Origin of the sequence: Sphingomonas sp. (assembly GCF_041661885.1) — a bacterium.
In the GTDB taxonomy this organism is placed as follows: Bacteria; Pseudomonadota; Alphaproteobacteria; order Sphingomonadales; family Sphingomonadaceae; genus Sphingomonas.
The window spans coordinates 171,835-227,952 of the sequence record NZ_JBAZTL010000003.1; the positions used below are offsets into that span (position 1 = coordinate 171,835).

56 protein-coding genes (1 of these 56 only partly in view) are annotated in these 56,118 nt (G+C 64.2%); 34 read left to right on the plus strand and 22 right to left on the minus strand.

Annotation, left to right across the window (positions count from 1 at the left end; all coding sequences use genetic code 11):
* A protein-coding gene (locus WC704_RS07250) for a flagellar basal body protein (RefSeq protein WP_372889249.1) crosses the window boundary here: on the plus strand, positions 1–323 show its 3' portion. 106 nt of this gene lie to the left of the window's left edge; the window shows 323 of its 429 coding nt (coding positions 107–429); its start codon lies beyond the left edge, outside the window; the stop codon is at positions 321–323.
* A gap of 210 nt (positions 324–533) precedes the next feature.
* Entirely contained in the window at positions 534–2,660 is a 2,127-nt protein-coding gene (locus tag WC704_RS07255; RefSeq protein WP_372889250.1) for a phosphocholine-specific phospholipase C, read from the plus strand.
* A gap of 34 nt (positions 2,661–2,694) precedes the next feature.
* Here WC704_RS07255 and phhA read toward each other — a convergent pair whose 3' ends face one another.
* Complete coding sequence (phhA, locus tag WC704_RS07260; RefSeq protein WP_372889251.1) at positions 2,695–3,561, minus strand: phenylalanine 4-monooxygenase; 867 nt, start codon at positions 3,559–3,561, stop codon at positions 2,695–2,697.
* An 87-nt stretch (positions 3,562–3,648) separates the two neighbouring features.
* Between phhA and WC704_RS07265 the strand changes: the two genes are divergently transcribed.
* Positions 3,649–4,341: an esterase/lipase family protein gene (locus tag WC704_RS07265; protein ID WP_372889252.1), complete on the plus strand. Its 693-nt coding sequence runs from the start codon at positions 3,649–3,651 to the stop codon at positions 4,339–4,341.
* Between the two features lie 22 nt (positions 4,342–4,363).
* On the opposite strand, the gene WC704_RS07270 is transcribed toward WC704_RS07265, so the two are convergent.
* Together WC704_RS07270 and WC704_RS07275 are read right to left on the minus strand one after the other, a co-directional pair.
* Positions 4,364–4,642 carry a hypothetical protein gene (locus WC704_RS07270; RefSeq protein WP_372889253.1) on the minus strand — a complete coding sequence of 93 codons (279 nt, stop codon included), beginning with the start codon at positions 4,640–4,642 and terminating at the stop codon, positions 4,364–4,366.
* Positions 4,642–5,691: a glycerophosphodiester phosphodiesterase gene (locus WC704_RS07275; RefSeq protein WP_372889254.1), complete on the minus strand. Its 1,050-nt coding sequence runs from the start codon at positions 5,689–5,691 to the stop codon at positions 4,642–4,644. The genes WC704_RS07270 and WC704_RS07275 overlap by 1 nt, the downstream gene beginning before the upstream one ends.
* 111 nt (positions 5,692–5,802) lie before the next feature.
* On the opposite strand from WC704_RS07275, the gene WC704_RS07280 reads away from it, so the two are divergent.
* From WC704_RS07280 to WC704_RS07300, 5 genes are read left to right on the plus strand one after another with little or no spacing between them, the layout of a single operon-like run.
* Positions 5,803–6,303, plus strand: coding sequence for a 2Fe-2S iron-sulfur cluster-binding protein (locus WC704_RS07280; RefSeq protein ID WP_372889255.1), 501 nt, complete (start codon positions 5,803–5,805; stop codon positions 6,301–6,303).
* Positions 6,300–7,274 carry a xanthine dehydrogenase family protein subunit M gene (locus WC704_RS07285; protein WP_372889256.1) on the plus strand — a complete coding sequence of 325 codons (975 nt, stop codon included), beginning with the start codon at positions 6,300–6,302 and terminating at the stop codon, positions 7,272–7,274. The genes WC704_RS07280 and WC704_RS07285 overlap by 4 nt, the downstream gene beginning before the upstream one ends.
* Positions 7,271–9,478, plus strand: a complete 2,208-nt coding sequence (locus WC704_RS07290; RefSeq protein WP_372889257.1) for a xanthine dehydrogenase family protein molybdopterin-binding subunit — start codon at positions 7,271–7,273, stop codon at positions 9,476–9,478. Before WC704_RS07285 ends, WC704_RS07290 begins: the two co-directional genes overlap by 4 nt.
* Positions 9,479–9,513: 35 nt before the next feature.
* Positions 9,514–10,434 (plus strand): XdhC family protein, encoded by a 921-nt coding sequence (locus WC704_RS07295; protein WP_372889258.1) that lies wholly within the window; start codon positions 9,514–9,516, stop codon positions 10,432–10,434.
* Positions 10,435–10,438: 4 nt separating this feature from the next.
* Positions 10,439–11,014 carry an NTP transferase domain-containing protein gene (locus WC704_RS07300; RefSeq protein WP_372889259.1) on the plus strand — a complete coding sequence of 192 codons (576 nt, stop codon included), beginning with the start codon at positions 10,439–10,441 and terminating at the stop codon, positions 11,012–11,014.
* Between the two features lies 1 nt (position 11,015).
* On the opposite strand, the gene WC704_RS07305 is transcribed toward WC704_RS07300, so the two are convergent.
* The 3 genes from WC704_RS07305 to WC704_RS07315 form a co-directional block, all read right to left on the minus strand.
* Positions 11,016–11,714 carry an SDR family NAD(P)-dependent oxidoreductase gene (locus tag WC704_RS07305; protein ID WP_372889545.1) on the minus strand — a complete coding sequence of 233 codons (699 nt, stop codon included), beginning with the start codon at positions 11,712–11,714 and terminating at the stop codon, positions 11,016–11,018.
* 63 nt (positions 11,715–11,777) lie between these two features.
* On the minus strand, positions 11,778–13,157 hold the full coding sequence (locus WC704_RS07310; RefSeq protein WP_372889260.1) for a methyl-accepting chemotaxis protein: 1,380 nt from the start codon (positions 13,155–13,157) through the stop codon (positions 11,778–11,780).
* 19 nt (positions 13,158–13,176) lie between these two features.
* A complete protein-coding gene (locus WC704_RS07315) occupies positions 13,177–14,520 on the minus strand; it encodes a methyl-accepting chemotaxis protein (RefSeq protein ID WP_372889546.1) in 1,344 nt (447 codons plus the stop codon).
* Positions 14,521–14,836: 316 nt separating this feature from the next.
* On the opposite strand from WC704_RS07315, the gene sdhC reads away from it, so the two are divergent.
* The 3 genes from sdhC to sdhA are packed head-to-tail and all read left to right on the plus strand — an operon-like array spanning position 14,837 to position 17,442.
* On the plus strand, positions 14,837–15,247 hold the full coding sequence (gene sdhC, locus WC704_RS07320; protein ID WP_372889261.1) for a succinate dehydrogenase, cytochrome b556 subunit: 411 nt from the start codon (positions 14,837–14,839) through the stop codon (positions 15,245–15,247).
* A 1-nt stretch (position 15,248) separates the two neighbouring features.
* Positions 15,249–15,647 (plus strand): succinate dehydrogenase, hydrophobic membrane anchor protein, encoded by a 399-nt coding sequence (gene sdhD / locus WC704_RS07325; RefSeq protein WP_372889262.1) that lies wholly within the window; start codon positions 15,249–15,251, stop codon positions 15,645–15,647.
* Positions 15,640–17,442 (plus strand): succinate dehydrogenase flavoprotein subunit, encoded by a 1,803-nt coding sequence (gene sdhA, locus WC704_RS07330; RefSeq protein WP_033966221.1) that lies wholly within the window; start codon positions 15,640–15,642, stop codon positions 17,440–17,442. Before sdhD ends, sdhA begins: the two co-directional genes overlap by 8 nt.
* 146 nt (positions 17,443–17,588) lie before the next feature.
* Here the strand turns inward: sdhA and WC704_RS07335 are convergent, their stop codons facing one another.
* Positions 17,589–18,332 carry an SDR family NAD(P)-dependent oxidoreductase gene (locus WC704_RS07335; protein WP_372889263.1) on the minus strand — a complete coding sequence of 248 codons (744 nt, stop codon included), beginning with the start codon at positions 18,330–18,332 and terminating at the stop codon, positions 17,589–17,591.
* A 264-nt stretch (positions 18,333–18,596) separates the two neighbouring features.
* Between WC704_RS07335 and WC704_RS07340 the strand changes: the two genes are divergently transcribed.
* The 12 genes from WC704_RS07340 to WC704_RS07395 all read left to right on the plus strand — a co-directional run bounded on the left by WC704_RS07340 (position 18,597) and on the right by WC704_RS07395 (position 30,936).
* Positions 18,597–19,382 carry a succinate dehydrogenase iron-sulfur subunit gene (locus tag WC704_RS07340; RefSeq protein WP_372889264.1) on the plus strand — a complete coding sequence of 262 codons (786 nt, stop codon included), beginning with the start codon at positions 18,597–18,599 and terminating at the stop codon, positions 19,380–19,382.
* Positions 19,383–19,409: 27 nt separating this feature from the next.
* Positions 19,410–19,958 (plus strand): PaaI family thioesterase, encoded by a 549-nt coding sequence (locus tag WC704_RS07345; protein WP_372889265.1) that lies wholly within the window; start codon positions 19,410–19,412, stop codon positions 19,956–19,958.
* 46 nt (positions 19,959–20,004) lie between these two features.
* Positions 20,005–21,114 carry a cell division protein ZapE gene (gene zapE, locus WC704_RS07350; protein ID WP_372889266.1) on the plus strand — a complete coding sequence of 370 codons (1,110 nt, stop codon included), beginning with the start codon at positions 20,005–20,007 and terminating at the stop codon, positions 21,112–21,114.
* A 63-nt stretch (positions 21,115–21,177) separates the two neighbouring features.
* Positions 21,178–21,504: a YbjQ family protein gene (locus WC704_RS07355; protein ID WP_372889267.1), complete on the plus strand. Its 327-nt coding sequence runs from the start codon at positions 21,178–21,180 to the stop codon at positions 21,502–21,504.
* 10 nt (positions 21,505–21,514) lie between these two features.
* On the plus strand, positions 21,515–21,814 hold the full coding sequence (locus WC704_RS07360; RefSeq protein WP_372889268.1) for a hypothetical protein: 300 nt from the start codon (positions 21,515–21,517) through the stop codon (positions 21,812–21,814).
* A gap of 152 nt (positions 21,815–21,966) precedes the next feature.
* Entirely contained in the window at positions 21,967–22,929 is a 963-nt protein-coding gene (mdh, locus tag WC704_RS07365; protein WP_372889269.1) for a malate dehydrogenase, read from the plus strand.
* Between the two features lie 60 nt (positions 22,930–22,989).
* The gene (gene sucD / locus WC704_RS07370) at positions 22,990–23,874 is read left to right on the plus strand and encodes a succinate--CoA ligase subunit alpha (RefSeq protein ID WP_010407050.1); all 885 of its coding nucleotides are present in this window, start codon (positions 22,990–22,992) and stop codon (positions 23,872–23,874) included.
* Between the two features lie 153 nt (positions 23,875–24,027).
* The gene (locus WC704_RS07375; protein WP_372889270.1) at positions 24,028–26,958 is read left to right on the plus strand and encodes a 2-oxoglutarate dehydrogenase E1 component; all 2,931 of its coding nucleotides are present in this window, start codon (positions 24,028–24,030) and stop codon (positions 26,956–26,958) included.
* 98 nt (positions 26,959–27,056) lie between these two features.
* Entirely contained in the window at positions 27,057–28,259 is a 1,203-nt protein-coding gene (gene odhB, locus WC704_RS07380; RefSeq protein WP_372889271.1) for a 2-oxoglutarate dehydrogenase complex dihydrolipoyllysine-residue succinyltransferase, read from the plus strand.
* Positions 28,260–28,341: 82 nt separating this feature from the next.
* Positions 28,342–28,629, plus strand: coding sequence for a GIY-YIG nuclease family protein (locus WC704_RS07385; protein WP_372889272.1), 288 nt, complete (start codon positions 28,342–28,344; stop codon positions 28,627–28,629).
* A gap of 92 nt (positions 28,630–28,721) precedes the next feature.
* Positions 28,722–30,119 carry a dihydrolipoyl dehydrogenase gene (gene lpdA, locus WC704_RS07390; protein WP_372889273.1) on the plus strand — a complete coding sequence of 466 codons (1,398 nt, stop codon included), beginning with the start codon at positions 28,722–28,724 and terminating at the stop codon, positions 30,117–30,119.
* A 172-nt stretch (positions 30,120–30,291) separates the two neighbouring features.
* Positions 30,292–30,936, plus strand: coding sequence for a trimeric intracellular cation channel family protein (locus WC704_RS07395; protein ID WP_372889274.1), 645 nt, complete (start codon positions 30,292–30,294; stop codon positions 30,934–30,936).
* A 6-nt stretch (positions 30,937–30,942) separates the two neighbouring features.
* Here WC704_RS07395 and WC704_RS07400 read toward each other — a convergent pair whose 3' ends face one another.
* Positions 30,943–31,752, minus strand: coding sequence for an energy transducer TonB (locus WC704_RS07400; RefSeq protein ID WP_372889275.1), 810 nt, complete (start codon positions 31,750–31,752; stop codon positions 30,943–30,945).
* A gap of 100 nt (positions 31,753–31,852) precedes the next feature.
* Between WC704_RS07400 and uvrA the strand changes: the two genes are divergently transcribed.
* The 5 genes from uvrA (at position 31,853) to WC704_RS07425 (ending at position 37,765) form a co-directional block, all read left to right on the plus strand.
* Positions 31,853–34,873, plus strand: a complete 3,021-nt coding sequence (uvrA, locus tag WC704_RS07405) for an excinuclease ABC subunit UvrA (RefSeq protein ID WP_372889276.1) — start codon at positions 31,853–31,855, stop codon at positions 34,871–34,873.
* 151 nt (positions 34,874–35,024) lie between these two features.
* A complete protein-coding gene (locus WC704_RS07410; RefSeq protein WP_372889277.1) occupies positions 35,025–36,368 on the plus strand; it encodes an AAA family ATPase in 1,344 nt (447 codons plus the stop codon).
* 70 nt (positions 36,369–36,438) lie between these two features.
* A complete protein-coding gene (locus tag WC704_RS07415; RefSeq protein ID WP_372889278.1) occupies positions 36,439–37,104 on the plus strand; it encodes a hypothetical protein in 666 nt (221 codons plus the stop codon).
* Between the two features lie 230 nt (positions 37,105–37,334).
* A complete protein-coding gene (locus WC704_RS07420) occupies positions 37,335–37,490 on the plus strand; it encodes a stability determinant (protein ID WP_372889279.1) in 156 nt (51 codons plus the stop codon).
* A complete protein-coding gene (locus WC704_RS07425) occupies positions 37,490–37,765 on the plus strand; it encodes a type II toxin-antitoxin system RelE/ParE family toxin (RefSeq protein ID WP_372889280.1) in 276 nt (91 codons plus the stop codon). Before WC704_RS07420 ends, WC704_RS07425 begins: the two co-directional genes overlap by 1 nt.
* A 106-nt stretch (positions 37,766–37,871) precedes the next feature.
* Here the strand turns inward: WC704_RS07425 and WC704_RS07430 are convergent, their stop codons facing one another.
* Positions 37,872–39,440: an oleate hydratase gene (locus tag WC704_RS07430; RefSeq protein ID WP_372889281.1), complete on the minus strand. Its 1,569-nt coding sequence runs from the start codon at positions 39,438–39,440 to the stop codon at positions 37,872–37,874.
* 161 nt (positions 39,441–39,601) lie between these two features.
* On the opposite strand from WC704_RS07430, the gene WC704_RS07435 reads away from it, so the two are divergent.
* The 3 genes from WC704_RS07435 to hslU all read left to right on the plus strand — a co-directional run bounded on the left by WC704_RS07435 (position 39,602) and on the right by hslU (position 42,177).
* On the plus strand, positions 39,602–40,027 hold the full coding sequence (locus WC704_RS07435) for a hypothetical protein (RefSeq protein WP_372889282.1): 426 nt from the start codon (positions 39,602–39,604) through the stop codon (positions 40,025–40,027).
* A gap of 96 nt (positions 40,028–40,123) precedes the next feature.
* Positions 40,124–40,690, plus strand: a complete 567-nt coding sequence (hslV, locus tag WC704_RS07440) for an ATP-dependent protease subunit HslV (protein WP_372889283.1) — start codon at positions 40,124–40,126, stop codon at positions 40,688–40,690.
* Between the two features lie 191 nt (positions 40,691–40,881).
* Positions 40,882–42,177, plus strand: a complete 1,296-nt coding sequence (gene hslU / locus WC704_RS07445; protein ID WP_372889284.1) for an ATP-dependent protease ATPase subunit HslU — start codon at positions 40,882–40,884, stop codon at positions 42,175–42,177.
* Between the two features lie 30 nt (positions 42,178–42,207).
* Here the strand turns inward: hslU and WC704_RS07450 are convergent, their stop codons facing one another.
* From WC704_RS07450 to murC, 12 genes are all read right to left on the minus strand, one after another.
* Positions 42,208–42,588 (minus strand): hypothetical protein, encoded by a 381-nt coding sequence (locus WC704_RS07450; protein ID WP_372889285.1) that lies wholly within the window; start codon positions 42,586–42,588, stop codon positions 42,208–42,210.
* Complete coding sequence (locus WC704_RS07455; protein ID WP_372889286.1) at positions 42,585–42,992, minus strand: hypothetical protein; 408 nt, start codon at positions 42,990–42,992, stop codon at positions 42,585–42,587. The genes WC704_RS07450 and WC704_RS07455 overlap by 4 nt, the downstream gene beginning before the upstream one ends.
* A 56-nt stretch (positions 42,993–43,048) precedes the next feature.
* Entirely contained in the window at positions 43,049–43,777 is a 729-nt protein-coding gene (gene gloB / locus WC704_RS07460) for a hydroxyacylglutathione hydrolase (RefSeq protein ID WP_372889287.1), read from the minus strand.
* A complete protein-coding gene (locus WC704_RS07465; protein ID WP_372889288.1) occupies positions 43,777–44,190 on the minus strand; it encodes a VOC family protein in 414 nt (137 codons plus the stop codon). The genes gloB and WC704_RS07465 overlap by 1 nt, the downstream gene beginning before the upstream one ends.
* 57 nt (positions 44,191–44,247) lie before the next feature.
* Complete coding sequence (locus WC704_RS07470) at positions 44,248–45,012, minus strand: hypothetical protein (RefSeq protein ID WP_372889289.1); 765 nt, start codon at positions 45,010–45,012, stop codon at positions 44,248–44,250.
* Positions 45,009–45,740 (minus strand): alpha/beta hydrolase family protein, encoded by a 732-nt coding sequence (locus WC704_RS07475; RefSeq protein ID WP_372889290.1) that lies wholly within the window; start codon positions 45,738–45,740, stop codon positions 45,009–45,011. Before WC704_RS07475 ends, WC704_RS07470 begins: the two co-directional genes overlap by 4 nt.
* Positions 45,741–45,833: 93 nt before the next feature.
* Complete coding sequence (locus WC704_RS07480; protein WP_372889291.1) at positions 45,834–46,760, minus strand: alpha/beta fold hydrolase; 927 nt, start codon at positions 46,758–46,760, stop codon at positions 45,834–45,836.
* On the minus strand, positions 46,757–46,966 hold the full coding sequence (locus tag WC704_RS07485) for a helix-turn-helix transcriptional regulator (protein WP_010407093.1): 210 nt from the start codon (positions 46,964–46,966) through the stop codon (positions 46,757–46,759). Before WC704_RS07485 ends, WC704_RS07480 begins: the two co-directional genes overlap by 4 nt.
* The gene (locus tag WC704_RS07490; RefSeq protein ID WP_372889292.1) at positions 46,963–47,382 is read right to left on the minus strand and encodes a hypothetical protein; all 420 of its coding nucleotides are present in this window, start codon (positions 47,380–47,382) and stop codon (positions 46,963–46,965) included. The genes WC704_RS07485 and WC704_RS07490 overlap by 4 nt, the downstream gene beginning before the upstream one ends.
* 91 nt (positions 47,383–47,473) lie before the next feature.
* Positions 47,474–49,093 carry an NAD(P)/FAD-dependent oxidoreductase gene (locus WC704_RS07495; protein WP_372889293.1) on the minus strand — a complete coding sequence of 540 codons (1,620 nt, stop codon included), beginning with the start codon at positions 49,091–49,093 and terminating at the stop codon, positions 47,474–47,476.
* 75 nt (positions 49,094–49,168) lie between these two features.
* Positions 49,169–49,423, minus strand: a complete 255-nt coding sequence (locus WC704_RS07500) for a DUF6356 family protein (RefSeq protein WP_372889294.1) — start codon at positions 49,421–49,423, stop codon at positions 49,169–49,171.
* Positions 49,424–49,442: 19 nt separating this feature from the next.
* Positions 49,443–50,852 carry a UDP-N-acetylmuramate--L-alanine ligase gene (gene murC, locus WC704_RS07505; RefSeq protein WP_372889295.1) on the minus strand — a complete coding sequence of 470 codons (1,410 nt, stop codon included), beginning with the start codon at positions 50,850–50,852 and terminating at the stop codon, positions 49,443–49,445.
* A gap of 142 nt (positions 50,853–50,994) precedes the next feature.
* Here murC and WC704_RS07510 point away from each other — a divergent pair, with 142 nt between their 5' ends.
* The gene (locus WC704_RS07510; protein WP_372889547.1) at positions 50,995–51,810 is read left to right on the plus strand and encodes an LD-carboxypeptidase; all 816 of its coding nucleotides are present in this window, start codon (positions 50,995–50,997) and stop codon (positions 51,808–51,810) included.
* Here WC704_RS07510 and WC704_RS07515 read toward each other — a convergent pair.
* Positions 51,807–52,214, minus strand: a complete 408-nt coding sequence (locus WC704_RS07515; protein ID WP_372889296.1) for a hypothetical protein — start codon at positions 52,212–52,214, stop codon at positions 51,807–51,809. The genes WC704_RS07510 and WC704_RS07515 overlap by 4 nt on opposite strands.
* A 337-nt stretch (positions 52,215–52,551) precedes the next feature.
* Here WC704_RS07515 and WC704_RS07520 point away from each other — a divergent pair, with 337 nt between their 5' ends.
* Together WC704_RS07520 and thrS are read left to right on the plus strand one after the other, a co-directional pair.
* Positions 52,552–53,793 carry a methyl-accepting chemotaxis protein gene (locus WC704_RS07520; RefSeq protein WP_372889297.1) on the plus strand — a complete coding sequence of 414 codons (1,242 nt, stop codon included), beginning with the start codon at positions 52,552–52,554 and terminating at the stop codon, positions 53,791–53,793.
* 142 nt (positions 53,794–53,935) lie between these two features.
* Entirely contained in the window at positions 53,936–55,939 is a 2,004-nt protein-coding gene (thrS, locus tag WC704_RS07525) for a threonine--tRNA ligase (RefSeq protein WP_372889298.1), read from the plus strand.
* Positions 55,940–56,118: the final 179 nt, after the last annotated feature.

A 56,118-nucleotide genomic window follows, 5' to 3' on the forward strand; every position in this document is an offset into this window, starting at 1 on the left:
TCAAGGCGCGCGATGTGGCAGCCCCCAATTTCTCTGCGCTGCTCGCGGCGCAGCAAGGGGGCGCGGGGGGCGGCGTGCCAGCCGTCGCAACGCCGACGGTGCAGTTGACCGCCAGCATGGCCGCGCTTGGCGCGCGTGCGCCGCTGGGGGCGTCGTCGATTCTCGATACCGATGTCAGCGAAACCAAGCCCGACGGGAATAACGTCACGCTGGAAGATCAATTGCTCAAAATGGGGCAGATCCAGGCTGATTTCGCGGCGGTGACCAACATCTATCGCAAGCAATTGTCGATGCTGAAAAGCGCGCTTGGTCACGGCGGGTAAAGCGACATCTTACGTCGGGGATTGGTTGGGCAGTAGCCATCGCCAAGGCCGCCACGGTCCGGTATAACGGGTGCCACCACCGCCTGTTTAACGAGATTCGAGCGTGACCATACCGTTTTTGCCCGTGTTACGTTGAAATTCTAAAGACCCCTTCGGGCGGCGCGTCGGGTTTGTCCGGCGCGCCGTCTTTTGTGAATGGACGAACCGCCCATGTCGCTGCCGCCTGCCGATCGTCGCGCTTTTCTGAAGACCTTGATGGCCGGTGGTGGCGCGGCGGCGGGGGGCATGTTTCCGTCGATCGCGCGCGCGCTTTCCATCCCGGCCAATCGCCGCACGGGAACGGTGATGGATGTCGAGCATGTCGTGATCCTCACCCAGGAAAACCGCGCCTTCGACCATTATTTCGGCGCGATGCCGGGGGTGCGCGGCTTTGGCGATCGCTTCGCCATTCCCGTGCCCGATGTCGGTGAGCGGCGCGGGGCGACGGTGTTCGTGCAGCCGAGCGAACATGCCGGGCCGCCCGACTGGATCGCGCCCTTCCACCTCGACACCAAGCGCGATTTCCGGCTGATGCGTCCGCTCGGCACGCCGCACGGATTCCCCGACAGTCAGGCGGCGTGGGACAATGGCCGCATGGGCGGCTGGCCCAAGGCCAAGCACGACCATGCGATGGCCTATTTCACGCGCGAGGACATTCCGTTCCAATATGCGCTGGCCGAGTCCTTCACGCTGTGCGACGCCTATCACGCAGCGCTGCATCTCAGCACCAATCCCAACCGGCTCTATATCTGGACCGGCACGCATGATGCGCAGGCGCGGGCCAATGGCCCCGCGATCGACAATGGTTATGACGGGCTGGAAGATCCGCGTGGCCACGGCGGCTATGCCTGGACGACCTATCCCGAGCGGCTGCAGGCGGCGGGCGTCAGCTTCCAGATCTATCAGCAGATGGAAGACAATTTCAGCGACAATCCGCTGATCGGCTTCCGCCGCTATCGCGATGCGCGCACGGCGACGTCGGGGCCTGGCGCCGATTTGATCCGGCGGACGCTGACGACGCGCGGGCTCGATCTGCTCAAGGCCGATGTGCTGGCCGACAAACTTCCCCAGGTCTCGTGGATCATCGCGCCGACGGCGGCGTCGGAACATCCGAGCGTCTCCACGCCGCTGCAGGGGGCGGATTATACCGCGCAAGTGCTCGATGCGCTGACCGCCAATCCCGAGGTGTGGGCCAAGACGGTGCTGCTGCTCAATTTCGATGAGAATGACGGGCTGTTCGACCATGTCCCGCCGCCCGCGCCGCCGGCGCACGATCCGCGCGATCCGGCGCGCTTGCTCGGTGGCACCACGGTGGCCGCTGAAGACGAATATCACCGCCATTCGCAAGATGAGGCGGATGCGGCGTATCTCGATCGCCCTTATGGGCTGGGGCCGCGCGTGCCGATGTATGTCGTCTCGCCCTGGAGCCGCGGCGGCTATGTTGCGTCCGAAGTGTTCGATCACACCAGCGTGATCCGCTTCCTCGAAACGCGCTTCGGCGTGGCCGAACCCAATATCAGCGCGTGGCGGCGCGCGGTGTGCGGCGATTTAACCTCCTGCTTCGATTTCTCGCGTGCCGATCGCCGGGCGTTCGCCAAGGCCTTGCCGCCGACGCGCGCGCTGTCCGAGCGTGCGGCCACGCTCAAGGAAACGCGCCCGCTGCCACCCGCCGCGCTCACCGCCCCGGTGCAAGAAGCCGGTATCCGCCGCCGCCGCGCGACGCCTTATCGGCTCGATGTGACGCTGGCGGTTGCGGCAGGGCAAGCACCGAGTTTGCTGCTGTCCAACACCGGGCGCGAGCGGGCAGCGGTGTTCCACCTCTATCCGCTGACCGATCTTGCGGGCGGGCCGCGCCGCTATACCGTTGGCGCGGGGCAATCGCTCGCGGCCGAGCTGCCGGTGGGCGCCGATGGGGCGTATGATGCGTTCCTGCTGGGGCCCGCCGGGTTCCATCGGCGCTTTACCGGGCGCAATGCGGGCTTCGCGCCGGTGCTGGAGGGTGAAGGCAAGCGGGTGCGCTTACGGGTGCGCAACCATAGCGATGCGCGGTTGACGCTGACGGTGCGCGATCTCGCTTATGGCCAGCCGCCGCGCACGCTGGAGGTCGCCGCGCACGCCGAACGCGTCGTGCCGGTCGATCTGTCGGGCAGCCACGGTTGGTACGATATGCTCGTTACCAGCGCGACCGAGCACGTTCGGCTTGCCGGGCATAAGGAGAGCGGCACCGAATCGTTCACCGATCCGGTCGCGCACGGCGCGGCTCCGCTGGTAATGGCGTCTCCCAACCCGGTCGCGTGAGTCCCCGCCCCGCAGAACTCGCGCGGCGTCGCGTTTAGCGCTTGCCGAGCGCGTAGGCCTGCGTTCCGTGCGTGAGGACGCGATCCTCGGGCAACAGCGTCGCGACCGCTATGTCGGACATGCCGACCAATTCCTCGTAAAGCGGCGCGAAATCGGTTTCGACCGTTACGCGCAGCAATTCATCGAAGCTGGGGATGACGAAATAATTCTGCTGGAAATCGTCGATGCGGTAGTCGGTGCGCATCACGCGATTGAGGTCGAAGGCGATACGGTTGGGGCTGGCATCGTCGAGCGCGAAGCGGCTTTCGGCGAAACTGGAGACGATCCCCGCGCCGTAAATGCGCAAGCCCTCGGGCTCGGCGATCAAGCCAAATTCGACCGTGTACCAGTATAGCCGCCCGAGATATTTGAGCGCATCGAGCCCCTGCGCGCGCTGCCCGCCGCGACCATAAGCCGCGAGATAATCGGCAAAGACCGGGTCGGCGAGCATCGGCACATGGCCGAACACGTCGTGGAACACATCGGGTTCCTGCAGATAATCGAGCTGGTCGGGCCGGCGGATGAAATTGCCCGCGACGAAACGGCGATTGGCCATGTGATCGAAGAACACGTCGTCGGGCACCAGCCCCGGCACCGCCACCACTTGCCAGCCGGTGAGCTTCATCAACCGTTCCGACAGTTCGTCGAAATCGGGGATGCCGGGCTTGGACAGCTTCAGTACATCCAGCCCGCGTAAATACGCGTCGGAGGCACGACCGGGCAGCAATTTGGCCTGGCGCGCGAACAGCGTATCCCACACGCGGTGCTCCTCCTGGGTGAAGTGCGCCCAGTCCTGCGGGATCGTCCAGTCTTCCGCCGCATTGGCGGGTGGGTGGTCAAGAACATGCGTTTCTTCGATCATTGGAACAGGGTAGCACAGGCGTGGCGGGGCAGGAAACGGGTTGCAGATGAAACGACTTGTGAGCGGGCTGCACCACCGGAATCGCCGATGAAGCCGCCGTCGAAACTGCTCTGGGCGTTGGAAGTGCCGCGTGGCGCATGGGGCCTCGCCTCGCTCGCAGGCGGGCGCGCGACATTGGCGCAGGCCCCGCGCGGTGATGGGCGAGCGATCTTGCTGCTGCCAGGGTTGTTCAACGGCGATGCTTCGGGGGTGTTCCTGCGGCGATATCTGCGCGGGCTGGGGTATCGCGCCGAGGGCTGGGGGCTCGGGCGCAATCTCGGCGCGCGGACGATTGGGCCGGATGGTGCGCGCCTGTTCGCGCGGATCCGCGCGCTGCATGACGAAACCGGTGCGCCGGTGACGCTGGTCGGGGTCAGCCTGGGCGGAATCATGGCGCGCTTCGCCGCGCACCGTCTGCCCGGCATGGTGCGCGAGGTCGTGACGATCAGTTCCCCCTTCGCTGGCGACCCGCGGGCCACCAACGTGTGGCGCGCGTTCGAACTGCTGACCGGGGAGCGTGTCGACGCGCCGCATGTGCGCGCGCAAAGCGCGCTCGTCGCGAAGCCGCTGCCCGTGCCGAGCACCGCGATCTGGAGCCGCAGCGACGGGCTGGTCAACGGCATGATTTGTCATGATGCCGCCAGCCGTGCGATCGAAGTGCGCAGCAGCCATATCGGGGTGCAGGTGCGCCCTGCCGTCTTGCTGGCGGTGGCGCGGGTGCTGGGCGGCGAGGCGACCTAGCGCACCCGCCGCCGATCAGGACTTATCGCTCGGCGTGGGGCCGATATTGGTCGCAATCGTCGCGATGTTGCGCACGACATTCCTCAAACTGGCGTTTCAGCTCGCGCCCCTCACGCGCTTCCTGCTTGCGTACCTTGCGGCCGTAATTGCGGTCCGATTCGGACTGGCTGGTGGTGGTCCAGTCAGCCGCCTTGCTGGTCGCCTTGACCGGAAGCGTGGCCAGACTGACCGCCGTTTTGGCAAGGCAGCCGCCGCCGAGTAGCGGGAGCAAGGCGATGACGGCGATGACGGACTTGCGCATTACTGGCCTTTCGTCTTGGCACGCTGGGCGTTGCGCGCATCGACGCCAATATAGGCGAAATCGGTAAAGAAGCCATCGATGCCGAGATTGAGGAAGCGCGTGATCTCCTCGGCCAGCTTGCCATGCACAACCGGATCGGCGCCGACGCGCAGCGATGGCGGCAGGAACATGTTTTCCGCGCGGAACGTCCACGGGTGGAGCCGCAGCCCCGCCGCATGGGCATTGGCGACCAGCGTCGAGGGAGCGGCGTCGCCGTGCTGGATCATGTCCTTATTGGGGCCGATCCCATAGGCATACGCCGCGACGGCCTTGAGCCCCTCGGGCGTCGTCATCGCGGCGTAGCTTGGCGCGGCGTTGTCGGCGGGGGCGCCGGCAGCGTCCATCAACTGGATCAGGCGCAGGCCGGTCATGGTGTGGAGCTGTTTGAGGTTGTTGACCTCGAACGACTGGATGAACACCGGGTCGCTTGGCTTGGACCAGCCCGCCGCCTGCAACTGCGCGACGAGGCGCGCTTCCATCGGATGGCCGATGTTGGCGAAATAGGTCGGATGCTTGGTCTCGGGATAGATGCCGACGACGCGACCGCCGACCGAATGTTTCTTGGCCAGCGCAATCACCTCGGCGAGCGTCGGCACTTCGAACTGGCCATCATATTTGGCATTGTCGGGCCGCACCTTGGGCAGCCGCTCGATCGCGCGCAGCGTCTTCAGCTCGGCAAGCGTGAAATCCTCGGTGAACCAGCCGGTGTGCGTTTCGCCGTCGATCACCTTGGTGGTGCGGCGCGCGGCAAATTCGGGATGCCTGGCGACATCGGTGGTCCCGGTAATGTCGTTTTCGTGGCGCGCGACGAATACATCGTCCTTGGTCAGCACCAGATCAGGCTCGATGAAATCGGCGCCCTGTTCGATCGCCAGCGTATAAGAGGCGATGGTGTGTTCGGGCCGCAGCCCGCTCGCGCCGCGATGCGCGATGACGATGGGGGAGGAGAGCGGCTTCACCGGCACAGTCTGCGCCATCGCGCCGGGCGATACCAGTATAAGCGCCGCCATACTGGCTATTCGCGTGCGCGCGATCCCTTTAAGAAGCGCAGTCGTACGCCGATATACGGAAACCAAAACATTCATAATCGTTACCCCAAGCTCAACGGGAGGCGAGCCCCAATGCATTTCACCATCAACGGCGCGGCCCATACGGCCGAGCCCGATATTCGTGCTTCGCTGCTCGATGTGCTGCGCGAGCATCTCGGGCTGACCGGAACCAAGAAAGGTTGCGACCACGGGCAATGCGGTGCGTGCACGGTGCTGGTCAACGGCCGACGGATCAATGCGTGTCTCACGCTGGCGGTGATGCATCAGGATGATGACATTCTGACGATAGAAGGACTTGGCGGCGCAGAGAACCTGCATCCGCTGCAGGCCGCCTTCATCAAGCATGACGGATATCAGTGCGGCTATTGCACGCCGGGGCAGATTTGTTCGGCGGTCGGGATGCTCGACGAGGTGGCGAAGGGCTGGCCTAGCCATGTCAGTGCTGACCTGGAAACGGTCACGCTCGATGGCCGTGAAATTTCGGAGCGGATGAGCGGCAATCTGTGTCGCTGTTCGGCTTACCCCAACATCGTCGATGCCATTGCCGAAGTCGCCGGGGCCGAGCGCGCATGAAGGCCTTCACCTATAGCCGTGCCGAAAGCCCCGAAGCTGCCGTCGCCGCCGATGGCCGCTTCATTGCCGGCGGCACCAATTTGCTCGATTTGATGAAGCTGCAGATCGAGACGCCCGAAAAGCTGGTCGATATCAGCCGGCTCGATCTCGCGCGGGTCGAGCGGCGCGGCGATGGCGGTCTGACGATCGGGGCGTTGGTGCCCAATAGCGACCTTGCCGCCGATCCTCAGGTGATTGCGGATTATCCGGTGCTGAGCCGTGCTTTGCTGGCCGGGGCCTCCGGGCAATTGCGCAACAAGGCGACGACCGGCGGCAATCTGCTCCAGCGCACGCGGTGCCCGTATTTTTACGATACGGCGATGGCGTGCAACAAGCGTAATCCCGGTGCGGGGTGTTCGGCGATCGACGGGTTCAACCGCAATCTCGCAATCTTGGGAACGAGCGAGCAGTGCATCGCCACCAACCCCAGCGACATGGCGGTGGCGCTGCGTGCGCTGGATGCGACGATCGTCACGCTCGGTTCTGATGGCGACAAGCGCCGCATCGCGATCGGAGATTTCTATCGCTTGCCGGGCGATACGCCCGAAATCGAGACGGTGCTCCGACCGGGCGAGCTCATCACCCATGTCGAGCTGCCCGCGCCGCCTGCCGGTGTGCACGCCTATCGCAAGGTTCGCGACCGCGCCTCTTATGCCTTTGCGTTGGTATCGGTGGCAGGGGTGGTCGCGGTTGTGGAGGGCAAGATCGCCTCCGCAGCGCTGGCGTTTGGCGGGCTTGCGCCGATGCCGTGGCGCGACCCGGCGGTGGAGGCGGCGCTGGTCGGGCAAGTGCCGAGTGACGCCGTGTTTGCGGCGGCGGCGGATGCGTTGCTCGGGGAGGCCAAGGGCCACGGCGCGAACGATTTCAAGATCCCGCTCGCGCGCCGGACGCTGATCGCGACGCTGCGCACGCTGACAGGAGCCGGTGCATGAGCGACTTCACGATGAATGCCGATCATCCCGGCCTCGCAATGGATCGCGGGGTGCAGGGCGTGCTCGGTATGGGCCTCGACCGTAGCGAGGGCGCGCTCAAGGTCAGTGGCGCGGCGCATTATGGTTATGAGCATCTGGTCGAAGGCGAGGTGGCCTATGGCTATCTCATCACCGCGCCCGCCGCGAAGGGTAAGGTAACGCGCATCGACACCGAGGCTGCGCGCGCGCTGCCCGATGTGCTCGACATCATCGTCGATGATCCGCGTATCCCGCGCCAGGCGGCGGCGTTCGGTCCGGCCCATGCAGGCAATGACGCGATCGACCATTGGGACCAGGTCGTCGGCGTCGCGGTCGCGACCAGTTTTGAGGCGGCGCGGGCAGCGGCGAAAGCGGTGCGCGTCGAAGTCGCCATCGAACCCGGCCATTTCGACACGATGGCCGATATCGCCAAGGCGAGTGGCCCGCCCAAGGATTCGCGGCTGCAGGACATTGCCAAGGGCGACATCGATGACGCAATGCGACAGGCGGCGGTGACGATCGACCAGGTCTATACCACGCCTAACCAGGTCCATGCCGCGATGGAGCCACACGCTTCAGTCGCGATTTGGAATGGCGATGCGCTGACGCTGCATTCCAGCCTGCAGATCCTGAAGGTCGCGCGGCCGGTACTGGCCAAATCGCTCGGCGTTGCCGACGACAAGGTGCGTATCCTGTCGCCCTATATTGGCGGCGGCTTCGGCGGAAAGATGCTGGGGCCGGATGCGGTGCTCGCCGCGATCGCCGCGCAGAAGCTGGGGCGACCGGTCAAGATCGCGATGGCGCGTCGGCAATTGTTCCACAATGTCTATCGCCGCACCGATACCCATCAGCGCATTCGCCTCGCCGCCACCGAAGACGGCAAGCTGCTGGCGGTCGGGCATGACAGCGTCATCAGCCAGGGCCCCGATGGCGGCTTCATGGAGCCGGTCGCATTGGGGTCGATCTCGCTTTACGAGGCACCCGTCCGGCATTTCAGCCACAAGGTCGTCACGCTCGACATGGTGATGGCGGGCGCGGTGCGGGCACCAGGCGAAGCGGTCGGCACGCTCGCGCTCGAAAGCGCGATGGACGAAATGGCCGAGGCGCTGGGCCGCGATCCGATCGATTTCCGCAAGCTGAACGAGCCCAAGGTCGATCCGATGACCGGCGCGCCGTTTTCGACGCGCGGGCTGGTCGCCTGTCTCGACCGTGGGGCGGAGGCCTTTGGCTGGGCCAAGCGTTCGGCCCGGCCAGGGCAGGTGCGCGAGGGTGAATGGCTGATCGGCATGGGGGTGTCGGCGGCGGTGCGGATCAATCTGCTGGTCGATTCGGAGGCGCGGGTGACACTGTCGCCGGGTGGTCGCGCGCGGATCGAGACCGACATGACCGATATCGGCACCGGCAGCTATACCATCCTCGCGCAGATTGCGGGCGAAGCGCTGGGGCTGCCGATGGAGCGGATCGATGTGATCCTGGGCGATACCGATTTGCCGCCGGGTGCCGGCTCGGGCGGGTCGTTCGGTGCGGCGAGTGCGGGGTCCTCGGTCGCGCTGGCGTGCGAGGATATCGTCGCAACCTTGGCCGAGCGGATGGGGGCCACGGCGCAGGACATGACGTTGAAGGACGGCCATGCCGTCGCGGGTAACCGGCGCGTGCCGCTCGCCGAACTGGTCGGAGTCGAGCCGCTGGTGGCGATGGGCAAGATTGCGCAAGGCTCCAACGCGCGGACCTTCAGCCAGGCGGCGCATGGCGCGCAATTCGCCGAAGTCGCGGTGAACGGGGTGACGGGCGAAGTGCGCGTGCGGCGGATGCTCGGTGTGTTCGAGGCGGGGCGCATCCTCAACGCCAAATTGGCGCGCAGTCAGGCGATTGGCGGGATGATCTGGGGCATCGGCTATGCGCTGATGGAGGAAGCGGTGCTCGACCAGCGCCACGGCCAGTTCGTCAACCATGACCTGGGCGAATATCACGTGCCGAGCCACGCCGATGTCCCACCGCTCGACGTGCTGTTCCTCGAAGAGATCGATACCCATGCCAACCCGATTGGGGTGAAGGGGCTGGGGGAATTGTCGATTTCGGGCGCGGGGGCTGCGGTGGCCAATGCGATCTACAATGCCTGCGGCGTGCGCGTGCGCGACTTTCCGCTGACGCTCGACAAGATTCTGGCAGGGTTGCCGGAGATGTAAATCCTCCCCGGCACGGGGAGGATTAGGAGAAGATGATGGCCGATAACGATTCCGTGCTGAGTGCCGCCCTGCAGTGGAAGGGTGCGCCGCTGGCGCTCGCGACCGTGGTATCGACCTGGGGATCGGCACCGCGCCCGCGCGGCAGCCATATGATTGTCCACGGCGATGGCCGGTTCGAGGGATCGGTTTCGGGCGGTTGTGTCGAAAGCGACATCTTGGCGACCGCCGCCGAGGTGATTGCAGGCGCGCCGTTTCAGCTCAAAAACTATGGCGTGGCCGATGCCGCCGCCTGGGAAGTCGGCCTGCCGTGCGGTGGCGAGATTTCGGTGCTGGTGCAGCCGGTGTCGGCGGAAGGCTTCGATCCCGAACTGTTCGACCGTATCGCCGAGGCACAAGCGGCGGGCAAGGCGTTGGCGGTGTCGACCGATCTTGGCAGCGGGCAAAGCTCGCTGCGCCCGCTGGAGGGCGCGGCGTTCGTCAATCGCTACGATCCGCCACGACGGCTGTTCATCGTCGGCGCAGTGCAGATCGCGCAAGCGCTTGCCGGCTTGGCGCGCGAACTCGGCATTGCCGTAACGGTGATCGATCCGCGCGCGCGCTTCCTGACCGAGGAGCGTTTCCCCGGCGTCACGCTCGACGATCGCTGGCCCGACGAGGCGATCGCAGCGCTCGGCCCCGGCCCGGCGAGCGCGGTGGTGACGCTCAGCCACGATACCAAGATCGACGATCCCGCGCTGATCGCGGCGCTGGCGCGACCGACCGCTTATGTCGGCGCGCTGGGCTCGCGCCGCAGCCATGCCGCGCGGCGGGAGCGTTTGGCGGCGGCGGGCGTTGCAGATACGGACATCGATCGCATCGATGCCCCGGTCGGGCTCGACATCGGCGCAATCGGCCCCGCCGAAATCGCGCTGTCGATCGCGGCGGCTATGGTAGGAGCGTTCAACCGGAAGGACTGAAGCGATGATCGCGGTCGAAGAGTGCGTGCTGATTCTGCTCGCGGCCGGGCGATCGCGTCGTTTCGGCGATGCGGACAAGTTGCAGGAGCTCTTTCTCGGCAAGCCGCTCGCTTATCATGTCGTCACCGCGCTGGAGGACGTGCCGTTCAGGACGCGCTTCGTGGTATGTTCGGGCACCGAGCTTGATTTCGCCAGCCGGGGCTATGCCGTGCTCCACAATCACAACCCTGACGACGGCATGTCGGGATCGGTGAAGCTCGGCGTCGCGGCGGCCCGCGACATCGGTTGCGCGGGGGTGGTGATCGCGCTGGCCGACATGCCGCGCGTAACCGCGACGCACATCCACCGCTTGTTGGAGGCGGCAAGCGGCCCTGACGCAGTGGTCGCGTCGAGCAACGGCGTGCATAGCTGCCCGCCCGCCGTGTTCGGGGTCGATCAGTTCGACGCGTTGATGACGCTGACCGGCGACGAGGGCGGTCGCGCGATGGTGCGCGCCGGGCGACATGTGATCGCGCCCGAAGCCGAATTGCTCGACATCGACCGGCCCGAGGATCTCGAACGCTTGCGCGCGTTGCGCTGAGTTATCGCACGTAACTCGCGCCGTTTACGTCGAGCACCGCGCCCGTCATCGAGGGCGGCGCATCGAGCGCGAGGAAGCGCACAACCTCGGCCACTTCCTCGGGCATCGCCACGCGACCGAGCGGAATGTCGGCGAGCAGTGTGTCGCCGCCGCGACTCTCCAGATACTCCTCGGCCATGCCGGTCATGGTGAAGCCCGGGCAAATTGCGAAGGCGAGAATGCCGTCCTTGGCGTACCCCCGCGCGATGCTCTTGGTCATCGCGACCATGCCCGCTTTTGACGCGGCATAATGCCAATGCTGCGGCGAATCGCCGCGATAGGCGGCGCGGCTGGCGATGTTGACGATCCGCCCGCCGCTCGCGCGGTCCTGCCAGTGCAGCACGGCGAGGCGGCACAATTCGGCGGCGGCGGTCAGGTTGATGCGCATCGTGCGCTCCCATTCCGCCACCCAGGTGGCATCGTCGCGCGCGATCGGATTGGCTTCGAACACCCCGGCATTGTTGATGAGCACGTCGATCCGCCCGCCATGCGCCGCGAACGCTGCATCCCATAGCGCGCGCGGTGCCGCCGGATCGGCAAAGTCGGCGGGGATGCCGCTTGCGGTCCCCTGTCCGATAACGGTCGCCCCGGCCTTCTCAAGAACGGTCAGGGTCGCGGCGCCGATTCCGCGCGAGGAGCCGGTAAGGAGAATGTTGGTCATGGGCGCGGTGTAGCGGGCGATCATGATCGCCGCCACACCCCCAAACGCCACGATGGCACGTGGTCAGGCGGCGACGCTGGCCGAAAAGGTATCTGCCGCGCGTTTCAGGCCACCGAGACGGTCGTCTACTTCGCCGAAATCCTGTTCGAGCGTTTCGATTTCGCCCGCCACATTCTCGGTGTCCTCGCGGATCGCGGTGATGGTGTTGGACATCGAATCGGCGGCGAGCGCGGTTTCATCGACGGCGGCGGTGATGGCGGTGACGGTTTGCGCCTGTGCTTCCATCGCATAGCGGATGCGGTTGGCGCTTTCCTGTACTTCGGCCACGGTGGTTTTGATCGAGGCGTTGGTCTCGACGGTCGAGCGCGTGGCGGACTGGATCGCGGCGATCTTGGCGGCGATGTCGTCGGTGGCGCGCGCGGTCTGGTTGGCGAGGCTCTTCACTTCCTGCGCGACGACGGCAAAGCCGCGCCCGGCATCGCCCGCGCGCGCCGCCTCGATCGTGGCGTTGAGCGCGAGCAAATTGGTTTGCCCGGCAATATCGCGAATGAGGCCGAGGATCGATTCGATCGACTTCGCATGGTCGCTGAGCGTCTCCGACATGCCGACGGCGGCGCCCGCCTGAGTCGAGGCGCGCGTCGCGATTTCGGCGGCGGCTTCCACTTCGGTGCGCGCATCCTCGATCGCGCGGATCAGCCCGGCGGCGGTCTGTGCCGCCTCGCGCATCGCCATCGCCGATTGTTCGGCGGCGGCGGCGACTTCGCTCGTCTTGCCCAACATGCCGCGCGCCGATTGTGCCGCGCCCTGCGCCTGGATGCGGATGCGGTTGCCGAGCGCGGCGGTGCCCTCGATCGAGCTGGCGATCGTCGCGCTGAAATCGCGTGACCGCATACGGCGCTCGTTGCGGGCACGTTCGGCATCGCGCGCGCCCAGATGCGATGCCATGACATCGGCTTCGACCAGCCCGAGCCGCTGCACGCAATCCGCCAGCGCGCGCAACCGCGGGGAACCAACCCCGAGCCGTGCCTCGATCCGTTCGAGCGTGCGGCTGTGCGCGAAGCTCAGCGACGTCAGCAATGCCGGAAGCGGAATGTTCGCCTTTTGCGAATCGGTGGCGTGGCGGATCGCCATGCGCATCCAATCATCGTCCAGCGGTGCGGCATATTTTGTGCGGGTATATTTGGCGCTGTGCGCCACGCGCGTGGACAGATAATCAGGGGTAAAGAACCCCCGAATATGCGCCGTCTGCGGCAGCGAGAGATAATACTCCCAGAAGGCGCGCGCGATTTCGCCTTCATGCCCGGCGATGGCCTCGGCAATTTCGGCGGACGCGGCGGTGACGCTGCCATCCCAATCATACTCCGCGACGCGCGCGGCGGCGGTGCGGCTTACGCCGCTCCACCCGCCGGCGGTCCCGCCCTCGGACGTCCCGCTTTCAGCCATGTCAGATCCTCTCCAGGGCTCATGCAGCGACTTTCGCGACGAATTCGCTCGCGCTGTTCTTGAGCATGCCAAGTTTTGTATCGAGCGAGTCGAAACCGCGCCCGACGCGGTCGATCTCGGAGGCAACGCATTCGGTGTCCTCGCGGATCGCGGTGATGGTGTTGGACATCGAATCGGCGGCGAGCGCGGTTTCATCGACGGCGGCGGTGATGGCGGTGACGGTCTGCGCCTGTGCTTCCATCGCATAGCGGATGCGGTTGGCGCTTTCCTGGACTTCGGCCACGGTGGTCTTGATCGAGGCGTTGGTCTCGACGGTCGAGCGTGTGGCGGACTGGATCGCGGCGATCTTGGCGGCGATGTCGTCGGTGGCGCGCGCGGTCTGGTTGGCGAGGCTCTTCACTTCCTGCGCGACGACCGCGAAACCGCGCCCGGCATCGCCCGCGCGCGCCGCCTCGATTGTGGCGTTGAGCGCGAGCAAATTGGTCTGTCCGGCAATATCGCGAATGAGGCCGAGGATCGATTCGATCGACTTCGCATGGTCGCTGAGCGTCTCCGACATGCCGACGGCGGCGCCCGCCTGAGTCGAGGCGCGCGTCGCGATTTCGGCGGCGGCTTCCACTTCGGTGCGCGCATCCTCGATCGCGCGGATCAGCCCGGCGGCGGTCTGTGCCGCCTCGCGCATCGCCATCGCCGATTGCTCGGCGGCGGCGGCGACTTCGCTGGTCTTGCCCAACATGCCGCGCGCCGAGGTCGAGGTTTTGACCGACTGGCCGCGCAGCACTTCCGATTCCTGTGTCGCCTGTTCGACCGTAGCGGCGATGCCTTCGCGGAAATCACGCGCCAGCCGGTCGCGCTCGCCGCGCGCGGAGTGGGCGCGGAAGGCATTGTAGATTTCAACGGTGATCTCGGCTTCGAGCCCGGTCAGCCGCATCACGGTATCGATGAAGGTTGGCAAGCGCGGATCATTCGATTCTACGCGCTTGAACAAAATCTCGAGCGCGGCGCGGTCACTGGCGCAGGTCATCGACAGCAGGGCCATCGTCGAAACCCCGGCCTTATAGCCCGAGGCGACCGAACGCTCCATCGATTCGACCCACAGCCGACCCGATACGTCACAGAAGCGATGGCGCAGATAGGTTACGCCCAGCTCGATCATTTTGGCTTCCTCATGCGGTTGCCAGCTTTGCGCGCCCGGGCTGGCACGACGCCACTGCTCCCAGAACGCCAGCGCGATGTCTGCGGCATCCGGCTCCAGGATCGTCCATACCTCGCGCGCCGCACTCTCCAGCGAGTTGTCGGAATCGAATGCGCGCAGCCGCGCCCGGATGTCGATCGTCGCAGCAACCGTGCCGGGGGCGGGCAATTCATTGACGGTCAAGGCGAGAACTCCGTGTTTGACAGGACCGATGAAGCCGACGGTCTGACACACGGCCTAGCGCGATTTGGTTAATGCGCGGTAACTACGGTGATCCTCCTGTGACGATCGTGTTTTCGCGGGGGGCAGGCGCTGCCCGCGGCAGGCGGTGCCAGCCCGCTTGCCACCTGTGCGGGTGGCTGGCTGCACTGATTGCATGTGCAGAAGCGTCCCACAAACCTTGCATCGCGCGCTTCGGTGTCTAAGAGGGCACACCTGTATCAGACCGTACATTCGAACCACCCATCGACGAGGACGTCCCGCCTTGGCCAGCTCTGCTCCCCGCGCCCGCCCGCTCAGCCCGCATCTGTCGATCTGGAAACCCGGGCCGCACATGATCGTCTCGATCCTTCACCGCATCACCGGCGATGGCATGGCGACGGTCGGCACGGTGGTGCTGGTGTGGTGGCTGGCGGCGCTCGCCGGGGGTGCCAAGAGCTATGCGACCTTCACCTTCGTGTTTGGGGAATGGCTGGGCGGGGCGCTCGGCTATCTGTTCGGCATCGGCTTGACGCTGTGCTTCTTTCAGCATCTCGCCACGGGCATTCGCCATTTCGTGTTGGATACCGGAGCCGGGTATGAACTGAAGGGCAATCGCGTCGGGTCGATCGCGACGATGGTTTTCTCGGTCCTCGCGACCGCGGCCTTCTGGGCCTATTTGCTGATGGTGAAATAAGATGGGCAATGGAACCGAACTCGGCCGCGTGCGCGGCCTGGGCAGCGCCAAGGAAGGCGCGCATCACTGGTGGGCGCAGCGCGTCACCGCAGCGGCCAACCTGTTTTTGATGGTGTGGTTCTTCGTCGCGATCGCGCGGATGCCGGCGTATGATTACGACACGGCGCGTAACTGGCTGCAATCGCCCTGGGCGGCGATTCCGATGGGCTTGCTGATCGTTTCGGTCTTCTACCATTTCCGACTCGGCCTGCAGGTGCTGATCGAGGATTATGTTCACGGCGCGGCGCGCGTCGCGTGGTTGCTGGCCCTCAATTTCTTCACCTTCGGCACCGCCGCCATCGCCCTTTTCGCGATCCTCAAGGTCGCCTTCACCGTCACCACCGGAGCGCCCCATGCCTGAGGCCTATAAGATCATCGACCATACCTATGACACGGTTGTCGTGGGTGCCGGGGGTTCGGGCTTGCGCGCGACGATGGGCAGCGCCGAAGCCGGGCTGAAGACCGCGTGCATCACCAAGGTGTTCCCGACGCGCAGCCATACCGTCGCGGCGCAGGGCGGCATCGCCGCCAGCCTCGGCAATATGGGGCCGGATCACTGGACCTGGCATATGTACGACACCGTCAAAGGGTCGGACTGGCTCGGCGACCAGGACGCGATCGAATATATGGTCCGCGAAGCGCCGCAGGCGGTGTATGAGCTGGAACATGCCGGTGTGCCGTTCAGCCGCACCAACGAAGGCAAAATCTATCAGCGCCCGTTCGGCGGCATGATGCAGAATATGGGCGAGGGCCCGCCCGCGCAGCGCACCTGCGCCGCCGCCGACCGCACCGGCCATGCGATGCTCCACGCTCTGTATCAGCAGAGCCTGAAGTATGACGCGGACTTCTACATCGAGTATTTCGCGCTCGACCTGATTATGGAAAACGGCGTGTGCCGTGGCGTGATCGCTTTGTGCATGGATGACGGGTCGATCCACCGCTTCCGCAGCCATGCCGTTGTGCTGGCGACGGGTGGCTATGGCCGTACCTATTTCTCGGCGACCTCCGCGCATACCTGCACCGGCGACGGCGGCGGGATGGTGCTGCGCGCCGGGCTGCCGCTGCAGGACATGGAATTCGTGCAGTTCCACCCGACCGGCATTTACGGCGCCGGTGTGCTCATCACCGAGGGTGCGCGCGGCGAGGGTGGGTATCTCACCAACTCCGAGGGCGAGCGCTTCATGGAGCGCTACGCGCCGAGCGCCAAGGATCTCGCCAGCCGCGACGTCGTGTCGCGCTCGATGGCGATGGAAATGCGCGAGGGGCGCGGCGTCGGCAAGGAGAAGGACCATATCTTCCTTCACCTCGACCATATCGACCCGAAAGTGCTGCACGAGCGCTTGCCCGGCATCACCGAGACCGGCAAGATCTTCGCCGGTGTCGACCTGACGCGCCAGCCTTTGCCCGTCACGCCGACGGTGCATTACAATATGGGCGGCATCCCCTGTAACTTCCACGGCGAAGTCGTGCAGTTGAAGGATGGCAATCCCGACAGCGTCGTGCCGGGCCTGTTCGCAGTGGGTGAGGCGGCGTGCGTCTCGGTGCATGGTGCGAACCGGCTGGGCTCGAACAGCCTGATCGATCTGGTGGTGTTCGGCCGCGCGACCGGCCTGCGCCTGAAGGAAACGCTCAAGCCCAACACGCCGCACGGGCCGCTGCCCAAGGGCTCGGAAGAGTTGGCGCTTGGCCGTCTCGACCATTTCCGCAACGCCAAGGGCGGGTCGCCGACGGCGGCGATCCGGCTGGAGATGCAGCGCACGATGCAGAAGAATTGCGCTGTGTTCCGCGACAATGCGCTGCTCAGCGAGGGCGTCGAGAAGATCGGTGCGACCTATAGCCGCCTCGCCGATGTCGATGTGCAGGATCGCTCACTGATCTGGAACACCGATCTGGTCGAGACGCTCGAACTCGATAACCTGCTGGCACAGGCGGTGGTGACGATGAACTCGGCGGCCAACCGCAAGGAAAGCCGCGGCGCACACGTCAACGAGGATCATCCCGATCGCGATGACGTCAATTGGATGAAGCACACCACCGCAACCTTCACCGGTTGGGGCGGCAAGGACGGCACGGTCGACCTCGGTTTCCGCCCGGTGCACGACTACACGCTCACCGACGACGTCGAATATATCAAGCCAAAGAAGCGCGTTTACTGATCGCGCGTCCCGGCCCTCTGCCGAGGGCCGGGATTTTCGGCATCGCGCGGGAACTCGCGCATATGTCGAAGCACCGAATGTGGTCTCGCCGCGCATTGTGCTGGCGATGGGAAGTGGTGCCGGAGCCTCCGGCACCACCTGTTTGTTTACAGCGAGAAGCCGCCGTCGATGTCGATCGCCGCGCCGGTGATGAACGACGCGTCGTCGCTGGCGAGGAAGGCGGCGAGCGCTGCCACTTCATCGGCCTTGCCATAACGCCCGAGCGCGATGCCGGGGGTAAGCAGCTTGGCGAAATCGCCGTCGGCGGGGTTCAGGTCGGTGTCGATCGGGCCCGGCTGGATGACGTTGACGAGGATGCCGCGCGCGCCGAGGTCACGCGCCCAGCCGCGCACCAGCCCGGCCACCGCCGCCTTGGTCGCACCATAGATGGCGCCGCCCGGAAGCGGCATCGTGTGCGCGTTGATGCTGCCGATCACGATGATCCGCCCGCCATCGGCGATCAGCGGTACTGCCGCCGCCGTCCCGGCGAACACGCCTTCGACGTTGACGCCGAACTGGCGGGTAAACGCGTCGGCGGGATCGGTTTCGATCGAGGCGAAGTCGGCGATTCCGGCATTGTGGACAAGGATGTCGAGCCCGCCGAGCTTTTCGGTCGCCTCCTTGATCGCGGCGCGCTGTGCGGCTGAATCGGCACTGTTGGCCTGGATCGCAAAGCCCTTGCGACCGGCGGCGGAAATCGCGGCGACGGTCTGGTTGGCGGCGTCCTGGTTGCCGGCGAAGGTGATGACGACGTCGGCACCGTCAGCGGCAAGCCGCCGCGCGATCGCCGCGCCGATACCGCGCGATCCGCCCGTGACGATCGCCTTTTTGCCCTCGAGTTTGGTGGTCATGCTGCAAATTCCCTCGGCGCGACCCGTACCGGCGGGTCTTCTGCGCTAACCCGCAAATGGCGTTGCACCGCGCGCATTCAACGCGGCGTGCGGCTAGTTCTTCTTTGCATCGTCCAAGATTGGTGCGCGGCATGACCGATACGGACAATCGCGGATGCAGCAATTCGTCGCCATAGGGGTTTGCGAGTGGGCCCCTGCTTGTGTACGGCCTGTTCAGTCTCGGGCGGTGCGCCGCCCCCCACGGATGGAAAGCGCGAGCAAGCGATGGCCGAATTCTCTCTTCCCGCCAATTCTAAGATCAAGAAGACCGGCAAGGTCCACAAGGCCGCGGCGGACGCCAAGCGGATCAAGAATTTCAAGATCTACCGTTACGATCCCGACGCGGGCACGAACCCGCATTACGACACGTTCGAGGTCGATCTTGATTCGTGCGGGCCGATGGTGCTCGATGCGCTCATCAAGATGAAGTCCGAGCAGGACAGCTCGCTCACCTTCCGCCGCTCCTGCCGCGAGGGGATTTGCGGGTCGTGCGCGATGAATATCGATGGCACCAACACGCTTGCCTGCACCAAGGCGATCGAGGACGTGAAGGGCGAAGTGCGCATCACGCCGCTGCCGCATATGGAAGTCATCAAGGACCTTGTCCCTGATTTCACGCATTTCTACGCGCAATACAGTTCGATCAAGCCGTGGCTGCAAACCGTTACCCCACCGCCCTCGGGCAAGGAGCGGTTGCAGTCGCCCGAAGACCGCGAAAAGCTCGATGGCTTGTACGAGTGCATTCTGTGCGCGTGCTGCTCGACGTCGTGCCCGAGCTATTGGTGGAATTCGGACAAGTTTTTGGGCCCGGCGATCCTGTTGCAGGCCTATCGCTGGCTCGCCGACAGCCGCGACGAAATGACCGGCGAGCGGCTTGACGAACTGGAGGATCCGTTCCGCCTGTACCGCTGCCACACGATCATGAATTGCGCGAACGTCTGCCCCAAGGGCCTGAACCCGGCCAAGGCGATTGCCGAGATCAAGAAGCTGGAAGTCGAACGGATCGTATAACGCCCGCTCCTAAGGAGGAGGATGACGGTGACGCGCGCGGTTGTGCGCGTCACGCCCATCGGGCGCTTCGCGCCACCGTCTCCTGGGGAAAAGGCCATCGGGGATCGGCACGTTTTGACGGAAGCTCCTTTTTCATACGAAGACGACCCTGATCTGCCGGGATGGAAACGCTGGCAGTTCCGCGATCCGACGCGCTTCAACAGCTTTATCGAGCCGTTGCTGGTCAAGGTGGAAGGCCCGATCGCGCGGGTGCGGATGCTGCCGCGCCACGAACATTCCAACATGCGCGGTGATGTACATGGCGGGGCCTTACTCGGCTTCATGGATGTCGCCTTGTTCGCAGCGGCGCGCGGCTTTGGCGTGTTGCAGGCGGGCGGGGCGGTGACGCTCGATCTGTCGGCGCAATTCATCGGGGGCGGCGCGATCGGCGTTCCGCTGGAGGCGCATGTCGAATTGCTGCGCGAAACACGCAACATGCTGTTCCTGCGTGGGCTGATCGTTCAGGACGACACGCCGACGATCGCCAGCTTTACCGGCACGCTGCGTAAATCGACCCCGCCCGGGGGCACTCGGTGAACAGTGTAGCGCGCTTCCGCTTTGTGCAAACGCTGCGCGGGAAAAGATGACCGACATTCTCAAGCGCTATGACGCGCTGCTCGCGTCGGGCGAACTCAAGCCCGATCCCGAACAAGCGGCGGCGGCGCGGCGGCTGGCCGATCTTGCAATCGCGTTGCAGGCGACACCCAAACGCGGCTCCACGCTGTGGCGGGCGCTGGGCCGCAAGCCCGTGCCGCCGCGCGGCCTGTATCTATGGGGCGGGGTGGGGCGCGGCAAATCGATGCTGATGGACCTGTTCTACGCCAGCCTCGACATCCGCCGGAAACGGCGCGTCCATTTCGCCGAATTCATGCTGGAGGTGCACCAGCGTCTCGCCATCGAGCGCGCCAAGGAACAGGGCGATCCGATTCCAGGCCTCGCCCGCGCGCTGGCCGAGGAAGCGCGGCTGCTCGCCTTTGACGAGATGATGGTGACCAACAGCCCCGATGCGATGATTTTGTCGCGGCTGTTCACGCACTTGCTCGAGGAAGGCGTGACGGTGGTGACCACTTCCAATCGTCCGCCGGTCGATCTCTACAAGAACGGTCTCAACCGCGAGCATTTCCTGCCCTTCATCGCGCTGATCGAATCGGGGCTCGACGTGATCGCGCTCAACGGCCCGACCGATTATCGACGCGACCGGTTGGGGCAAGTCGATACCTGGCTCGTCCCCAATGGCCCCGAGGCAACGCGAATCCTGTCGGGCGATTTCTTCCGCCTGACCGACTTTCCGGTCGAAGATCGCGCGCATGTGCCCTCCGAGGATTTGACCGTGCAGGGCCGCACGCTGCATGTGCCCAAGGCGCTGAAAGGCGTTGCGGTGTTCAGCTTCAAACGATTGTGCGCGGAAGCGCGTGGTGCTGCCGATTACATTGCGATCGCGCGGCGTTTTCACACCGTTATTCTGGTCGGCATCCCCAAATTGGGCCCGGAAAACCGTAATGAGGCGGCGCGATTCGTTGCCCTGATCGATGCTTTGTATGAGCAGAAGGTCAAATTGCTCGCGGCGGCGGATGCCGAACCGGCGCAGCTTTATGAAAGCGGCGACGGTCGCTTTGAATTCGACCGCACCATCAGCCGCCTCGAGGAGATGCGATCCGAAACCTATCTCGCGCAGGGGCATGGCGGGGACTGAGCCCGCTTAACAGCGCCGCGCGGGCGCGTTACAGTGCGGCTACCGCTCTTGGGGACCGATGCCATGCTTGTCACCACCACAGAGAATGTCCCCGGCCACACTGTCCGCGCGACGCTTGGCCAGGTGTTCGGCGTCGTCGTGCGCAGCCGCGGGATTGGCGGCAACATTACCGCCAGCCTGCGCTCGATCATCGGCGGCGAGATTCCCGAATATACCAGGCTGGTCGAAGAGACGCGGCGTCACGCGATCGACCGGATGGTGGCGAACGCCACGCTGATGGGGGCGAATGCGGTGGTGATGATGCGCTTCGACTCGGGTGAAATCGCGCAGGCGATGAACGAAGTCGTTGCCTACGGCACTGCCGTGCTGCTCGATCCCGCGCCTGAGTGAGCGCCCGGCGATGCTGCTGCGCACCTTCGTGTTGGTCGCCGCTGCGCTGTTTCTGACGGCGGCGCTGATTGGCGCGGTACTTGATCCGGGGACATGGCCAACGGTGATTGCGGCGGCGTTGCTGGTCGTCGGAATCGCGTTTGAGCGCGTGCGGTACGGCGCGGTGCAGCGCGCGCCCGAAGGGCCCAACTGGCGCGAAACCTCGGAGCGTTTCATCGATGATGCCTCGGGCAAGCCGGTGACGGTATGGTTCGACGCCAGGACCGGGGAGCGTCGCTATGTGGCAATGGAAGACCGCAATGGCGAATAATTGCACTTGCGAACCATGTGCAATAACCCTTGACAAAGGCCCTCTCTTTCGGGTTGCCCCGCAGGGAAAACGGGCCTAAGCCGCGCGCGTTCAGGCCGAACGCGGCCCGAGACAGGTCGGCCGCACGCGGCCACAGCGAAGAAGGACATTCGATGGCTCGCAAGAAGATCGCGCTGATCGGCGCCGGCAACATCGGCGGCACGCTCGCCCATCTCGCAGCACTGAAGGGCTTGGGCGATGTCGTCCTGTTCGACGTGGTCGAAGGCGTGCCGCAGGGCAAGGCGCTCGATCTCAGCCAGTGCTCGCCGGTCGAGGGCTTCGACGCAAAGATCACCGGCACCAACGATTACAAGGACATCGCGGGCGCGGACGTCATCATCGTTACCGCCGGTGTCGCGCGCAAGCCCGGCATGAGCCGCGACGATCTGCTCGGTATCAACCTCAAGGTGATGAAGGCCGTCGGCGAGGGCATCGCGGCCAACGCGCCCGACGCCTTCGTCATCTGCATCACCAACCCGCTCGACGCGATGGTGTGGGCGCTGCGCGAATTTTCAGGGCTCCCGCACAATAAGGTGGTCGGCATGGCCGGCGTGCTCGATTCGGCGCGCTTCAGCCACTTCCTCGCCGAGGAGTTTGACGTTTCGGTCAAGGACGTCACCAGCTTCGTGCTCGGCGGGCATGGCGACACGATGGTCCCGGTGATCCAGTATTCGGCGGTGTCGGGCATTCCGGTGCCGGATCTGATCGCGATGGGCCGTTCGACCCAGGAAAAGATCGACGCGATCGTCAAGCGCACGCGCGGCGGCGGCGGCGAGATCGTTGCATTGCTCAAGACCGGATCGGCTTATTATGCGCCCGCGACCAGCGGCATCGCGATGGCCGAGGCCTATCTGTACGACCAGAAGCGCGTGCTGCCGGCGGCGGCGCACCTCACCGGCCAATACGGCATCGACAATCTCTATGTCGGCGTGCCGGTGGTGATCGGTGCTGGCGGCGTTGAGCAGGTTGTCGAGATCGCGCTGGATGATGAAGCCAAGGCGAACCTTGCCGTGTCGGTTGACGCGGTCAAGGAGCTGCTGGTCGCGTGCAAGGCGATCGACGAGAGCTTGAACTAATATCGGAGGCATCCGCCTTTGCGTTCGCCGGGGTGGATTTGAACGAAGAGCAGGACCCTTATGAGCATTCTCGTCGATAAGAATACCAAGGTCATCACCCAGGGCATGACCGGGGAGACCGGCAGCTTCCACACCAAGGCGGCGCTCGACTATGGCACGCAGATGGTGGGCGGCGTTACCCCCGGTAAGGGCGGCACGACGCACCTCGATCTGCCGGTGTACGACACCGTGGCCGAGGCGGTCGCCAAGACCGGCGCGACCGCATCGGTGATCTACGTTCCGCCGCCCTTCGCGGCCGACTCGATTCTCGAAGCGATCGATGCGCAGGTTCCGCTGATTGTTACGATCACCGAGGGCATTCCGGTGCTCGACATGGTGCGCGTCAAGCGCGCGCTGTCGGGCTCCAAGTCGCGGCTGATCGGCCCGAACTGCCCCGGCGTGCTGACGCCCGGCGAATGCAAGATCGGCATCATGCCCGGCAGCATTTTCCGTCAGGGTTCGGTCGGGGTTGTCAGCCGTTCGGGCACGCTGACCTATGAAGCGGTGTTCCAGACGTCCAATGCAGGTCTCGGTCAGACGACCGCGGTCGGCATCGGTGGCGATCCGGTCAACGGCACCAACTTCATCGACGTGCTTGAGCTGTTCCTCGCCGATGAGGCGACCAAGTCGATCATCATGATCGGTGAAATCGGCGGCTCGGCCGAAGAAGAAGCGGCGCAGTTCCTGATCGATGAAGCCAAGCGCGGCCGCAAAAAGCCGATGGCGGGCTTTATTGCAGGCCGTACGGCGCCTCCGGGCCGCCGCATGGGCCACGCCGGTGCTATAGTAAGTGGCGGGCAGGGCGGTGCCGAAGACAAGATCGCGGCGATGGAAGCCGCCGGAATCCGCGTCGCGGACTCGCCCAGCGAACTCGGCACCACTTTGTTGGCGGTGTTGAACGGTTGAATCTAACCCTTCTCCCCTTGTGGGAGAAGGGGGCCCGCAGGGCCGGATGAGGGGGAGTAAGGGACTGCTTTGGTCCCCCTCACCCTCCCACCCGCAAAAGCGGGTGGGCCCCTCCCTCTCCCACAAGGGGAGAGGGGAAGAAGGAAGACGATTATGGGCTTCGAAGGCCAGGATTTCGCGGATGTGGCGGGCAGTGTAAGCCCGGCTTTTATCGAATCGCTGTATGCACGCTTCAAGGCGTCGCCCGACAGTGTCGAGCCGTCCTGGCGATCGTGGTTCGAAGGGCTGGAAGGCAGCGCGGGCAGCGCATCCTGGCAGCAGGCCAATTGGCCGCTTTCGTCCACCGATGACTTGACCTCCGCGCTCGATCCAACCCAGATGGAGCCCGCGCCCAAGCCGTCCAAGGGCGGAGCGAAGCCAGCGGCTGCCGCTCCTGCCCCGTCGCAGGACGCCATTCTACGCGCCGCGAGCGATTCGATCCGCGCGATGCTGCTGATCCGCACCTACCGCGTGCGCGGTCACCTCGCCGCCAATCTCGATCCGCTTGGCCTGTCCAAGCGCGAGATGCCCGATGATCTGAAGACCGAATATCACGGCTTTTCCGATGCCGATATCGATCGCCCGGTCTATCTCGGCGGCACGATGGGGCTGCAATGGGCCACGGTGCGCGAACTCGTCGATATCCTGCGTGCCAATTACTGCGGCAATGTCGGCCTTGAATATATGCACATCGCCGATGTCGAGGAGCGCCGCTTCCTGCAGGAGCGCATGGAGGGCAAGGACAAGGCGATCGAGTTTTCCGATCTCGGCAAGAAGGCGATCCTCAACAAGGTGATCGAGGCCGAGCAGTGGGAACGCTTCTGCGGCAAGAAATATGTCGGGACCAAGCGCTTCGGCCTCGACGGCGGCGAAAGCATGATCCCCGCGCTCGAATCGGTCATCAAATATGGCGGCCAGTTCGGCGTGCGCGAAATCGTGTTCGGCATGGCGCATCGCGGTCGCCTGAACGTGCTGACCAACGTGATGGCCAAGCCATTCCGCATCATCTTCCACGAATTTGGCGGCGGGTCGGACAATCCCGATGACGTGGCCGGGTCTGGCGACGTGAAGTACCACCTCGGCACCTCGACCGATCGTGAATTTGACGGGATCAGCGTGCATATGTCGCTGGTCGCCAACCCCTCGCACCTCGAGGCCGAAGACCCGGTCGTGCTCGGCAAGACCCGCGCGATTCAGACGATCGCCAACGACTTGACCGAACACAAGGCATCGCTCCCCGTGCTGATTCACGGCGACGCGGCGTTTGCGGGCCAGGGGATCGTGTGGGAGTGCCTCGGTTTCTCCGGCATTCGCGGTTACAATACCGGCGGCTGCATCCACTTCGTCATCAACAATCAGATCGGCTTTACCACCAGCCCGCAATATGCGCGCAGCTCGCCCTATCCGAGCGATGTCGCCAAGGGCGTGCAGGCCCCGATCTTCCACGTCAACGGTGATGATCCTGAGGCAGTGACCTTCGCCACCAAGATGGCAATCGAGTTCCGTCAGCGCTTCCACCGCGACATTGTGATCGACATGTGGTGCTATCGCCGGTTCGGGCATAACGAAGGCGATGAGCCGGGCTTCACCCAGCCGCTAATGTACAAGGCGATCAAGGATCATCCCCCGGTCAGCGAAATCTACGGCCAGAAGCTGATCGCGCAAAAGGTGATCGACCGCGCCTGGATCGACGACAATATCCAGCAATTCACCACGCTGCTCGAGGGCGAGTTCGAGGCAGGCGCGAGCTACAAGCCCAATAAGGCGGACTGGTTCGCCGGGCGCTGGTCCGGGCTGCACGCACCCGCAGACGCCGAGACCGCGCGGCGCAACGTCAACACCGGCATCGAGCAGAAATTGTTCGATTCGCTTGGTCGCACGCTGACCACGATTCCCGAGGGGCTGACCGTCCACAAGACGCTCAACCGCGTGCTCGACGCCAAGCGCGAAATGTTCAAGTCGGGCAAGAATTTCGACTGGGCGACGGGCGAGGCACTGGCCTTCGGCTCGCTGCTGTCGGAGGGCTATGGCGTCCGTCTGTCGGGCCAGGATTCGGGCCGTGGCACCTTCTCGCAGCGCCACGCCGTTTGGGTCGACCAGACCGACGAACACAAGTACCGCCCGCTCGAGACGATCCCGCATGGTCGCTTCGAAGTGCTCGACTCACCGCTTAGCGAATATGGCGTGCTCGGCTTCGAATATGGCTATGCGCTCGCCGACCCCAAGACGCTGGTAGCTTGGGAGGCGCAGTTCGGCGACTTCATGAACGGCGCGCAGATCATGATCGACCAGTTCATCGCCAGCGGAGAGGCCAAGTGGCTGCGCGCCAACGGCTTGGTGATGCTGCTGCCGCACGGCTATGAAGGGCAGGGGCCTGAGCATAGCTCGGCACGCGTCGAGCGCTTCCTGCAATTGTGCGCGCAGGATAACATGCAGGTCGCCAACTGCACCACGCCCGCCAATTATTTCCACTTGCTGCGGCGGCAAATGCACCGTTCGTTCCGCAAGCCGCTGGTGATCTTCACGCCCAAGTCGCTGCTGCGGCATAAGCTGGCGGTGTCGCAGACCGAGGATTTCCTCGGCAACAGCCACTTCATGCGCATTCTGAGCGATCCTTCCGCTCCGGCTGATGCCGACGTGAAGCGTCTCGTCCTGTGCACCGGCAAGGTCGCTTATGATCTGATCGAAGCGCGTGATGCTGCGGGGGACACCAACACCGCGATCGTCCGGCTTGAGCAGCTCTATCCTTTCCCCGGCGAACCGCTGGTCGAACGGCTGAAGAAAATGCCCAATCTCGAAACGGTGGTCTGGGCGCAGGAAGAGCCGAAGAACAACGGCGCGTGGAGCTTCGTCGATCCGTTCATTGAGGAATGCCTGGTCGAAGCGGGCGTGCGCTCGACGCGCGCGCGCTATGCCGGGCGGGCAGCCTCGGCATCGCCCGCGACCGGGCTGATGAAGCGGCACCAGATGGAGCAGGCGGCGCTGGTCGCCGATGCGCTGGGGCATAGCGTTCGCGAGGAAATTCGGCGGACGCGCAAGGTTTAACGACGGCGCTTGTGTTCCTGCGCAGGCAGGAACCCAGGCTCCCGCAGAGCAACCCTAGGCTCCTGCTTCCGCAGGAGCACAGTTGGAAGAAGCAAGATATGGCAACCGAAGTCACAGTACCGGTACTCGGCGAATCGATCACCGAAGCGACGCTCGGCGAATGGCTCAAGCAGCCGGGCGACAAGGTCGCGGCTGACGAGCCGATCGCGAGCCTGGAAACCGACAAGGTCTCGGTCGAGGTTCCCTCGCCGGTGGCGGGGGTGATGGGCCAACATGCGGTGCAGGTTGGTGACACCGTCCTCGTCGGCGCAATGATCGCGACGATCGAGGCGGGTGACGGTGCGCCTGCGGTTGCCGCTGCACCGCAGCCGGCCGTGCTCGAATCGCCCGTGGCCCCGGCGGCGGACACGCCCGCCGCGCTCAGCCCGTCGGTGCGCCGCGCGGTGCTCGAACACGGCGTCGATCCGGCGACGGTCAAGGGCACTGGCAAGGACGGTCGCCTGACCAAGGACGATGTCCTCGCCGCCGCCGCGACGCCAGCACCCGTTGCCGCGCCGAGCGAACCGCTCCCGGTAGCCCCCTCGGTCGCCGCCGCTACTGGCCGCAAGGAAGAGCGCGTGCGCATGACGCGCCTGCGCCAGACGATCGCCAAGCGCCTGAAGGAAGCGCAGAACACCGCCGCCCTGCTGACGACGTTCAACGATGTCGACATGAGCGCGGTGATCGCGGCGCGCGCCAAGTACAAAGATCTCTTCGAGAAGAAGCATGGCGTCCGCCTGGGCTTCATGGGCTTCTTCGTGAAGGCGGCGTGCCTCGCGCTGAAGGACATTCCCAGCGTCAATGCCTCGATCGAGGGCGACGAGATCGTCTATCACGATTATGCCGATATTTCGGTCGCGGTGTCGTCGCCGGGCGGGCTCGTCGTGCCGGTGGTGCGCGATGCCGACCAGATGTCGGTCGCCGAGGTCGAAAAGACGATCGGCGATTTCGGCAAGCGCGCCAAGGACGGCACGCTGAAGATGGACGAGATGAAAGGCGGCACCTTTACCATTTCGAACGGCGGCGTGTTCGGCTCGCTGATGTCGACCCCGATCATCAACCCGCCCCAGGCCGCCGTGCTCGGCCTGCACCGCATCGAGGACCGCCCGGTTGTCGTCAACGGCGAGATCGTGATCCGCCCGATGATGTATCTGGCTTTGAGCTACGACCACCGCCTGATCGACGGCCGCGAAGCGGTGACGTTCCTGGTGGCGCTGAAAAATGCGATCGAGGATCCGACGCGGATCTTGATCGATTTGTGAGGGGCGGCAGTGCGTTTCGGCCTTCGCTGGAGCGCATCCCTAATCGTGCTCCGGCGAAGGCCGGAGCCTTGGGAGGAGGGCGATGAAGTCGGGTTGCGTCTACCTGATGGCCAACCACCGCAGAGGCCAGACCTACCTCGGCGTGACCAGCAACTTGCCCCAGCGTGCTTACCAGCATCGCAACAAGCTTATCGATGGCCACTCGAAGGCCAAGGATTGCGTCCTTCTCGTCTGGTTCACATATTTTGAAGACTTGCAGGATGCGCGGGCCTGCGAATGGCGCATGAAGAAATGGAAACGCGCTTGGAAGATTCGGCTTATCGAGGAGCAAAACCCCGATTGGGCTGACTTGTACGATACTGTGTTCTAGGCCGTGCTCCGGCGAAGGCCGGAGCGTTGGCGACATGCGATGCTCCCAGTGACCCAACGCTCCGGCCTTCGCCGGAGCACGGAAGGTGTGAAATGGCTGACCAAACTTACGATTACGACGTCCTCATCATCGGTTCGGGCCCCGGCGGCTATGTCGCCGCGATTCGTGCGGCGCAGTTGGGTCTGCGCACCGCGTGCGTCGAGAGCCGCGAGACGCTGGGCGGGACGTGCCTCAATGTCGGCTGCATCCCGTCCAAGGCGATGCTGCACGCTTCCGAATATTTCGATGCGGCGGCTAATGGCACGATGGCGAAGATGGGCATCAAGGTCACGCCCGAGCTCGATCTCCCCGCGATGCACGCACAGCGGATCGACGCCGTCACGCAACTAACTGGTGGCATCGCTTTCCTGTTCAAGAAGAACAAGGTGACCTGGCTGAAGGGTCGCGGCGCGTTCGTCGATGCGCACACCGTCCAGGTCGGCGAGCAGACCGTCACCGCCAAGGACATCGTGATCGCGACCGGTTCCTCGGTCACCCCGCTGCCGGGCGTAACGGTCGACCAGAAGGTCGTGGTCGATTCCACCGGCGCGCTCGAACTGGCCAAGGTGCCCGAGCATCTGGTCGTGATCGGCGGCGGCGTGATCGGGCTTGAGCTGGGCAGCGTGTGGCGTCGGCTGGGGGCCAAGGTTACCTGCATCGAATATCTCGACCAGATCCTGCCGGGCTTCGATGGCGACATCCGCAAGGAAGCCAATAAGATCTTCCGCAAGCAGGGCATCGAATTCAAGCTCTCGACCAAGGTCACCGGTGTTTCGGTGAGCGGCGACACTGCCAGCATCACGGTCGAGCCCGCAGCAGGTGGTGCTGCCGAGACGATCACGGCGGATTGCGTACTGGTTGCGATCGGTCGTCGTCCCAACACCGATGGCCTGGCGCTCGACAAGGCGGGGCTTGCCACCAATGCGCGCGGGCAGATCAACACCGATCACCGTTTCCAGACCAGCGTGCCCGGTATCTGGGCGATTGGCGACGTCATCCCCGGCCCGATGCTCGCGCATAAGGCCGAGGATGAGGGCATTGCCGTTGCCGAAAATATCGGCGGGCTGACCGGCATCGTGAACCACGATGTTATCCCGAGCGTGGTGTACACCTGGCCGGAAATCGCAGGGGTCGGCCTGACTGAGGAAGCGGCCAAGGCCAAGGGCGAGATCAAGGTCGGCAAGTTCCCGATGGCAGGCAACAGCCGCGCCAAGACCAATCACGAGCCCGACGGTTTCGTGAAGATCATCGCCGATGCCAAGTCCGATCGCGTGCTCGGCGTATGGGCGATCGCGGTGCCGGCCGGCACGATGATCGCCGAGGCGGCTTTGGGCATGGAAATGGGCGCGACCAGCGAGGACATCGCTTACACCTGCCACGCCCACCCGACGCATAGCGAAGCGATCAAGGAAGCGGCGATGGCGGTACGCGGGAAAGCGATTCACGTTTGATCGCCCGAGGCCGTAGCGAAAGCTACGGCCGAGGCTTGCCGCGATCAGACCGGCCGGCGGCGCTACGGCGCCGACCGACGGCATGGGCTTTGCCCATGCCAGTTTGGGCCGCGTCCATGATAAGCCCGCCCCAGCATTCATTTCCTCGGGCAGGCGCGCTACACGAGTGCGGATGCTCCCCCTCGCCCCCTGGCAATTCGGCTCGATTCTGCCGTGGCTCGATCTGTTCGGGATCGCGGTGTTCGCCATTACCGGAGCGCTGGCGGCGGCGGGGCGCAGGCAGACCTTCGTCACCGCTGCTTTCTTCGCGCTGATTACCGGGGTCGGCGGCGGGTCGGTGCGCGATCTGTTGATCGGCGCGCCGGTATTCTGGGTGCATGATCCGTTGGTCGCCGCCATTTGTCTCGCGGTGGCGGTGCTGGTGTGGACGACGCCGCGTGGTTGGTGGCAGGGCGCGGACGCGCCGACTTCGGCGCTCGATTGGCTCGATGCGGTTGGCCTCGCGGCCTATGCGGTGTTCGGCGCGGCGAAGGCGCTGGCGTTCGGCATCCCGCCGGTGCCCGCTGCCTTGATGGGGGTGGTGACGGCGTGCGTCGGCGGCATCATCCGCGACGTGCTGGCGGGCGAACCCTCGATTCTGATGCGGCCTGAATTGTACGTCACGGCAGCAGCGCTGGCAGCGGGGCTATATGTGGTGCTGGTCGCACTGGGCGTATCGCCAACGGTCGCGGCGGGCGTCGCCGCAAGCTGCGGCTTCGCGTTGCGCGCGGCGGCAATCCGCTGGAAGCTGGGGTTGCCAGCTTATGGGAGGTCGTGAGGGGGCTCAGGGCAAAAGCCACACGACGCGACGTGTGCTGTGGACCGCGATTGGCTTACCGTCTTTGTCGATCGCTGGCTTGTATCGACCGCGTTTGGTGATCGTTGCGCAGGCCGCACTATCAAGTGCCGGGTCGCCGCTCGTTGCTGCGACACCGCAATTTGTGATCCTGCCTTCTGTGTCGATTGTCCAAGTGATGGTAACTGCGCCTTGCGACTCGCGCAACAGCGCATCTGGCGGATAATCGTCGGTACCGATCCAATCGTTCACACTCTGAATTGGTTGGGCGGGTGTGGCGATGCGTAGTTGCTCCGACGGATCGAGATGCCAACTCCGTAGCAAGTCGTCGGTGCACATCGACAGTGCGCCGAGCGCGCCCTTCATTTTGCCAAGCGTGAGCGAGACGGGCGGCTTTCCGGCGATCGCAATCTCGATCCCGGTCGAACTACCGAGCTGGCCCAATGCGGTCGAAGGGATGTCCACGGTTGCAATGCGCATCCTCGATTTTGTTGTGACATAGCTGCTGTAGGTAGCGGGAATGGCTACGATGCTCGGCATCAGCGTAATTGTGGCCTTGCCGTTCTGAATGCCAACGCCATAGCTTGCAGGCTGAAGCAGGACGATTTCGACCGAGTCTCCCATCGGCCACGGTCTTACGCCGAACGTAATTTTACCCTTATCGGTTACATAGTCACGCGACAACACGCAAAGATTATCGGCATATTCGACAGTCCAGGGCGTAGTCGGCGCGAGCGGTGCCGCTGGTGTTTCTGGCGCGGACGTTACCAGTAATGCCCCCAATACGATCGTTTTCATTACCTACCCCCGAAGCTTGCGGCGGGAAGCATAACGTACCATCTGGCACCTGCAAGGCCTCGCTTGCACCTTCCGAACAAATGTGGAACAGATCGCCCTTATGCTGACTCATATTTCGGTGCGCGGCGCGCGCGAGCACAATCTCAAGGACGTGAGCGTCGATATTCCGCGCGATACGCTGACGGTCATCACCGGCCTGTCGGGATCGGGCAAATCGAGCCTCGCCTTCGACACCATCTATGCCGAGGGGCAGCGGCGCTATGTCGAGAGCTTGAGCGCCTATGCGCGCCAGTTCCTCGAACTGATGCAGAAGCCCGATGTCGACCATATCGAGGGCCTGTCCCCTGCGATCAGCATCGAGCAAAAGACCACCAGCCGCAATCCACGCTCGACCGTGGCGACCGTCACCGAGATTTACGATTATATGCGCCTGCTCTGGGCGCGCGTCGGCATTCCCTATTCGCCCACGACCGGCCTGCCGATTGCGGCGCAGACCGTCAGCCAGATGGTCGATCGCGTGATGGCGCTGCCTGAGGGCACGCGCCTCTATCTGCTCGCGCCGGTGGTGCGCGGGCGCAAGGGCGAGTATAAGAAGGAGCTGCTCGAATGGCAGAAAGCGGGCTTCACCCGAGTCCGTATCGACGGCGAGATCCATGAGATTGACGAGGCACCCGCGCTCGACAAGAAATTGAAGCACGACATTGAGGTGGTGGTCGATCGCCTCGTCGTCGGCCCCGACATGGCGACGCGCCTCGCGGAGAGCTTCGAGGCGGCGCTGAAGCTGGCTGAGGGGCTGGCCTATGTCGATTTGGTGGACACAACCGTGGCCGCGCTTTCTGCTCCCCTCCCGCTTGCGGGAGGGGCTGGGGGAGGGGCTGACAAAGAGGCGCGCCAATCATTTTCAGGCGATATGCCCTCCCCCAGCCCCTCCCGGAAGCGGGAGGGGGGTATGGTCGGCACCGGCATCCCCGCCAACCGCATCGTGTTCAGCGAAAAATTTGCCTGCCCCGTATCAGGCTTTACCATCGCCGAAATCGAACCGCGCCTCTTCTCCTTCAACGCCCCGCAAGGCGCATGCCCGGCGTGCGACGGCCTGGGCGAGAAACTGCTGTTCGACGAGGACCTCGTCGTCCCCAACCATGCCCTCAGCATCAAGAAGGGCGCGGTCGTGCCGTGGGCGAAGAGCAACCCCCCGTCGCCTTATTACATGCAGGTGCTGGGCAGCCTGGCGCGCGAATTTGGTTTCAGCCTGGATACGCCGTGGGAGGATCTGCCGGGCGAGGTGAAGCTCATCATCCTGCACGGCACCGGCGGCAAACCGGTGACGCTGACCTTCATCGACGGCAAGAAGTCGTATGACGTGAAGAAGCCGTTCGAGGGCGTGATCGGCAATCTCAACCGGCGGATGCTGTCGACCGAGAGCGCGTGGATGCGCGAGGAACTGAGCAAATATCAAAGCAGCGCGCCGTGCGAAGTGTGCGGCGGCGCGCGGCTCAAACCCGAGGCGCTCGCGGTCAAGATCGGGATGCGCGATATTTCCAGCGTCACCCGCCTGTCGGTGGTCGACGCGCTGACCTGGTTCGAATCCGTCCCCGCCGATCTCACCGACCAGCAACGCGCGATCGCCGAGCGTATCCTCAAGGAAATCCTCGAGCGGCTCGGCTTCCTCAACAATGTCGGGCTCGATTATCTCAACTTGGATCGCACCAGCGGCACGCTGTCGGGCGGGGAATCGCAGCGCATTCGCCTCGCCAGCCAGATCGGCAGCGGGCTGTCGGGCGTGCTCTATGTGCTCGACGAACCCAGCATCGGCCTGCACCAGCGCGACAATGACATGCTGCTGAAAACGCTGCGCCGCCTGCGCGATCTCGGCAACACCGTGCTGGTGGTCGAGCATGACGAGGACGCGATCCGCACCGCCGATTATGTGATCGACATGGGGCCGGGGGCGGGCGTCCACGGCGGCGCGATCGTCGCGCAAGGGACCTTCGAGGAAGTGCTCGCCAACCCCGACAGCATCACCGCCGATTATCTGTCGGGCAGGCGCGAGGTCGCGGTGCCCACTACCCGGCGCAAGGGCAATGGCAAGAAACTGACCGTCCACAACGCCACCGCCAACAATCTGAAGGGCGTGACGGCCAGCCTGCCGCTCGGCACCTTCACCTGCATCACCGGGGTCAGCGGCAGCGGCAAATCGAGCTTCACGATCGACACGCTCTATGCCTCCGCCGCGCGCGCGCTCAACGGCGCGCGGGTGCTGGCGGGCAAGCATGACAAGATCACCGGCCTGCAATATCTCGACAAGGTCATCGATATCGACCAGTCGCCGATCGGCCGCACCCCGCGCAGCAACCCCGCCACCTATACCGGCGCCTTCACCCAGATCCGCGACTGGTTCGCAGGCCTGCCCGAGGCGCAGGCGCGCGGCTACAAGCCCGGCCGCTTCAGCTTCAACGTCAAGGGCGGCCGCTGCGAGGCGTGCCAGGGCGACGGGCTGCTCAAGATCGAAATGCACTTCCTGCCCGATGTCTATGTGACGTGCGACGTGTGCCACGGCGCGCGCTACAATCGCGAGACGCTGGAGGTGAAGTTCAAGGGCAAGTCGATCGCCGACGTGCTCGACATGACGGTCGAGGATGCGGTCGAATTCTTCAAGGCGGTGCCGCCGATCCGCGACAAGATGGCAATGCTCGCCGAAGTGGGCTTGGGTTACGTCAAGGTCGGCCAGCAGGCGACGACGCTGTCGGGCGGCGAGGCGCAGCGCGTCAAACTCGCCAAGGAACTGTCGCGCCGCGCGACGGGGCAGACGCTGTACATTTTGGACGAGCCGACCACCGGCCTGCATTTCGAGGACGTGCGCAAGCTGCTGGAGGTGCTGCACCAACTGGTCGAGCAGGGAAATACAGTGGTGGTCATCGAGCATAACCTCGATGTGATCAAGACCGCGGATTGGGTGCTCGATCTGGGGCCGGAGGGCGGCGTGAAGGGCGGGGAGATCGTGGCGCAGGGTGTCCCGGAAAAGGTCGCCGAGACGGAAGGGAGCTTCACTGGCCGCTATCTGAAGCCGTTGTTGGGAAAGAAGACCCGGGACAAGCCTGTCCTGAGCGAAGCCGAAGCGTAAGCGCAGGCGTAGTCGAAGGGCCTGAGGTGGTGGCGAAGGCTGAGGGGAGCTTTACGGGGCGGTACCTGGAGCCGTTGCTGAAGTTGGGAAAAGCGGCGAAGGTGGCGTAACACGGTCTTCAACCGGGCGGGCGAATTTCGCCATTCTCGTTATGCGCGCTCTGGACAGAACGCGTTTTGGGGTTGCGTTAGGGAATTGGTTCGGGAAAGCACGCCAGATGCTCAAGAGGTTATCCATTACGCGCTTCAAGTCCGTCAGGGACCAGCAGCTCGAATTTGGACGTGTCAATCTTTTTATTGGTGGCAATGGCACGGGTAAGTCAAGCTTGTTGGAGGCCATCGGCCTGACCTCGGCATGCCTAGGCCGAGGCCTTGGAGATAGCGATATCAGTCAGAAGGGGCTTCGCCTCACACCACCAGAACTCATGAAGTCCTCGTTCAAGAACGAAAGCCTTCCAAAGACCCTTGAGCTGGATGCCTGCTTCAGCAACGGCCTCGATTACAAAGTCGTACTCCAAAGCAACGCGCGTGACCCTCTATTAAGCATCTTCTCAGAATCGTGCTACTCGCAAACCCACAAGATATTTGGGAGGAGCAATCGCGGCGCTAGCGCGACTGGTGTATCACACGCAACTAGGCTGGAAAAAAATCGCGGTATTTGGGATCAGATCAAAGCGACGTACGAAATCGCGCCCGAGATTGATCAAGAATTTTCTGAATTTGCTCGCTATGTGATCTATACACCGCAAACTGACTTTTTGAGGGGAAAGCAGGCAGGACGGGTGGACGTTCCACCCGTCGGGCTCCATGGAGAAGGCTTGCCTCAGGCCGTCTCAACTTTCTTAGAGACGTACGCCGCGCATCGGCGGTCGACCCGAGGCAGGACGCCTACTGCCGCATGGAACATTCTTGATGCTTGCGTTAGACTGGTTTGGCTCCCAGGCTGGGCCTCAACGTTTGGCACCCATGTTGCGAAGCCACTATTAACGTCAAGAGATGTAGTTGATCGCGCTAGCGAAACCGTATATTTTCTAGACAGATTTATGCATGGGAGCAGGAATAGACTATCAGTCTATGACAGTAGCGAGGGTTCTCTTTTCCTATTGTTCGCGGCAATAATCCTATCCCACCCGCTTTCTCCTAAAGTATTCGCTTTAGACAATGTAGACAATGCCCTTAATCCAAAACTTACACGCAAGTTAGTTGAGACGATAATTGAGGTATGTAGCCGAAGTCAAAATCAATCGAGTGATGTGGGTGCCAAGCAAGTATTTCTCACAAGCCACAACCCGACCGCGCTCGATGCATTTGACATATTCGACGACGACCAAAGGGTTTTCGTCGTAAGAAGAAATGACAAGGGGCATACGGTCGCCGACCGACTAACGCAACCCAAAGGTGCGTCGCGAGAAGATTGGGAGCTAATGAAGGCGGGAAGAAATCTCTCCCAACTTTGGCTTGATGGAGACATACCGGGCGCCTTGGGGAATATCTGAAATGCACATTGGCGTTGTTTGCGAAGGACCGACTGATTACCCGGCAATAATTTGCTTCTTTGGGGAGGCCTTGAAGGCTCGCGACATAAACGCAACTTTTAACGCCTTATTCCCCGAAATGGACCGAACAAGGCCTGAGGCAGGATGGGCCAACGTGCTCCTTTGGCTAAAAAATAACCCGCCAGCGAAACGGATCCAGCAATACTTCGGAGGCGGGCTGTTTGGAGGAAATTTGTCAGGTGAACAGTATGATGCGATCATAATTCACTTAGACACGGACATCATAGAACACGAATCGTTCATAAATTTTGCACGTGAAAGCTATAACTACAATATCTCAACCGGTGGTGACTGCGAGGCGCGGGCGGCAGAGATATCCGCAGTGATTCAAATAGCTGCGGATTTCAATTCCATGACGCAACGTGATCAGTCGCGACATGTGCCGACTCCAGCGGTAGAGTCGACTGAGAATTGGTGTGTGGCAGCCTTCCATGGGCAACCTGAAAATTTCGAGCTTATCAGGGGCAATGAACTGACAAACAGGTTTATGGCCGCCTTGGAAATGTCAGAGAGTAGATCACCTCAAGATCAATATACAAATGTAGACAAAGATAATAATCGAAGAAAAAGGTTCTGCGAAAGACATGCCGGCGGAGCCTCTAGGGTAATATCCGGGTGTAAGCAGTTTGCGTCAGCTTTAGATAAGCTGGCAGCCATACAGCCTACACCTTCATAGGCATAGTTCCACCATGCGCCACCTCCCCACCAACTCCGCGCATCTCGGATGTTTCGCCAGCGCTCGCGCCAAGCCCGCGTTCAGCGGCCCCGACTGCAGTTCCGGGGACACCGCAATTCTGAGGACATAATACCCAACTCCCCCACACATCCCATCGTTTGCGGCGCGGAACCCTTCTCCCCTCCTCCGTTTCGCGCTATATTCCCCACATGCCCAAGCTCTCGCCCATTGTGTCCGAGTTCGAGTCGACCGAAGCGGCCGAAGCGCATGATCGCTGGGTACGCGAGAAGGTGGAGCAGGCGCTCGCCGACCCAGCACCCAGTATCCCGCACGATCAGGTGATGGCCGACCTCCAAGCCGTTCTCGACGGACACGCGCCCGGCTGATGCTGCGGCTGGTCTGGCGTCCAAAGGCGCGCCGTGACCTGCTCGACATCGCCGCCTTCATCCGCCAGCGCAATCCGCTGGCAGCGCAGCGCCTGCCCGCCCTGATCCGCGACGCCGCCGAGCGCCTACCGGAACATCCGTACGTCCACCGCCCCGGCCGGGTGCCCGGCACGCGCGAGGCGGTGGTCCACCCCAATTACATTCTGATCTATCGGGTTCTGGCGGACACCGTCGAGGTGATCACCGTCCTCCACGCCCGCCAGAAATATCCATGAACTCAAGCCGCAGCTCCCCGCGACCCGCCGACGTCCTTTGACACCACCGCACCACGGCCCCACCCCAACCCGGCGCCGGGTGAAGGGGAGGGGCCATCCGCGCGTCCTACCGGTGCAGCGTCCTGATCGCATCCACGATCACTTGCGGGCTGTGCAGCCCCTTATAGACCGGCGGCGGGGTGCGATCGAGCTTGAGCAGCGTGTACACCGCCGTCATCGCGCAGCGCACCGAATATTCCACGGTGAACACCACGTCGTCGGGCTGCTCGGCATATTGGCCGAGAAAGGCGAGGTTGGTCGATCCCGCGGGCACCACCTTGGGCCGGTCCTTGGCCGTGCGCACCATGAACTGGCTGGTGATATAGGGCATCGCGCAGGGGATGCAGGTCGATGCCGCCATCACCGCCGCCTGGTCGGCCGCGCTGAAGTGCAGATGGCCGAGCACTTCCTCCAGTATCTCCGCGCCGGTGCAATCGACCATGCGCTTCTTGACGTAATCGCCGACGCGATCGTGGAACAAGCCATAGCCCCACCATACCGAAACGCCCTCGGGCTGATCGGCGAAGAAGGGCTGGTGGTAGATGGAGAGCGTGATCAGCCAGCTCGAATCCTTGAAGGTGATCAGCCCGCCCGTGCCGGGGGCGCTGCCGCTGAAGCGTTCCATCAATTGCAGGAACAGCGGGTCCTTGACCGTGACGGTGTAGGAAATCCACGAGCTTTCGGCGATGTTGCCGTTGAACGCGGCGGGGTTGCCGAAGGCGGGGCGGCCTTGCGCGAGCTTCTCCCACAGTTTCCACGCGCCCGAATGGTTGCTGGCGTCGAGGCCGGGGGCCTTGGTCATCGATCCGAACGCCTTGTCGGCGGTCATCGATCCGTTGGTGACGAACACGCAGTCGCCGGGCGCGACCGGGATCGCCTCGGGGCCGTGGTCGGTAAGCGTGGCGATGCTGGTGACGGTGATCGCCTCGCCGCTCGCAAAGCCCAGATCCTCGACCCGCACGCCGAAGCGGAAGTTCACGCCGCGCTCCTTCAGCCAGTTGACAATCGGCACGGCGAAGCTGTCATATTGGTTGAGCAGGCTGCGATAGATGCCCTCCTGCGTGTCGATCGTCGAGAAATGGTGGACGAAGCGCTGGAGGTAGCGCTTGAACTCGATCGCGCTGTGCCACGGTTCGAAGGCGAACAAGGTACACCATTCAAACCAGAAATTGCTCTGGAAGAAATGCGGTTGGAAGCAATCGACGATGCGTTTGCCGTCGAGCAGATGCTCGGGCTCGGCCATGATCTTGACCAGGTCGATGCGGTCGCGCTCGGTAAAGCCCATCGTATGGAAATCGGGGATGCTGCCGTCGCGGTTCACCAGCCGCACCTTGTTGTGCCACGGCCACGCGGCATTGGCGCGGTCGGTCTCCTCGCGCACCGAGATGCTCGGGTCGCTCGCCGAGGGGATCGAATCGAGCAGGTCGAAGGTGCATTGATACATCGCCTCGAACATGCGGCTGCCGCTCATGAAATAGCCGTTCTCGGCATCGCCATGCGCATCGAACGCACCGCCGAACTTGTGGCTTTCCTCCAGGATGACAATGTCCTCGCCCGCCACGCCGCCGTCGCGGATCAGGAAAACCGCACCGGCAAGCGCGGCAATGCCGCTGCCGACGAAAGTATAGGTGCTCATGCTGGCGGTCCTTTTTCGGGATGTCGGACCGCCGTTTATCAGCCGCCTCGCGCGCGCGAGCAGCCTCGGAAACTACGCAAACGGCGTGCGCGAAAGGGCCGGATCGCAACCTTCTCGCGATCCGCGCATTACCTCTGGATCCATATCAGGAGGATTTCGAAATGCGCGCATTCACGCTGGGTTTGATCGCCGCGTCGACCTTGGTCGCCGGCTGCACCGAATATGGCGACGGGCCGCGTCGCGGTTACGGCAATGGCGGCTATTCGCGCTATGATTACGACCGGCCGGACCCCTCTTATAACGGCTATGACGCGTCGCGTTACTATCGCGAGGACAACCGCCGCTATCGCGAACGCCAGCTCAGCGCGAATGACCGCGTCTATCGCGGCAGCGACGGGCGCTATTATTGCCGTCGCAATGACGGGACGACCGGGCTGATCGTCGGTGGCGTTGCCGGTGGTGCGCTGGGTGCGGCGATCGCGCCGGGCGGTTCGGGCGTGCTTGGTGCGTTGCTCGGCGGCATTGGCGGGGCGCTCGCGGGCCAGGCGATCGACAAGAGCGACAATCGCGACGTGCGCTGCCGCTGAGGCGATTGGGCCGGGCGAGGGGGTTCCCTGGTCCGGCTCGCGCAAACTTGTGCGGCTGGATTGCGCAGCCGTAATCCGCATCCCATATCGCTGCGCATGAGCGAGAACAAAATGGTGTGGCACGGCACCACGATCCTGTCCGTGCGCAAGAATGGCCGCGTCGTCGTCGCCGGAGACGGCCAGGTGACGCAGGGACAGACCGTCATGAAACCCAATGCGAAGAAGGTCCGCCGCTTGGGGGATGGATCGGTGATCGGCGGCTTTGCCGGTGCCACCGCCGATGCCTTCACGCTGTTCGAGCGGCTTGAGCGAAAGCTGGAGCAGCATCACGGACAATTGCTGCGCAGCGCAGTCGAATTGGCCAAGGACTGGCGCACCGACAAATACCTCCGCAATCTGGAAGCGATGATGATCGTCGCCGACAAGGACGTGACGCTGATCCTGACCGGCAATGGCGATGTGCTGGAGCCCGAGGCGAGCGCCAACGGCACCGTCGCCGCGATCGGCTCGGGTGGCAATTTCGCGCTGTCTGCCGCACGCGCGCTGGTCGATTACGAAGCCGATGCCGAGACGATCTGCCGCAAGGCGATGGCGATTGCGGCGGAGGTGTGCGTCTATACCAACGACCGGCTGACCGTGGAGAGCCTTGCGGCGTCTGCCTAAATGCCCTCCCCTCCCGCTTGCGAGTTTCGGGTGAACGATGCCCCGCATCGTTCAGGTCAGGCTGGGAGCCTGACCGACCCGAAACTGGGCTGGGGGAGGGGCGACCACTTTCCCAATGCTAACGCGGGTGGCGAGCGCGAGCCCTCCCCCTGCCCCTCCCGCGAGCGGGAGGGGAGAAGAAGAGACCCAAAATGAACGAAGCCCTTACCCCCAAAGCCATTGTCGCAGCGCTCGATGCGCACATCATCGGCCAGGCCGACGCCAAGCGTGCGGTTGCAGTCGCGATGCGCAACCGTTGGCGGCGGCAGCAACTGAGCCCGGAGCTGTGCGACGAGGTAAGCCCAAAGAACATCTTGATGATCGGGCCGACGGGCTGCGGCAAGACCGAGATCAGCCGCCGCCTCGCCAAGCTCGCCGATGCGCCGTTCATCAAGGTCGAGGCGACCAAATTCACCGAGGTTGGCTATGTCGGTCGCGACGTCGAACAGATTGCGCGCGATCTGGTCGAGGAAGCGATCCGGCTGGAAAAGGAACGCCGCCGCGCCGCGGTGAAGGACAAGGCCGAGGAGGCCGCGATGGGCCGCCTGCTCGACGCGCTGACCGGCAAGGGCGCGAGCGAGGCGACGCGCGAGGCGTTCCGTCAGCGGCTGCACGACGGCCATTTGCGCGACACCGAAATCGAGATCGAGCTGGAGGCGCAGCCCAATATGCCCTTCGAGCTGCCCGGTGGCGGTGCGCAGATGATTAACCTGTCCGAGATGATGGGGAAGGCTTTCGGCGGCGGCCAGTTGAAGCGCCGCAAGCTGACCGTGCCCGCCGCATGGGACAAGCTCGTCGAGGAAGAGGCCGACAAGCGCCTCGACCAGGATGAGGTCAGCCGTGCCGCTTTGGCCGATGCCGAGGCGAACGGGATCGTGTTCCTCGACGAAATCGACAAAATCGCGGTCAGCGACGTACGCGGTGGATCGGTTAGCCGTGAGGGCGTGCAGCGCGATTTGCTGCCGCTGATCGAGGGGACGACGGTCGCGACCAAATATGGGCCGATGAAGACCGACCACATCCTGTTCATCGCCAGCGGCGCATTCCACGTCGCCAAGCCGAGCGATTTGCTGCCCGAGCTACAAGGCCGCTTGCCGATCCGGGTCGAGCTGAAGGCGCTGACCGAGGACGATTTCGTCGCGATCCTCAGCGACACCAAGGCATCGCTGACGCAGCAATATGTCGCGCTGATCGCGACCGAGAATGTCGGGGTCGAATTTACCGAAGACGGCATCCGCGCGGTCGCGCGCATTGCGGCGGAAGTGAATGGCGAGATCGAGAATATCGGCGCGCGGCGCTTGCAGACGGTGATGGAAAAGCTGCTGGAAGATGTCAGCTTCAACGCCGAGGATCGCGGCGGTGAGACGGTGGTGGTCGATGCGGCCTATGTCGAGACGCATCTGGCGAGCATCGCGCGCAATACCGATCTCAGCCGGTTCGTGCTGTAAGGGAGGGGAGGGTGCCCCGGCCCTCCCGCTTTACTTAACCCCGCTCTTAACCTTGTCCCACGGCACGAAGGCTCCCAGGCGACAGCGTGGGCCAGGGATGCCAAGCCCGGAGCGATCGAGCGTGTAGAACAGGTCGCCGCGACAGACCTGCCCGCCAAACACTTCGTTCACCACGATCGCATCGTCGTGGAGGCCCGGGCACGCATCGGGTAGATCGTTGCGCCAGATGCGACTGCCATCATGGTACAGCAGCGTGTGATCGTCGATCACTTGCGGGCTGCCGATCCGGCTCGTCGATAGGCACGTCTCGGGCTTGCCCGCTGCGCGCCCGGCCAGCGCCTTGTCGAGCGCCTTGCTGTCCGACGCCACCATCGTGGCGAGCACGGATACGAGTAGGGCGGCGCGGATCACGGTTTGCGATACGGGATGAAGTCGCCGAAGCTGCAACTGCCGCTCGGGATATGGCTGACGAGATCGACCGTGTGCACGATATCGCCGCGGCAGAACTGGCTGCCGAAGGTTTTGCTCACGATCGCGTCACCGCGCCGCAGCCCGAAGCAGCCGCCGCCGGTATCGGTGCGCATGATGTCGTTGCGGCCGTTCTTGTACAGGATCGTGTCGCCGACGCGGGTGGTGTCGCGGTAGCGGATCGGGTCGATGCAGGTCTGCGGCTTGCCCGGCACCAGCCCGGCAAGCTGCTTGTCGAGTTCGACCTTGTCCTGCGCGGCCTGGCGCGCGGCATAGCCCTTGGTATCGGCGGAAAGTGCAGCGGTCCCGCCGATCAGCAGCACGGCGGGTAGAAGGAAGCGGTACATGGCAACGGTCCTTTTCACAGCATCTACCCCCGAAGTGTCTTTACGCTATTTCGCGGTCAAAAAACATCCTTTGCCGCGCGTCGTTCGGCCAATTGCTCAGCGGAGGAAGCGCGCAGGAACGGGTTGGTGGCCAGTTCCAGCGCGATCGTGGTCGGCACGGTCGGCTCGCCTGCCGCACGCCTGGCATCGACGTCCTTCATCCGTTCGGTGATGGCGGCATTGTCGGGCTCGGCGGCGGCGGCATAGCGGCCGTTCGACTGCGTATATTCGTGCGCGCAGAACACGATCGTCTCGGGCGGCAGTGCGGCGAGCCGCTGCATATTGGCGAACATCTGCGCCGGCCCCCCTTCGAACAAGCGCCCGCAGCCCATTGCGAACAGCGTATCGCCGCTGAACAGCAGCGCATCATCGGCCATGTGGAACACGATATGCCCGGCGGTGTGCCCCGGCGTTTCGATCACGCGCGCGACATGGTTGCCGATCTTGACGCTATCGCCCTCGCGCAGACCATAATCGAGCGTCGGGATCTTGTCGGCTTCGGCGGCGGGGCCGCTGACGGTCGCGCCCAGCGCCTTGATCTCGGCATTGCCATTGGTGTGATCGGGGTGCCAGTGTGTCGTCCAGATCTGCGAAATCTTCCAGCCGCGCGCATTCGCCGCCGCTAGAACGGGCGCTGCCTCGCTTGGATCGACCGCCACGGTTTCGCCGGAAACGGCGTCGTGCACCAGCCACACATAATTGTCGTCAAGCGCGGGCACGCGGACGATGTCGAGGGTGGTCGTCATTACCATTCTCCAGTGTTGGGCATCGACATCCAGGGCTCCGCAGGCGGCAGCACGCCATCTTGCAGCAGCTCGATCGAGATATTGTCGGGGGTACGCACAAAGGCCATGTGGCCGTCGCGCGGGGGACGGTTGATCGTCACTCCGGCGTCCATCAGCCGCTGGCACGTCTCGTAGATATTGTCGACGCGATAGGCGAGGTGGCCGAAATTGCGCCCGCCCGAATAGGGTTCCGGGTCCCAATTGTGCGTGAGCTCAACTTGCGCGTCATGGTCGCCGGGCGCGGCGAGGAAGATCAGCGTGAAACGGCCCTTTTCATTGTCGAAGCGGCGCACTTCCTCCAAGCCGAGCAGTTTGAAGAAGTCGACCGTCGCAACCGGATCGGTCACGCGGATCATCGTGTGGAGGTATTTCATCGACGCACTCCTGCAGGCTTTGCCGCCCAAATAGGCGTGCCCGGCGGCAAGCGCCAGCTACGGTTTGGCGTCGAATTGCGTCAAGGCCGCCGCCGCTGCCTTTCCGGGCACGCTGTCGGGGCGCAGCGACACCGCCTGCTGCCAGGCCGCCTTGGCCCCGGCTTCATCGCCAGCCAGTGCGGCGATGTTGCCTGCCTCCAATTGTACCGCAGGATCGTCTCCGCCCAGGCGCAAAGCCTCGGCAATATCCTTCTTGGCGCGGGGCAACTCCTGCATCCGCCGCGCGAGCGTTGCCGACAACAGCCATGCCAGCGGGTCGGTGGGGACTTCGCCCAGCGCATGGTCGATGTCGTCGCGCGCATTTTCCGTGTCGTCGCCCGCCACCATCGCGCGCGCGCGGTCGAGATGCGCCTCGCCCAGCGACAGGCCGGTCAGCGTGCCGGTCGCCAGCGCGGCATCGAGTGCGCTGCGCGCCTTGGAGGCATCGCCCGCCGCCAGCCAAGCATTGCCCGCCTGTGCCCAGTAATTGGCGGCTTGTGTGTCCTTGGCCCGTTCCGCGCCGGTTGCCGCTTTCTCGAACGCGGCGGCGGCGGCGGACCAGCGTTGTTCGCGGCTATAGGCCATGCCCAGGCACTGGCTGGCAAGAAAGCTGCCGCCCGCCAATTCCCATTGCCCCGCCTCGGCCTCGGCGGCGGTGGGGTTGGTGGTCGACAGCGCCAGGCACCGGTCATAGCGGTCGCCACTCGGGGCGGCGGGGCCAGTCGGCCCGGTGGTGGTGCTTTGCACAAGCGCAGCGGCGGCAAGCAGAGGCAGCAAGATCATAAGGCGCGCGTCACATCCTCAACCGCGGCGATCAGCAAGGCGAGATCCGCATCGCGTGACAGGCGGTGGTCCCCGCCCTTGACCAGCGTTAGCTGCACATCGCCTGAACGGAGCAGCTCGGCGAGGCGCAAGGTGCGATTCCACGGCACTTCGGTGTCGGCCAGGCCCTGCAGCAGCCGCACCGGCACGTCGATCGGCAGGCCTGAGAACAGCACCCGATTGGCCTCGCCCGATTGCCAGAAAGCGCGGGTATAGACCATCGGCAGATCGGCATAGCGCCCGACCTTCTCCAGCCGCCCTTCGGAGAGGATCTGCAGTTTCTCATCGACGGTGAAGCCCCAGTCGGTGAAATCGGGCGCGGGCGCGATGCCGACCAGCGCCGCCACCTTGTGCGGATGGTCGCGCGCGACCAGCAACATCAGCCAGCCGCCAAGCGACGATCCCACCAGCACGGCGGGCCCTTCGACCAATTGATCGAGCATCGCCAGCACATCGTCGCGCCACCCGGTGAGCGTCTGGTCCTCGAAATCGCCCTCGCTTTGCCCGCACCCGCCATAATCGAAGCGCAGAAAGGCGCGACCGCTGCGCTTCGCCCAGGCTTCGAGCGTCAGCGCCTTGGTCCCTTCCATGTCGGAGCCATAACCGGGCAGGAACACCACCGTCGGGCCGGTGCCCTCGGTCAGATGATAAGCGAGCGCGGGGCGGGCAGGGGGCGGGGCGTCGGTCATGGCGGCGGGCTTAGCCGAAGATCGGGGGAGGGGAAATCGGGCGTTTGTTTTCCCCTTCTTCCTCCCCGGCCTTCGCCGGGGAGGAAGGGAGGGTTACTTCCCCGCCACAAACGCGACCACCGCCGCCTTGAATGCCTCTGGCTGATCGAGCATCACCATGTGCGCGCTGTCGCCAATATCGACATAGCTGATGTGCGGCGCTGCGGCATATTGCTTGCGGTAGAACGGATCGGCCATCGCCTTGCTCGGTCCGCCTGCATTCCAGGGGTATAGCAAGGTTATTGGTGTCGTGATCGACCCCAGGACCGGACGCAAGTCGGTGGTCAGGTCCTCATACATCGCTTGTGCGGTTACGCGGGGGTCGGCGGCCTTGGCCCAGGCGGTCATCCGGACGATGCTGGCAGGCTTGATCGCCAAACCGCGCGTTTGTGCCGCCAGCGCCGCGTCGCTTGGCGCGGTGCCATAGCTGGCGGCGATCGCGTCGCGCAATTTTGCGGCTTGCGGCGCGACCAGCGCAGGAGTGGGATCGACGCCCGGTGGAGCCATCAGCACCGCGAAATACGGTAGCGAATCGACGATCATCAGCCGCGCAAGGTCTTCCGGATGCGCCTTCGCCAGCATCATGCCGACCAGCCCACCCATCGAATGACCGATCACCAGCGTGCCGTGCAGTTTCTCGCGCGCGATATAGCCATCGAGGTCGGCGACGATGCCGTCGAGCACGCCGGGCTGGAGGTTGGCCCCGGGATTGTCCCCGCCAAAACCGTTGACCTGCACCAGGATGACGCGGTGTGTTTTGGCCAGTTCCGGCGCGACATCGTCCCACACCGCGCGCGGGGAGGCGAGGCCGGGGATCAGGATCACCGGGCTGCCCTTGCCCATCGTGACGATCGAAATATGCGGCAGGCGCTGCTCGGCTGTCGTCGCCACCTGTGCGACGGTTGGGGCGGCGTGGGTCGGCACGGCGGGCAGCAACAGCGCCAGCGCGGCGATCAAAGCAGTTTTGCGGGCAGACATCATGCGGCGTCTCCTTTGGAGGGGCTAACGAAAATCGCTTCGATCGGAAGCGCGAACAATTCGGCGATGCGGAAGGCGAGCGGGAGCGAGGGGTCGTAGCGCCCGGTCTCGATTGCGTTGACGCTCTGGCGCGACACCTCCAGTCGCTCGGCCAAGTCGCCCTGGCTCCAGCCCCGCTCGGCGCGCAGCACCTTGAGGCGGTTGATCATGCTGCGGCGCGCGACGTCAGGCGGTCGCGCAGACCCATCCCGCATTGGACCAATCCGAAGGCACCGCACCACAATGGGAAGGCGAGGAAGGCGGGTGGCTGGTCGGTAAGCCCGCCATTGGCGAGAAAGCCCCAGACCGTCAGCACGGCCAGCAATATCGCTAACCCCCCAAGCATTGCCTTTACCAGGCGCTGGCGCAAAAATTCGTCGCGTTCCTCGGCCAGGTACAGACCCATGATCGCGATCACGCCGAGCAAGGGCAGGGACGGGGCAACCGCAAGCGCTGCCAGTGTAATGCCGGTGGGGTGCCACAAACGGATTAGATAGGTCGCGGCGAACAGCACAACGCCATAGCTGAACATCGTTGGAATAAACCGCACGACGTAGCGCTGCTGCGCGGGATTGCGCTTCTGCATGGAAAGCATCCTTTCACTCTTGTGAAGGAAGCTTTACAGTCAAGTTTCCTTGTCTGTCAAGGAGCCCTGATAGGGCCGGTAGCGAGTCCGCTCACGCCGTGATCTGCGCCGCCACCGCTTCCGCCACCTTGATCCCGTCCACTGCCGCCGACAAAATCCCCCCGGCATAGCCAGCGCCCTCGCCCGCCGGGAACAGCCCGGCCGTATTGAGGCTCTGGAAATCGTCGCCGCGCGTGATGCGCACCGGGGCCGAGGTGCGCGTCTCCACGCCGGTCAGCACGGCGTCGGGATGGTCGTAGCCCGGAATTTCACGCCCGAACTGGACCAGCGCCTCGCGCATCGCGGTGATGACAAACTCGGGCAGGCACAGCGACAGGTCGGTCATCGTCACGCCGGGGCGATAGGAGGGGATGACGCTGCCAAGCTTGGTCGAGGGCCGCCCGGCGAGGAAGTCGCCCAACAGTTGCGCGGGCGCGTGATAGTTGGAGCCGCCCGCGACGAAGGCGCGTTCCTCGATCTGACGTTGCAGCGCGATCCCGGCGAGCGGATGCTCGGGATAGTCACGCTCGGGGTCGATGCCGACCACCATCCCCGAATTGGCATTGCGTTCGTTGCGCGAATATTGGCTCATGCCGTTGGTGGCGACGCGGCCCTCCTCGGAGGTTGCCGCCACCACCGTGCCGCCGGGGCACATGCAGAAACTGTAGGCGGTGCGCCCGTTCTTGGCATGGTGCGAGATGTGATATTCCGCCGCGCCCAAAATCGGGTGCCCGGCATTGGGGCCGAAGCGCGCCTGGTCGATCCACGATTGCGGATGCTCGATGCGCACGCCGATCGAGAAGGGCTTGGCCTCGATATGCACGCCGCCTGCATGGAGCATATGGAAGGTGTCGCGCGCGCTATGGCCAACCGCGAGCACGACCTGTTCGGCGGCAAGATAATCGCCGTTATGCAAATGCAGCCCGCGCATCCGCCGCGCGCCGTTTTCGTCGGTGGCGACATCGATGCCATCGACGCGCGTTTCGAAGCGATATTCGCCGCCCAGCGCCTCGATCGTTGCGCGGATGCTTTCGACCATCGTGACGAGGCGGAAGGTGCCGATATGCGGGTGTGCCTCGGTCAGGATTTCGGGCGGGGCACCGGCCTTGACGAACTCGGTCAGCACCTTGCGGTCGAGATGACGCGGGTCCTTGATCCGGCTGTAGAGCTTGCCGTCGGAGAAGGTGCCAGCACCGCCTTCGCCGAACTGCACGTTGCTTTCCGGGTTGAGCACGCTGCGCCGCCACAGGCCCCAGGTGTCCTTGGTGCGTTCGCGCACCACCTTGCCGCGATCGAGGATGATCGGGCGGAAGCCCATTTGCGCGAGGATCAACCCGGCGAACAGCCCACACGGCCCCGCCCCGATGACGACCGGGCGCGGGCCACTCCAGCCCTCGGGCGCTTTGGCGACGAATTTGTACGCCGTGTTGGGGGTGGGCTGGACATGCCGGTCCTTCCTGAAGCGCGCCAGCACCGGCGCTTCGTCGCGCACATTCACATCGACCGAATAGACCAGTTGGATGTCGGTCTTGTCGCGCGCGTCATGCGCCCGCCTGGCAATGGTGTAGCGCACCAGATCGCGCGGGGTGATGCGCAGCCGCTGGCGGATCGCGGCGGCGAGTTCTTCGTCGGCATGGTGGAGCGGGAGCTTGAGATCGGTGATGCGCAGCATCGCGCCGCCATAGCGGGGAAGCGTGGTCTCGGGAACCGGGGCTCTGTATCCTCCCCGTTTCGGGGAGGATCAGATTCAGATTACATATTCGACCGTGCGGCGTTGCAGTTCGTCCGCCATCACCGCCGCGCGCTTTTCGACGATGCGCTTGTTCAGGCGCAGCACGGTCTGGCTCCCGGTGGTTTTGAACGCGGCGGGTACGAAGGCATGAACAAGGCACGCGAGTCCGCCGCCAACCAGCGCCATGCCAAAGCGCGAGGCGACGCCGAAATGCTCGGTATAGCTCTCGCCAACTGCGGCGGGGTGATCGAGGAACAGGCGGCGAAACATAAAGCGGCTCCTTGGTAGTTCAGGCGAACCTGCGCGCGATTTGTGGCAGCATGTCGGCGGCCAACTGGCTCAGCGTATCATCGCGCGCGCCCATTACCACAATCCGGTCGCCGGGTCGCGCTTGCTCGACCAGCCAGGCGGCGGCCTGTGCGCGATCGGCGATGTGGTGCGCCTGCGCGCCGATGTCGCGGGCGATGTCGGCACTGGTCACCTCGCGCGCCACCGTCCCGCCCTGATAGACCGGATCGGGCAGCACCAGCAGGTCCTCGTCTTCGAGCATCCGCTGGAACATCGCGACCAGTTCGGCGCGCATCACCTTCAGTGGACCATAGCCGTGCGGCTGGAACAGCACGAGCAAGCGCCCCGGAAAGGCGTGCAGCGTCGCCAGCGTCGCGGCGATCTTGTCGGGGTTGTGCCCGAAATCGTCGATCACGGTGACGTCGGCGCTGGTCCCGACCAGTTCGAAGCGGCGCTTGAGCCCGGTAAAGCCCGCAAGCGCGGGGATCGCTTCGGCCAGCGGCACCCCCGCCGCGCGCGCTGCGCCCAGTGCCGCCAGCGCATTGGCGACATTGTGCTGCCCCGGCACCGACAGCCGCACCGGATGCGTCGCGCCATCGACCAACAGATCGAAACCGATCGCGAAGGGTTCGGGCTGGAGGTTGCGCGCGCTGAGATCAGCAGCCGCCTCGACCGCGAAGGTTACCAGCCGCGCGGGATCAAGCTTTGCCGCCAGTGCTGCCGTCTCGGCATCGCCCAGGTTGAGGACGGTCGTTTCGGCCTTGCCCGCGAAATCGGCGAACAGCGCGCGCAGTTCTTCCAGCGATTTGTGGTCGAGGCTGACATTGTTGAGCACCGCGATTTTGGGCGTGTAGAGCGCGATCGACCCGTCGCTCTCATCGACTTCGCTGACAAAGGCCGCGCCATCGCCGACCAAAGCGCTGGCAAAGGGCGCGTCGGCGCTAGCGAAATTCTTCATCACCGCGCCGTTCATCACGGTCGGGTCGCGCCCGCAGGCGTGGAGGACCCAGCCGATCATCCCCGTCACGGTCGATTTGCCGCTGGTGCCGGCCACGCCGATTGGCAGTTCGCTCGCGTTGAACAACGATGCGAGCAGTTCGGGGCGGCTCAACCGCCGCGCGCCGACGCGATCGGCGGCGACGATATCGGCGACGCTCGGCTCGACCGCCGCCGAGGCAACGACGATCTGCTCGGTCGAAGTGACGCCGGAGCCATCCTGCGGAAACAGCGTCACGCCCTTGGCGGCGAGATCGGCGAATTTGGTGGGCAAACGCCCGGCATCGAGCGTGCGGTCCGATCCGGCGACGCTGGCCCCGCGCCCGGCCAGGATCATCGCCAAGGGCATCATGCCGCTGCCGCCAATGCCGACAAAGAAATAGGGGGCGGAGAAGTAGGATTTGCCGTTGCTCATGACAGCGGGCTATCGCGGGTTGTCGGAAAGCACCACCCCTCCCGTTCGTTTCGAGCGCAGTCGAGAAACCGGGCGACGGGGCGGGGGGCAGGTTTCTCGATTGTGCTCGACAGAGATGGGCTCGAAACGAACGGTGATAGCAATGCGAATTGGGGTGGTGGCACCGGCACGCGGGATCGATGAAGCGCTGGCGTCGCGTGCGCTCGGGCTGGCGGCGGTGGCGACGCCGGAGGTCGATCTGGTGTTTCATCCGCAATGCTTCCTCAGCGAAGGGCATTTCGCCGGGTCGGACGCGGTGCGTGCGGCGGCGTTTCTGGAGGTCGCCAACGATCCTGCTTTTGACGCGATCTGGTTCGCGCGCGGCGGCTATGGCTCCAACCGCATCCTGCACAGCGTGATGCCGCATTTGGGCGAGGCCGCGCGCCGCAAGACCTATCTTGGCTTTTCCGACATGGGCTTCCTGCTCGGCGCGTTGTACGCCGCCAGAATCGGGCATCCGGTGCACGGCCCGATGGCCTCGGTTGCGGCGAGCGGGGACGGTGGTGCCGCCTTTGCGCGGTCGCTCTTGTGGCTTGTGCGCAAGGATCGCTCCGTGCTTGAGCCCGGCCTGGACGGGCGACCGGCAGCGGCGTTCAACCTTGCAATCCTGACCGCGCTGATCGGCACGCCGTGGCTCCCCGATCTCACCGATCATGTGCTGATCGTCGAGGAAGTGTCCGAGCCGCTCTACCGTGTCGATCGCATGTTGTTCACGATGGCACACGCGACGCAGCTCAAAGGGCTGGCGGGCGTTCGTCTGGGCGAAGTCAGCGAAGTGGTGGACAACGATCCGCCCTGGGGCGAAAGCCTTGAAACTATGATCGCGCGCTGGTGCGGCGAGATGCGCGTGCCCTATCTCGGGCGCGCCCAAATCGGCCATTATCGCGGCAATCGCGTGGTGCCGTTCGGGGTGGCCTAAGCCGCGCGGGCAAGGGCGGGTCGGTCGTCGTCATTGGCGGTGGGCGGGGCGGCCCGCTTGCCATGCCGCCGCCGCCGCGCGCGCGGCGCACGGCGTGGCAGAAAGCGTGCGACGATCGCGCGCCAGCCCGCGCCACCGCGCGTGGCGGTCGCGACCACTGCAGTCGTCAGCACAATGTCGATATAGGTCGACACGTCCCACAACAGGACCAGCGCCATGTCGAACGGCCCGGCCACCGCCAGCATTTCGGCACCCGCGATCAGGATGGCCGCCATCAGTGCCAGAAAGATGAGGTGTCGACGCTCGATCCTGCCAACCGCATCGCGGGTGATCCCCACGATACGATCCAGCCACCGCGCCGCAGCCGTTTCGGGGAAAAGCCGGAGTACAATGATTGTGTACATCAGCAATCCGGTCAGCATCATTCTGTTCCCTGCTGGATGAGGCCGCGATTTTGTCGAAACCCGTCCGCAACATAGTCAGCCGCGTCGGCAATCCGCAATCGCGAAGAGCTCATCGCCGACGCGGAATTGGCGTGACGTGCGAAATTTCACAAAATTTTTTCCTATAATATCGATGCAGGCGTCTTCGCACCGTGCGCGAGGATGGTCTTTCTAATTCTAAAGTATGATTTCAGGAGGCCCCCCCGTGTATTGGTTTAAATCGTCAGCTCCCATCCGGTTGAAATTGCTTGTTGCCTTCGGGTTGTTCGTTGGTTTGTTGGCCGTAACGACCTGCGCTATGTGGTTGAATCCCAAGGGTGCGTTGCTGGTCGGTGTGGTTGCGACCACGGTCGGCCTCGTCATGGCGCATCTCTTCCGCGAGGCCATTGCCGGCCCCTATGTCGCGACGGTCGTACGGATGGAGGGGCTCGCCGCCGGCGATCTCGATTCACCGATTGAATTCACCGAATTCAGCGATTGCGTAGGGCGCATGACCAAGGCGATGTTCGCATTCCGCGAAAATGCGCAGCAGCAAGTCGTCATGAATGCGGAGCTGGAACGTAATTCGGAAGTCAACGCGACGGTGACCAGGACGATGGTCGAAAAGCTCGGGCGGCTTTCCGATGGCGACCTTACCGCAAATATCACCGAAAATTTCCCCGGCACCTATGCGTCGATGAAGAGCAGCTTCAACGAGGCGCTCGGCAATCTCCGCGAGTTGCTTGCCTCGGTGAAATCGAGCGCCAGCAACATTCACAGCGGCTCGAACGAAATCGCCCAGGCGGCCAACGATATTGCCCGCCGCACCGAAAGCACCGCCGCGAGCCTGGAGCAGACCACCGCCGCGATCCAGCAAGTCGATTCCCGCCTCAAGGCGACGGCACTTGCCGCGTCGCAGTCGGTGGAAACCTCGGAACAGGCCAATGCCGCCGTGCTTGAAGGCCGCGGTCGCACCGATGCTGCCGTGCAGGCGATGACGCGCGTGCTCGACAGCGCCAAGGGCATCGATGACGTGATTGGCGGGCTCGACAAGATCGCGTTCCAGACGCGCGTTCTCGCGATGAACGCGGCGGTCGAGGCCGGGCGTGCAGGCGATGCCGGGCGCGGCTTTGCGGTGGTGGCCGATCTCGTCTCGGCGCTCGCGATGCGCGCCGAGGAAGAGGCCAAGCGTGCGCGCGACCAGTTGGGCGTCACGCGGATCGATATCGGCGCGGCGGTTGACGCGGTCCAGCAGGTGGACGAGGCGTTCGGCGTCATTCTCGACTCGGGCGACCGGGTGGCGGTGCTCGCAAAGCAAATCGCCCATGATAACGAGGCGCAGGCTGGCGCGATCACCGAAGTGAGCAGTGCCGTCCACGCGATCGACCGATCGACGCAGGAAAATGCCGCGATGGTTGAGCAAACCTCGGCTGCCGCGCGCAACCTGACCGGCGAAGTCGGGCAATTGTCTGCCCAGGCCGACCGCTTCCAGGTCGAGCAGGGCCGGCGAATGCCCCCGCCGAAGGTGCGGTTGGAAACGATGGTCAGCGGTCATTGCTGAGCGCAGGCGGGTGGGGCGGTATGACCGTCCCGCCCGCTTGACAGCGGTGGCTGGCAGAGGGTGACGGAACGCCCGCGCTTGCTTATATCGGCGGCCCCGGCTTAAGCGCCGGGCTCCTGATAGCCAAGAAAGTCCCATCCCGATGTCCGCCCTGTTCCGCATCTCGCTGCCCGACGGTTCCGTCCGTGAGGTAGCACCGGGGACTACCCCCGCGGATGTGGCTGCGGCGATCGGGCCGGGCCTGGCGAAAGCGGCGATCGCCGCGCGCGTCGATGGCGAATTGCGCGACATCACGCGGCCGTTTGAGGGTGACAGCGCGCTCGCGCTGGTGACCGCGAAGGATGAAGCCGATGCGCTGGAACTGGCGCGGCATGATTTCGCGCATGTGCTGGCCGAAGCGGTGCAGACCCTGTTTCCGGGGACGCAGATCACCTTCGGTCCCTCGACCGATGACGGCTTTTATTACGATTTCGCGCCGAAAGATCGTCCGTTCACCGACGAGGATTTGCCCGCGATCGAGGCCGAGATGCGCCGCATCATCGGCAAGGACGAACCGCTGATCCGCGAAGTGTGGAGCCGCGCCGATCTGATCGCGCGCTGGACCGCGCAGGGCGAGAGCTTCAAGGCCGAATGGGCCGCCGAATTGCCCGAGGGCGAGGACCTGACGGTCTATAAGGCGGGCAAGGGTGATGACGCGTGGCTCGACATGTGCCGCGGGCCGCATCTGGCATCGACCGGCAAGCTAGACCCGCAGGCGTTCAAGCTGACGCGCGTGAGCGGTGCTTATTGGCGCGGCGACCAGAAGAATGCGATGCTCAGCCGCATTTACGGCACTGGCTGGCTGAACAAGAAACAGCTCGATGCGCATCTGACGATGCTGGAGGAAGCCGCAAAACGCGACCATCGCAAGATCGGCCAGGAAATGGACCTGTTCCATCTCCAGTCCGAAGCGCAAGGCAGCGTGTTCTGGCACCCCAAGGGCTATATGCTGTGGCGTCAGCTCGAGGCCTATATGCGGCGTCGGCTCGACGCGGCGGGCTATGTCGAGGTGAAAACCCCGCAATTGATGGACGCGCGCCAGTGGGAGCAGTCCGGCCATTGGGGCAAATATCGCGAGAACATGTTCGTCGTGCCCGACGAAATCCCGAATACCGAGGATGACGCGGCGATTTTCAGCGGCACCGCCGATCTGATGGCGCTGAAGCCGATGAACTGCCCGGCGCACGTGTTGATTTTCCGCCAGGGCATCAAGAGCTACCGTGACTTGCCGATGCGCATGGCCGAATTCGGCTGCTGCCACCGCAACGAGCCGCATGGTGCGCTGCACGGCATCATGCGCGTGCGCCAATTCACGCAGGACGACGCGCATATCTTCGTGCGCGAGGATCAATTGGTCGCCGAAGTACAGCAATTCTGCGAATTGCTCGACAGCGTGTACCAGGACCTGGGCTTCTCCGATTATGCGGTGAAGCTCGCGTTGCGCCCCGAAAAGCGCTTCGGTTCGGACGAGATGTGGGACAAGGCTGAGGACGAATTGCGCCAGGCGGTGCTCGGCTCCAACCTCAGCGAGACGATCAAGGCCAATTTTGAGGAACTGCCGGGCGAAGGGGCCTTCTACGCGCCCAAGCTCGAATTCCACCTGACCGATGCGATCGGGCGGACGTGGCAGGTCGGCACGATCCAGTCGGACCGCGTGCTGCCCGAACGACTCGATGCCAGCTATGTCGGCGCGGATGGCGAGCGCCACCGCCCGGTGATGCTGCACCGCGCGATCCTCGGCACGTTCGAGCGCTTTATCGGCATCCTGATCGAGCATCATGCCGGGCGCTTCCCCTTGTGGCTGGCGCCGGTGCAGGCGGTGGTTGCGACGATCGTGTCCGATGCGGATGGATATGCCGCCGAAGTGGCCGCGAAACTGGCGGCGGCGGGCATTCGCGTCGAGACCGATCTGCGCAACGAGAAGATCAACTACAAGGTGCGCGAGCACTCGCTGGCAAAGGTCCCGAACTTGCTCGTCGTCGGCAAGCGCGAGGCTGAGGAAGGTAAGGTCGCGCTGCGCCAATTGGGTAGCGACCGGCAGCAGTTCCTGCCGCTGGACGAAGCGATTGCGATGCTGACCGAGGCGGCCAAGGCCCCGGACCTGTAATCGTTCTTGCACTTCCCCGGCAAAGGCCGGGGCCCAGGAGCGCAGGCGGAATTGGCTGGCACCACGCCCGCTTACCACCAGCTTCGCAACTGGGCCCCGGCCTTCGCCGGGGAAGCGGTCAATGCAGTGCGCGCTGCACCTTTCGTTTTGCCCGAAAATCCCCTATATCAATCCATCAA

Bases quoted from the DNA above. Each gene is read 5' to 3' on its own strand.
- WC704_RS07255 (WP_372889250.1), top strand. From the start codon at position 534: ATGTCGCTGCCGCCTGCCGATCGTCGCGCTTTTCTGAAGACCTTGATG.
- phhA (WP_372889251.1), bottom strand. From the start codon at position 3,561: ATGATCGAAGAAACGCATGTTCTTGACCACCCACCCGCCAATGCGGCG.
- WC704_RS07265 (WP_372889252.1), top strand. From the start codon at position 3,649: ATGAAGCCGCCGTCGAAACTGCTCTGGGCGTTGGAAGTGCCGCGTGGC.
- WC704_RS07270 (WP_372889253.1), bottom strand. From the start codon at position 4,642: ATGCGCAAGTCCGTCATCGCCGTCATCGCCTTGCTCCCGCTACTCGGC.
- WC704_RS07275 (WP_372889254.1), bottom strand. From the start codon at position 5,691: ATGGCGGCGCTTATACTGGTATCGCCCGGCGCGATGGCGCAGACTGTG.
- WC704_RS07280 (WP_372889255.1), top strand. From the start codon at position 5,803: ATGCATTTCACCATCAACGGCGCGGCCCATACGGCCGAGCCCGATATT.
- WC704_RS07285 (WP_372889256.1), top strand. From the start codon at position 6,300: ATGAAGGCCTTCACCTATAGCCGTGCCGAAAGCCCCGAAGCTGCCGTC.
- WC704_RS07290 (WP_372889257.1), top strand. From the start codon at position 7,271: ATGAGCGACTTCACGATGAATGCCGATCATCCCGGCCTCGCAATGGAT.
- WC704_RS07295 (WP_372889258.1), top strand. From the start codon at position 9,514: ATGGCCGATAACGATTCCGTGCTGAGTGCCGCCCTGCAGTGGAAGGGT.
- WC704_RS07300 (WP_372889259.1), top strand. From the start codon at position 10,439: ATGATCGCGGTCGAAGAGTGCGTGCTGATTCTGCTCGCGGCCGGGCGA.
- WC704_RS07305 (WP_372889545.1), bottom strand. From the start codon at position 11,714: ATGACCAACATTCTCCTTACCGGCTCCTCGCGCGGAATCGGCGCCGCG.
- WC704_RS07310 (WP_372889260.1), bottom strand. From the start codon at position 13,157: ATGGCTGAAAGCGGGACGTCCGAGGGCGGGACCGCCGGCGGGTGGAGC.
- sdhD (WP_372889262.1), top strand. From the start codon at position 15,249: ATGGGCAATGGAACCGAACTCGGCCGCGTGCGCGGCCTGGGCAGCGCC.
- sdhA (WP_033966221.1), top strand. From the start codon at position 15,640: ATGCCTGAGGCCTATAAGATCATCGACCATACCTATGACACGGTTGTC.
- WC704_RS07335 (WP_372889263.1), bottom strand. From the start codon at position 18,332: ATGACCACCAAACTCGAGGGCAAAAAGGCGATCGTCACGGGCGGATCG.
- WC704_RS07340 (WP_372889264.1), top strand. From the start codon at position 18,597: ATGGCCGAATTCTCTCTTCCCGCCAATTCTAAGATCAAGAAGACCGGC.
- zapE (WP_372889266.1), top strand. From the start codon at position 20,005: ATGACCGACATTCTCAAGCGCTATGACGCGCTGCTCGCGTCGGGCGAA.
- WC704_RS07355 (WP_372889267.1), top strand. From the start codon at position 21,178: ATGCTTGTCACCACCACAGAGAATGTCCCCGGCCACACTGTCCGCGCG.
- WC704_RS07360 (WP_372889268.1), top strand. From the start codon at position 21,515: ATGCTGCTGCGCACCTTCGTGTTGGTCGCCGCTGCGCTGTTTCTGACG.
- mdh (WP_372889269.1), top strand. From the start codon at position 21,967: ATGGCTCGCAAGAAGATCGCGCTGATCGGCGCCGGCAACATCGGCGGC.
- sucD (WP_010407050.1), top strand. From the start codon at position 22,990: ATGAGCATTCTCGTCGATAAGAATACCAAGGTCATCACCCAGGGCATG.
- WC704_RS07375 (WP_372889270.1), top strand. From the start codon at position 24,028: ATGGGCTTCGAAGGCCAGGATTTCGCGGATGTGGCGGGCAGTGTAAGC.
- odhB (WP_372889271.1), top strand. From the start codon at position 27,057: ATGGCAACCGAAGTCACAGTACCGGTACTCGGCGAATCGATCACCGAA.
- WC704_RS07385 (WP_372889272.1), top strand. From the start codon at position 28,342: ATGAAGTCGGGTTGCGTCTACCTGATGGCCAACCACCGCAGAGGCCAG.
- lpdA (WP_372889273.1), top strand. From the start codon at position 28,722: ATGGCTGACCAAACTTACGATTACGACGTCCTCATCATCGGTTCGGGC.
- WC704_RS07395 (WP_372889274.1), top strand. From the start codon at position 30,292: ATGCTCCCCCTCGCCCCCTGGCAATTCGGCTCGATTCTGCCGTGGCTC.
- WC704_RS07400 (WP_372889275.1), bottom strand. From the start codon at position 31,752: ATGAAAACGATCGTATTGGGGGCATTACTGGTAACGTCCGCGCCAGAA.
- uvrA (WP_372889276.1), top strand. From the start codon at position 31,853: ATGCTGACTCATATTTCGGTGCGCGGCGCGCGCGAGCACAATCTCAAG.
- WC704_RS07410 (WP_372889277.1), top strand. From the start codon at position 35,025: ATGCGCGCTCTGGACAGAACGCGTTTTGGGGTTGCGTTAGGGAATTGG.
- WC704_RS07425 (WP_372889280.1), top strand. From the start codon at position 37,490: ATGCTGCGGCTGGTCTGGCGTCCAAAGGCGCGCCGTGACCTGCTCGAC.
- WC704_RS07430 (WP_372889281.1), bottom strand. From the start codon at position 39,440: ATGAGCACCTATACTTTCGTCGGCAGCGGCATTGCCGCGCTTGCCGGT.
- WC704_RS07435 (WP_372889282.1), top strand. From the start codon at position 39,602: ATGCGCGCATTCACGCTGGGTTTGATCGCCGCGTCGACCTTGGTCGCC.
- hslV (WP_372889283.1), top strand. From the start codon at position 40,124: ATGAGCGAGAACAAAATGGTGTGGCACGGCACCACGATCCTGTCCGTG.
- hslU (WP_372889284.1), top strand. From the start codon at position 40,882: ATGAACGAAGCCCTTACCCCCAAAGCCATTGTCGCAGCGCTCGATGCG.
- WC704_RS07455 (WP_372889286.1), bottom strand. From the start codon at position 42,992: ATGTACCGCTTCCTTCTACCCGCCGTGCTGCTGATCGGCGGGACCGCT.
- gloB (WP_372889287.1), bottom strand. From the start codon at position 43,777: ATGACGACCACCCTCGACATCGTCCGCGTGCCCGCGCTTGACGACAAT.
- WC704_RS07465 (WP_372889288.1), bottom strand. From the start codon at position 44,190: ATGAAATACCTCCACACGATGATCCGCGTGACCGATCCGGTTGCGACG.
- WC704_RS07470 (WP_372889289.1), bottom strand. From the start codon at position 45,012: ATGATCTTGCTGCCTCTGCTTGCCGCCGCTGCGCTTGTGCAAAGCACC.
- WC704_RS07475 (WP_372889290.1), bottom strand. From the start codon at position 45,740: ATGACCGACGCCCCGCCCCCTGCCCGCCCCGCGCTCGCTTATCATCTG.
- WC704_RS07480 (WP_372889291.1), bottom strand. From the start codon at position 46,760: ATGATGTCTGCCCGCAAAACTGCTTTGATCGCCGCGCTGGCGCTGTTG.
- WC704_RS07485 (WP_010407093.1), bottom strand. From the start codon at position 46,966: ATGATCAACCGCCTCAAGGTGCTGCGCGCCGAGCGGGGCTGGAGCCAG.
- WC704_RS07490 (WP_372889292.1), bottom strand. From the start codon at position 47,382: ATGCAGAAGCGCAATCCCGCGCAGCAGCGCTACGTCGTGCGGTTTATT.
- WC704_RS07495 (WP_372889293.1), bottom strand. From the start codon at position 49,093: ATGCTGCGCATCACCGATCTCAAGCTCCCGCTCCACCATGCCGACGAA.
- WC704_RS07500 (WP_372889294.1), bottom strand. From the start codon at position 49,423: ATGTTTCGCCGCCTGTTCCTCGATCACCCCGCCGCAGTTGGCGAGAGC.
- murC (WP_372889295.1), bottom strand. From the start codon at position 50,852: ATGAGCAACGGCAAATCCTACTTCTCCGCCCCCTATTTCTTTGTCGGC.
- WC704_RS07510 (WP_372889547.1), top strand. From the start codon at position 50,995: ATGCGAATTGGGGTGGTGGCACCGGCACGCGGGATCGATGAAGCGCTG.
- WC704_RS07515 (WP_372889296.1), bottom strand. From the start codon at position 52,214: ATGTACACAATCATTGTACTCCGGCTTTTCCCCGAAACGGCTGCGGCG.
- WC704_RS07520 (WP_372889297.1), top strand. From the start codon at position 52,552: ATGTGGTTGAATCCCAAGGGTGCGTTGCTGGTCGGTGTGGTTGCGACC.
- thrS (WP_372889298.1), top strand. From the start codon at position 53,936: ATGTCCGCCCTGTTCCGCATCTCGCTGCCCGACGGTTCCGTCCGTGAG.